Raw genomic sequence first — 57,671 nt, 5'->3', positions numbered from 1 at the left:
GGCACGTCGGCAACGGCAAGCCTCTCACGCATCGCACTAAAGAGTACCAGCACTAGGGAGAAACCAACCGCCGCACCAAAGCCGTATAGCGTTGACTCCAAGAAGGTGTGCGCCTTCTGAGTGTTTTGTAACGCCACACCTAGTACCGCACAGTTGGAGGTGATTAACGGAAGAAATACACCCAGTACACGGTAGAGCAATGGCGAGGTCTTTTCAACGAACAGCTTGGTAAACTGAACGACACCTGCGATAACCACGATGAAGGCAATGGTTTGCAGGTACTCAAGTTCTAGCGGAATAAGTAGCCAGGTGTTCACCGCATAGGAACAGATTGCGGCAAGCGTGAGTACGAAGGTTGTTGCGCCACCCATGCCTATCGCAGTTTCGAGCTTATTAGACACGCCCATAAACGGGCACAGTCCCAAAAACTGCACAAGTACGAAATTGTTAACTAAGATGGCACCAATTAAGATGACGAAAAAGTCTGCCATAAGTCCCTGTTAGATTCTGCGGTTAATGGCGCTAAGTTTAGCGCCTAGCCTTATGCCTAGCAATAATATAAAAGGTATTGCCTTATAACTATTTACTATCTAGCGATCACTTAATTCGCATGCCTGGGATGGCACCGCTATCGGGGCTCAATAGGTAGATTTCGTCGCCACCCGGGCCGGCGGCGGCAACCATGCCTTCCGAGACTCCGAAGCGCATCTTCCGCGGCGCCAAATTTGCTACCAATACGGTCAACCGGCCAACCAGGACTTCGGCGTTATAGGCCGATTTGATCCCGGCGAAGACATTACGCTGTTCACCACCGAGGTCGAGGGTAAGTTGTAATAGCTTATCGGCGCCTTTAACGGACTCAGCCGCCACAATTTTTGCAACGCGAAGATCGACTTTAGCAAAATCATCAAAGCTAATTTCTTCGGCAAGTGGATCAGCATCGAGTTGACCATTGCTGGCGAGTGTCTCAACTTCGGGTGCAGGTTGGAGTGCTTCGAGTGCGGCCTTAGCATCATCCATCATGGCATCAATGGCCGGCTGTTCTAAACGTTTTAACAGCGGGCTGAAGGTGGCAATTTCATGGTCAGCGAGCCAAACGGGCCCCGTTTTCCAACAGCTAGGGCGTTGCAAGAATTCGCCTATCTTCTCCGCCGTCACTGGGAGCACCGGTGCCAACCAAGTTGACAGTGCAGCGAACATGTTGAGTGACTGGACGCAAACCGCTAGGGCCTCAGCCTGAGTTGCTTCAGACTTTGCTAAAGACCAGGGTTGGTGTTGGGCGATATATTGGTTGGCGAGATCGGCTAATGCCATAATTTCCCGCATGGCCTTACCATATTCGCGAGCTTCGTAGTGCGCGGCAATGGAACTGTCAGCAGTGGTGAATTGTTCCCAGAGCGAGGTATCGTGGGGTGCACCGCTAAGTTTTCCAGCGCCCAGTTTGTGGACAAATTTGGCCGTACGACTGGCGATGTTGACCACCTTACCAACGAGGTCAGAATTGACTCGCTGCATAAAATCTTCAAGGTTAAGGTCAATATCATCTACGCCAGCAGATAACTTCGCGGCAAAGTAGTAGCGAAGGTATTCGGGGTTCATGTGATTTAAGTAACTGCGAGCGTTAATAAAGGTCCCACGAGACTTAGACATTTTTTTACCATTCACCGTCAAGAATCCATGGACATTAACGCCAGTGGGTAAACGGTAGTTAGCCGAGTGCAACATTGCTGGCCAAAACAGAGCGTGGAAGTTGACAATATCCTTGCCAATGAAGTGATAGAGTTCAGTTGTGGCGTCCGCTGACCAGTACTCATCGAAGGATAGATCACTGCGCTGATCACAGAGGTTTTTGAAACTTGCCATGTAGCCAATTGGCGCGTCCAACCAAACATAGAAGTACTTGCCTGGCGCTCCGGGGATTTCGAAGCCGAAATAGGGTGCGTCGCGAGAGATATCCCAGGCCTGAAGGCCACTGTCCAACCATTCAGACAGCTTGTTAGCCACTTCGGTTTGCAGGGTGCCAGAGCGAGTCCAGTGTTTTAGAAAATCGCTGAACTGAGGCAGGTCAAAAAAGAAATGTTCGGACTCTTTTTCAACGGGCGTTGCACCTGAGAGCGTTGACACGGCATTGATTAAATCCGTAGGCGAATAGGTAGCGCCGCAGCTCTCACAATTATCGCCGTATTGATCTTCGGCTTTACAGCTTGGGCAAGTACCTTTGATATAACGATCAGCGAGAAAAATATTTCGCTCTGGGTCAAACGCTTGGGTGATGGTTTTACGGGTAATATGCCCGTTCGCTTCAAGCGCTAGATAAATCTCCTCGGAAAGCGCTTTGTTTTCATTAGAATGGGTAGAATGAAAATTATCAAAGCCAATATGAAAGTCAGCGAAGTCCTGTTCGTGTTCCGCTTTCACCGCGGCAATCTGTTCCTCGGCGCTACGACCAAGTTGCTCTGCTTTAAGCATAATTGCGGTGCCGTGAGCATCGTCAGCGCAAACGTAGGTACAGCCGTTCCCGCGCATTTTCTGAAAACGTACCCAAATGTCCGTTTGAATGTACTCAACCAAGTGGCCTAGGTGAATCGAACCGTTGGCGTAGGGTAGGGCACTCGTGACGAGGATTTTACGAGGTAACGTTGACATGCGTTCGGGTAACTCCATTCGATAAAAGGGCAGGACAATTTAAGCGAGATTTTAGCCTAATTGCTCGCTCCTTGAAACTAAACTAGCGGTTTTAAAGGTTGAAATTTCGCTCCACAACGCCATTATGGCGGAAGTCACTACAATTTCTCCACGGAGCGCCCTATGATTAGCCGCGAAAAACTTACTGAGGCCCTTTCAAAACTCCAATTTGGAACCCATCAACAACCGCTAGTCAACTGGCTTTCTGAGACCGAACTTAGCGATACCGCTTGCCGATTAGTCTTTAGTTTCCCTTGGCCATGTAAATCACAGTGGGAAGGCTTAAGTCAGCGAATTGCCGTAGCGATTGATGAACTCGTTGAACATCGGGATTTGACGATTGAATTTGCAATTAGCGTACCGCAGCTGGCGATTAAAGCGGAGCGACCGTTAGTAGCGGGTGTGAAGAATATTATTCTGGTGGCTTCGGGAAAAGGCGGAGTGGGTAAATCAACGACCACTGTAAATCTGGCCCTGGCACTGCAGGCGGAAGGCGCGAAAGTTGGCGTATTAGATGCTGATATCTATGGGCCTAGTATCCCAACAATGTTGGGCGTTGCCGAGGGGACTCGGCCAAAGGTGCAAGCGTCCAAGCATTTCGAACCGGTCGTCGCAGCGGGTCTGCAAACCATGAGTCTTGGATATCTTACCACGGAGAAGACGCCAGCGGTGTGGCGCGGTCCTATGGCGAGCGGCGCGTTGATGCAGATATTGGAACAAACGCTCTGGGATGATCTGGACTACCTTATTGTTGATATGCCACCAGGAACTGGTGATATTCAACTAACTGTTGCTCAGAAGATGGCGGTCTCGGGGGCAGTAATTGTCACCACTCCTCAGGATATCGCGTTGTTGGATGCCAAGAAGGCAATTGAAATGTTCGCCAAAGTTAACATTCCAATCGTTGGTCTCGTTGAAAATATGAGTATTCACACCTGTTCCGCTTGCGGTCATCAGGAGGCTATCTTTGGTAGTGATGGCGGTGAACGTCTGGCTGCCACCTATGACGCGAAGTTGCTGGCTAAGCTGCCTCTTTCCTTAGCAATCAGGCAGTCGGCTGATGCAGGTGAGAATCTCATGGCTAGTAGCGGAGCAGAACAGCAAGCATACCAAGCCCTAGCGCTCCGTTGCGGTGAGGAAGTGGCGATGATGCCCTTGGCTTCAATGCCAGAATTTGTCTTGCTAGATGACTGAGCTAAGCGTGAAGCTGAGGTGAATTAACGGCAGAGTCTTCGTACTTGCCGTTACAGGAACTTCAGCGAGCTAATGTTGAGCGAATAGCTACTATCGTCCTCGGTATAGCGAATGCTCGTCATTACGCCGGCCAGGGCTGGCGCAAGCCAAACCTCAATGGTTTTGTCCTTGTCTTCGCGTCGCTGAATGAAGCGCACGGTGGAGATAGTTTCCCCGTTAATCTGTTGCTCGCTAGAACCCTCGCGAACAAATCGTAATAGGTCCGTTTTTCCACGACGAATGATGGGGATCTCGACGGTGTCGTCGCCGTTAATGGCGGCTAGACTCAGCGCATACTGATAGGAGAGGTTATCAAGGTAGGGTTGCTCAATTGGAATGGTTTTTGCACCATGTCGGTCTTCATAGATCACCGCGCCCGGCGTATTGAAATCAATAGAGCGACTGCGCCGCGAAAGAAAGAAGCGTTGGTCATAGCGGTAACTCTGGGCTTCAATATTCCGATCTTCAACTCGAAATAATGACTCCTCCGCGATGGTTCCAAGTGCGGCCTCTAGTACGGTAGAGAGTGAGCAGTTGTTAAGCTTAGTGTCGGTGTCTTGATGCTCGCAAGAAAAACTCCGCGTGGCGGTGATCTCAAGCCCCGAGTAGCGACCCTGATAGGTCGCTTCATAGGGCTGTCTTGATTCAGCAGCGCTAATAGGTACGTTCCAGAGCAGGGCCAAAAGAAGGGTTGGTCTAGCTAGCTTTGTGATACCTGTTCTGAGGTTTTCCATAGAATTCCCGAATTATCGATGACTTTATTATCGAGTAAAGCGCGGCCGTTCTCATAACGCAAGCGATTATCACAGAACCAGGACACGGCCACCGGGAAAATGTGATGCTCTACGTCAAATAGAATACGCTCCGCAAGGCTCTTGGCGGTCATATCAGGGTCGATGGGTGTTTTACCCTGAATGATTGGTGGGCCACCGTCGAGCTCAGCGGTAACGTAATGGACGGTAGCGCCAGCAAACTCATCACCGGCGTCGATCGCACGCTGATGGGTGTTTAATCCGGGATACTTGGGCAGCAGGCTCGGATGAATGTTTATCAGCTTGCCAAGATATTTGTCGACGAATACCGGCGTCAAAATACGCATAAAACCCGCGAGAATAATGAGGTCAGGCGCAAAGGCATCTACGGCTTCGGAAAGTTGCGCTTCAAACTCTTCGCGCGATCCAAACTGAGTGTGGTCAATCGCAACACTCTTAATTCCATGCTCCTCAGCTCGCGTTAAGCAGCGGGCAGTTGGGACGTTAGAAATAACGCCCACAACATTCCCAGCAAACGCATTGCGTTGGTCGGCGTCAATAATAGCCTGCAAGTTAGTTCCGCTACCTGACGCCAATACGATGATTCGTTTCATCAAACGTTCTCCAGCACCACTTCGCTTGCCGCATCGGTGGTGATTCGGCCGATAATGGTACCGGGTTCACCTGCAGCCGCGAGAAGTGCTAGCGCCTTGTCCGCCTCATCGGCACCCACCACAACGGTCATGCCGATACCACAATTGAAGGTGCGGTAGAGTTCGGTAGCTTCAATGTTGCCTTCACGTTGGAGCCATTCAAACACCGGAGGAAGCGTCCAGCTGCTACAGTCGATGACGGCTTGAGTGCCTTCAGGTAGAACTCGCGGGATATTCTCTAATAGACCACCACCGGTAATGTGAGCCAGAGCCTTAAATGGCTGCTCACGATGCGCTTGAAGGAGTGCTTTAACGTAGATACGGGTTGGCGCCAGCAAGGCGTCAGCAAGGGTGGCGCCATCGAACTCAGAATCAAGCGTCATAGCACTGCGTTCAAGCACTTTGCGGATAAGTGAATAGCCATTGGAGTGAGGGCCTGATGAGTTGAGGCCGATAATGACATCACCCGCGGCAACACGGCTACCATCGATGACTTCATCGCGCTCTACGATACCGGTAGTGAAACCGGCGAGGTCGAAATCATCGCCATCATACATACCCGGCATCTCGGCAGTTTCTCCACCAATCAGTGCGCAGCCTGCTTGGATGCAGCCCTCGGCGATACTTTTCACCACCTGTTCAGCCACATCAAGGTCTAGCTTTGCGGTAGCGTAGTAGTCGAGGAAGTAGAGTGGTTCTGCACCGGCAACTACCACATCATTAACACACATCGCCACTAAGTCGATGCCAATACCGTCGTAACGCTTGGCATCAATGGCAAGACGGAGCTTGGTGCCGACGCCATCGGTACCGGAGATTAATACTGGCTTGCGGTAGCCTTCGGGCAGGGCGAAGGCACCACCAAATCCACCAAGACCACCCAGTACTTCTGGGCGAGATGTGGCTGCGCAGGTAGCTTTGATACGATCGACGAGCTGATTGCCAGCGTCAATGTCTACACCGGCATCGCGATAACTTAAAGGGGTCTTGTTTGACATAGCTATTTCCGTGTGAAGTGCGCAACTTAGGCGCAGCAAAATATGATTAATGGCGCAAAGTTTAACGTGAGATAAGCAATATTGAAGTGATTGGGTAATACTACCGCGATACATGAATCACCGCATAAACTGTGAGAAAAGTCGGGCTTTAGGGAGTTTACGAGCTGTTGCCTTGATTTAAAGCTTGCTAAACTACCGGCATGATGAATAAGGAAGTTTTGCTGTGAAAGCATTCATAACTGCAATTATTGTGGCAGGGTTAACGCTGGGGTTAATGTCAACGAGCCAAGCGGCTGTGGTTGATACCAGTGTCATTGTTGAAGATCGGAGTCAGCGGGTCCGAGCCGAGGCGATCACTCAGGCCTTTGAACAGGTGCTGAGATCTCGGACCGGTAACACGGGCATGTTGGATGAGTCCTTAGCGGCGCTATTAACTCGTAGTAGTCAATTTGTTGACAACTACGCGTACTCAACGAATGAAGAAGGGTTTACTCAGCTTGATATTCGCTTTCAGGAGCGAAAACTGCGACAGGCGTTGGTCGAAGCGAATGTAGCCTATTGGCCTGATCAGCGGTCAAAGACGCTCGTCCTGTTAGCGCAAGTCACTACCGCTAACCGATCGCCGCAGTACTTAGGTGATGATGAGCCGTTGATGGCTTCGATGAATGACGCTTTCATACGCTATGACCTAGAGATGATCACCCCAATTTGGGATCTCGAGGATCGTATCATTGTTAGTCCTCAACAGATTTGGGCGCATGATCGGGAGCGGGCGGTAGACTTGGCGACTAAGTATGGCGCTAGTTGCGTTTTAACCGGGGCCGCGTACCTAGATTCGCAAGCGCGCTATCGTATTAGTTGGTCGTTAGACTGCGCTGGAGAATTTCGCCGTAGGCAGTTGGGCGCTTTGGATGTTGAGGGCGCAGCTAATCAAGGGCGCAATCTCGTTGTGAGTCAGTTGGTAGCGCAGCAAGCGGTGGATCTCAGTGGTGAGCCACAAGCACTCTCGGTTGCCGTGGCTGGGCTTCAGGATTATCCCTCAGTGACAGCGCTGCGTAGCTATCTGGATGAACTGCTTCAGGTACAAAGCTATCGGATTCAATCCATCTCTCCTGCCGGACTTCAAGTAGAACTCTCTCTCGTTGATGAGCTCAGTAAGTTTCGCCAACGACTGCAGCGCGACGGAAAGTTACAGCGAATTGACGATGAACATTACCAGTGGGTTGCGATGAATGTGGAATGAACGCCCTCAGCAACTTGCGCTGGACGTTAATCTTAATGATGAGCCCACGCTCGATAACTTTTTTATCGGTGCTAGCCAGACTCGTGGAATTGCCGTCCAGAGTGTTCGTCAACAACCTACCCCAATCGGTGACTTTCTCATTTATTTGTGGGGGCCGGCAGGGGTAGGGAAGAGTCATTTGGCGCAAGCGTCAGCCAATGCCTTCGCGAAAGAGGGCCGATCAGCGGCGTTTCTGCGCTCGTCAGAAGACATTGTCGCCTATGCTGCGTACATTGAGCAGCAGCCCCATGAACTGGTTATCATCGATGACCTTCAGCATTACTTAGGCTCCGAAACAATCGAATCGGCGTTGTTTGAAATCTACAATTGGCTTCGCGATACCGGTAGACGATTGTTGGTTACCGCAGACGCGTCGCCTCGCCACCTAAATACCGCGATTGCTGATTTGAAGTCGCGGTTAACCTGGGGAGGGATCTTTCACTTAGAGAAGTTAACGGACGAAGAGCTTGCTAGTGCGCTTCAGCAACGTTGTAGTAACCGAGGCATGAAGCTCAGTGATGAAATCGCCACCTATATTATCCACCGCGCCCCGCGCGATGCCAATGTGATTTTCGCTGTGTTAGAGCGGCTCGATTCACTTACGCTTGAGCAGAAGCGGCTGCTCACGATACCATTCGTGCGAGAGGTTATGGGTTGGTAATGCATGGTATTTATTTGTAGGCCAAAGTTTTAAGCTGTTGCTTTTACTCTGCATCGCATTAATCCACAACACAAGTATCGCCATTACCATTCAAGCATTGCGTTAACATTTGCTCAGAAGCCAAAGGATTTGCTTGGCTCTATAGAGGCTGTCTGAGATAATTGCGACGAGTTAATTTCTATTTTAAAGGTGTTTCGTGTCCAAGATTGGCTTGTTTTTCGGCAGTGACGAAGGTAATACCGAGGCGGTTGCCGCGCGTATTGCCGCACGTTTTGAAGATGATGTGGTTGATATATTCGATATTGCCGATGTGTCTCAGCTCGAGTTCTCGCACTATGAGACCATAATTTTAGGAATTCCAACATGGGATTTCGGACAAATTCAGTCGGACTGGGAAGAGTTTTGGGACGATGTTAGTGAAGTCGACTTCACTGGGAAGGAAGTGGCACTCTTCGGGCTGGGCGATCAATTTGGTTACGGTGACTATTTCCTCGATGCGATGGGTATGCTCCACGACGTCATTATCGCTAGAGGTGCCACCATGGTAGGCCATTGGTCGGTGGAGGGATACGATTTTGAAGCCTCAAAGGCGTTGACGGAAGACGGCCTGCGTTTTGTCGGACTGGCGCTTGATGAGGATCAGCAGGAGGAAATGAGTTGTCAGCGCATTAATCAGTGGTGCGAGCAGATTTCCCTCGAATTTAGCGAGCTCTTTCTTACTCAATCAGTCGAGGATTAAGCGCTTCGTTCACTGAGTAACTATCTACTCGGTCACAAAAATGATTTTTGGGTCCAAAAAACGTCAGCCACGGGTCGCTCAATTGAAATGAGTCTATTAAGGTAGTTGTATAAATTATCTTCTTAAACTAATGCCAATATTGGGTGGGTGGTTATGAATCGTGAGGTGATCCAAAAGCTGCGCGTACAAGACGGAGGCCTTTTCCGGGCACTCTTTGTACCAACAGGCCTAACGATTGATGCCAATGAACTCCCTAAAGGGGTTAAGTTGGCTACCGGGCAGGAGAAGGTTAGCAGTGTACTGTGTTTCTCAGAGTCACTGGTTGACCTCGAAGCGCATTTGCGTGCTGCGCGTGAAAACCTCGAAGATAATGCCAATTTAACCTTGGCACTTCCTCAAGACCTTTATCTTCAGATTAGCCCGCGTAGTGATGCTGTCCGTGAATTGATGGCAAGCGGTTTTCGAATGATCGCTCATTTTCAATTGCTGGCAGGTTATAAGGCCATTCGCTTTAGTCGCCGAATAACCCAGGGAAAGACGAGTCGTATCGGTCTTGATGAACTGGAACGCTCCAGTCGTCAAATTCGTGCACGCTACGCCCAACTTGCCTAGTCGTCTCAATTATCTCAATTATCTCAGTTATCTCAGTTATCTCAGTTATCTCAGTTATCTCAATTATCTCAGTTATCTCAGTTATCTCAATCGTACCTTCGGTATAAAGAGCTTCACCTTTGCTTGCTCTATTTTCGTCTCCAGGCCCAATCGTCTCGCTCGCATCTAAACCGCTTTGTATTCTTTAGCTCCAGGCTCCTTTATATTCTCTATCTCCAGGTACCTTTCTACCATTATTCCTAAGGGCGTCTTCATTATCCCGAAGGGCCTCTTCATTACTCTTCGTAGTCATTCACCAGTTACCACTTCAGTCCCTGTCAGCTGGCACGGGTAGTAATGTGAAACCACCCAATCCCCCTTCGTTCGTGCGTCATTTTTTTAAAGTTCGCCACTTCTCAACACTGGAGCTCAACAACTCAATGCCTTAAAGTAGTCACATCAAGGAGAGCGTATGAGCAATAACGAAATTACTTTATTCCATGAACTTATCGGTGATCGAACTAAGCCAGTCATGGTGCTAGTCCAAGGTCTTGGATTGCCATCTCTATCTTGGCACCGTGAGCTGGTGGACGCCATTATCGATGCCGGATTCTCGGTACTATTACTCGATAATCGAGACTGTGGGCTGTCAACTGTTTTGCATCACCACGGCTCACCCAATGTTGCCAAAATGATTATGCGAAAGCTCATTGGTCTCCAGGCGGGTTCTAGTGCCTATACCTTAGCGGAGATGGCTGCAGACGTGGTTGGCTGTTGTGATGAGCTAGGCATCAAGGAATTCCATATTGCGGGCGTCTCAATGGGCGGAATGATCGCTCAGACGGTTGCCATCAACTATCCATCACGGGTGCTGTCCCTGTGTTCCATTATGTCTACCACTGGCGAACGACGATATAGCGTGCCTAAGGCGGCGGTTAGACGCGCCGTCATCGCACCTCAGCCAACGGATAGAGAAGGGCGGATTGAGCAGGCATTGAAGTTTTGGCAAGTGATCGGTTCGCCAGCATTTCCAACGGATGAGGAGCTATTACGTCAGCGCTTAGCCGCTAACTACGATAGGGGCTTCTATCCAGACGGAACAATGCGTCAGTTGGCGGCAATTATCGCTAGCCCACCGCGCTTCAAATCCTTACAGCAGAGTAGCGTGCCGGGATTGGTTATCCATGGAGATTGCGATCTATTGGTACCGTTGAAGGGCGGTTTACGTACGGCAAAGGCCTTAGGCGTGGCGCCCATGGTGATTGAGGGAATGGGGCACGATCTACCCATGCAATTGCTGGATCGTTTCGCCGCAGCAATGACCAGCCATGCGTCACGAGCAGAAGATTGCAAGGCCGGCTAGCAACTAAACGAGGCGTCAGCGAACTGAACCGCTGACGCACTCGCGCAAAGCGCTAATGATTATAAGCTGAAGAATTCCAGAGTGTCTTCGAAACCTTCGTAGCTGGATTTTGGTCCAACAATAGCTACTGACGGTTTCGTGTCCTTTAGGTACTTCGTTGCAACGCGCTTAAGCTCCGCGGCGGTCACATTGAGCACATTCGTTCGAAACGCTTCGCGATGCTCCGGTGAACGACCATGTAAATACTGTGATAGCGCCTGTTTGGCTTCGCCCGCGGGCGACGCTGGTTTGTCGAGCGAGCTAATAACCCCCAGGATTGACTCTTCGACTTTATCGAAGCTAAGTTCCGTATCAATCAGCCATTCAATGGAGGCATAGAAGTCGTCCAGTGTTTCTTGGGTGCGTGGGTCCCGATAGCTGAAGAATTTAAATACCGCGTTCGCATTATCTTGGTTTGCTCCACCGCCATACGCGCCGCCTTGTTCACGCAGTGCGCGATGCAGGAAGCCATTTCGCAGCACGCCGCCAAGTACCGTTAAGGCCGCAGCGTCTTGGTGTGCAGAAGTGACGGTTGGGAAGGCCAGGGCACAGAAATTCACCTGCGCGTTGACGGCCCAGAAGCTGGAATTCACGGTTCTGACTTTCGGTAACGACCACTCGCTAGCGTGTTGTTGTTCGCTGGCAATCTGGAAGTTAGCGAGCGCCTCGCGGTACGCCGCTAAGTATTGCTGTTCGCCCACCACTGCAACCACTGGTGTGACCGCGGTGAGTTTTTGGTAGAGGTGTTGAAGCTCTTGGCAGAATAACGCCAATTCAGCGGCATCGGCTAAGCGCTCGTCGAGCAGCTTTGTCGCTTTGATTCCTGCTAGTCCCGAGGTGGCGAATTGCATGGCCGCTAGACCATTTGCTGTCGCCGACGCCGCGCCCATAGCATAGGCATGGCCATTGCCAGCAACGCTTGATTCCTTGCGCGAGCGCGTTTGTGACATCAGATCGCGAACTCGCTCGTGTTCGTCAAAACGAACCTCAGTGAGGGTACGCTGCATTAGTGTAGTGAGCTCGTTAACGTAGCGACGAAGCCCTTTTCCAGAGAGGACGAGGTAGGCGGATGAAGCCTGTTCGTCAAAGGCGTTATTGCGAATGCTAGTGAAGGCATGAAGGCCACCGCTGCAAGCGGTATGCAGGTTCTGTACATGCAGATAGTCATCGTTACCTAAGCCAAGTTCGGAAAGGATGTTACAGAGGAAGGGTAATATCTGACGTTCCGATTCGGTGAGCTCGGGCAGCGCAATAATAGCCTGAAGATAGACAAGGCCATTGGTGCCGGCTTCGTATTCATAGGCGGTGACGCTCTTACCTTGATATTCAAGGCGCGCAGGCTCATGGATGCTAGCGGGTACGTCGGCGATGCCAACCTTAGGAAGCGTGCCGGGATCATCTTCAGCGTTCTGGCGGTCTTGAAGGCGTTGTGACTGTTCCACAATTGCCGTAACCTCTTGCTCGCTTAACGCGGCGGCAATCTCATCGAGACGCGTTTGCTCGGCGGCATTTTGCGCTTCGGCCAACTTGGTATCTGGTTCAACGCAAAGCGTTAATCGATGCGTATTGTCAATGAAGAGTCGTTGCAAGGTCTCGCCAACAAAGTTGGGATCCTTAAGGTCTTCGCGAAGCTGATTGAGCGAGCGGTCCAAATCTAATACCGCAACGGGATCGCCACGATGGGTAGCGCTGCCAAGCGAGGTCAGGATAAGTTGGAGTCCGTAGGGGTAGCCGTCTCCGCCCACTTCACGTTGTTGGAGTTCGAGTTGATCGATACAGGCGTTAATACGCTCGGGGGCAAAACCTTCGCTGATGGCCTGCTGAATTGTGGCGAGAATTTCGCTTTCAATGGCATCCCGATCCGTTGCCTCACAGCCTTCCATGCCGGCGACAAAGATAATCTGTTTCTGGCTGTCCTCAATACCGTTGAGCGGTGAGGGCGACTTACCAAGCGCTGAGGTCTCTAAGAGTTGCTGCAACGGGCTAGCACTATTCTCATAAAGTAAACTTGCCATGAGCTGAGCACGCAGTGCTTCCACGGGATCAGTGGACTCGCCTAATAACCACGCAACCACCACATGACTCTTATCTTCATCATTTTCAGCGGTGTAGACATCGTTAACGGTTAATGGTGCTGTGAAGGGTTTTTCACTGTCGACCTTGATAGTCTCATCAAGACGATCGAAACGACATAGCGCCTGATCTTCGAAGCGCTGCTGAAGCTCACTGACAGGAAGTGAGCCAAAGGTCATAAAGATGGCATTACTTGGGTGATAGTGAGTGCGGTAGAACTGTTTGAGCTGCTGGTAACTTAAGTCGGGGATTTCTACCGGGTCACCGCCGCTGTTGAAATGATAGGTGTTGCTGGGATGGAGGTGCTTACAGAGAGACTGCCAAAGCTGTGAAGGGACTGAGCTCATAGCGCCTTTCATCTCATTATACACCACCCCTTTGAATTGTAGCGGTGAGCTTGGGTCATCCCATTTTTCGAATTCTAATCGGTGGCCTTCCTGGAGAAAATCAAGTTCGTCTAGACGCGAGAAGAAGACGGCGTCGAGATAGACATCAAGGAGGTTATTAAAGTCCTTGGTGTTGGTACTGGCGAAGGGGTAAGCGGTCCAGTCTGATGAGGTGAAGGCGTTCATGAAGGTGTTCAGTGAACGACGAATCATCATAAAAAACGGGTCACGGACCGGGTACTTTTCACTCCCGCATAATGCGGTATGTTCGAGGATATGGGCAACACCCGTGGAGTCTGTGGGGACCGTTCTCAGCGCGACCAAAAACACATTCTCATCACTATCTGCTTGGATGTGAATATGCTGAGCCCCAGTACTAAGATGGGTAAACTCTTGGACGGTGATGTTTAGCGAATCAAGGTGCTGTTCGCGAACAAGTTCAAACGCTGGATGATGGTTCATAGATGCCTATTGGAATGATTTAGATGTAACACATATTGTAGTTAAGCTTCAGCGCAAAAGATACGCTCAATCAGGGCGGAAACGGGATAATTCTTCCTGCCAATTATGAAAATTTCGCGTCAGTGTTGCGCCAGTTTCTGGTTCGCCTAGTAGTTGGCACGCAGCCGCTGCAGCCTCAATGGTGGCTAAGTGTTGTTCGCTAGGAGCTGATCTAACGGACCACTTTGTGGTGCTATTAACGGTGAGAATAGGAAGTTGTTGGAGTAACGAGCTATTCAAAAGCATCTTGAGCGCTTTGCGCCAGGTAGCGTCAATGACCCATATGCGCTGCAGCGAATTGAGTGCGTGCGTTGTATTGTCAACGATGGGGTTATTAACCAGTGGGTGCTGAACGAAGAGTAGGGCCTGGGGAGTCCCGTCGTGAACTAAACTCTGCAACGCAGAGTGATCGCTAAAGTCTTCGCCAATAACTGGCCGTACCCCAAGACTAGTGGCCAACAAGCGACCCGTGTTCTTGGCGTGCTTAGCCTCAGTGGGGTGCTGTAATATTTGCCATTGCAACGCTGAGTCAGCCTGAGTGGCGAGTTGGCAGATACAGCGAAAGCCCTGGCACCGTTGACACCATTGCTTCATTCCCAGCCCTCAAGCTTCAACTTGTATAGGGTTGACCAGTTCTTCCCAGTAACAAAGAAGTGGCCATCCTCCGGATCGAAGGCGATACCGTTGAGGGTGTGATGGCGTGTAATACGCTGTTGTTCGCCCTGGATATCTCTCAGGCCTGCTAAGTCATAGCTTTGCATTACTTCACCGCTGTTGGCATTTATGGCGAGTAATTTCTCGTTCATCCAGACAAAGGCAAAAATGGTGTTACCTACCCACTCCAATTCGTTCAGATAGTGCCAACTGTACACGCCTTGGCGAACCGAAATAGTCCGCTGTAATTCGCCCTGGTGATTCCATATTCGCAGCGAGTCCGAGCCATCGGAGACCACAATTTCTGATTGGTCTGGGCTGAGCGCCAACCCCCAGCCTTCATGGTCGTAGCGGAAGGCGTTGCGGCGATTGCCGGTATTGAGGTCTATCCAAAAAGCTTGCCCGCGCTGCCAGCTCAGCCACAGGAGTTGGTCGCCAATGACCACGGAACCCTCGCCAAAGTACTGTTTTGGTAGGGTGGCAACGGAGCCGCTGGGAAGTTCACCTGGCGCATAGCGGAGTACCCGAGACAAACCATGCTTACCGGTGGTTTCTACGAGTTCCCCGTTAACATAGTTTAATCCCTGGGTGAAGGCATGGCTGGGGTGAGGGTACTCAGCAATCACCTGCCAGTTCGGTGGCGTAGTATCCTGTGCTATCACTAGCTGGTAGTGGGTGAAAGCCACGAGTGCGATCATCAATGGTGCTAGCTTAACCCGTTTCATAAACTCACTCCGCGAAAAATATCACGCATCAGGAAGCGGGCGGGATGAATCGCCCGTTGCAAACGCTGACTCAGCGGCGAGGGTGCGTTACAGATCATTGAACTAATCATTTCCGCTACCATGGGCGTGCTGTTTAAGCCCTTTGAACCGTGGGCGATGTTAAGCCATAGGCCAGGTTGGTAGTGTCCATAGTTGCGTATATCCATGCGTCGATTCTTACGCAGTGGGGCAAAGGTTTCAACCATTTCACGGTATTGCGGCACAGGCCCTGCAATGGGCAGGTAATCCGCTGATGCACAGCGAAAAGCAACGCGGGCGTCGAGTTGAGTGAGGTTGGCGTGCTCAGCTTGCAGTTGGGGCGAGAGTTGAGCCACGAGGTGGCGGTTGTGAGCGGACTCCTCAAGGCGATGCGCTGGGTCAAGATCGTCTACCACGAAACTCGCGCCGATAGTGGCGGTACCGTCGCCATCGGCGGCTATATAGCCTTCGCCAGTGAGGGTAGTACGAAGCTGGCGGACAATATCCCCTTGAACTCGGTCTATTTGTCCGCGAATAGTTCGAGTTTTTAGTGGGAGTAGAGGGTCTAATAACGCGTGGGCGTCGTAGGCTGTACAAAGCACTACTTGATCGAAGTGCGGGCTGTCCAGCGTTGGCTGGCTCTGCAGTGCCCATTGTTGTCGATCAGAACAAAAGTCGAGTTGTGCCACTGTGGTATTGAAGTGGGTGGTTATCAAGCGCTGATTGGCGATAAGCTGCCGGCAAACTTCAGGTGGCGTCATCCAAGTGCCCTGGGGAAACCACAATGCGTTGGAGCGAATAGTCATTCCCGACAATTTAGAGGCTTCTGCTTGATCGACCAGTTGCACTAATTCCGGTTGCTGGATGAATCGCTGACCCACAAGGCGCTGCAGCGTTGCGTCCTTATCGTTCTTCGGGAGTTGCAGCACACCGCTCCAGGGCGCGCTGATGTCAAGCTGGTGGCGATAGTAATGCTGGGCGAACTGATAGCACTGCAGTGCCAAATCACTAAGCGGCTCTTTGCGATGCGAAAACTTGGTATAGAGCACGCCCTGGGGATTTCCCGAAGCGGCTTGCGCCGGCGCGGCATGACGATCAAAGAGACTCACGGCAATGCCGCGGGCCGCTAAGCGCGCTGCAGTTTGGCAGCCGGCAAGTCCCGCACCAATAACGGCGACACGTTGAGGAAGAGGTTGTGAGGGAAAGCTCCACCAGGGCGCTTCGTGCTGAGAACTCCGAGTGGTAGCGGGGCTAATAGGCTGCGCTAATTTTTCTCCCGCCTTAGCCGCAAGTACTTCACGTTTGCTATTAATACCACGGCGTTTGCTTAAGCTAAAGCCTGCGCTTTGTAGGTGGTCTCGCACCATACGAGCACAACTAAAGGTAGCAAGCGTGGTGTTGGAGTGACTAAGCACCGCAAGCTGTTGCATAACCTCTTTGGACCACATGTCCGGGTTCTTTGCGGGACTAAAGCCGTCCAACATAATGGCATCAAAGCAGGGTTGCACCCACGCTTGCGTTTGGGGCTGAGCACAGACGATAAGTTGTTCAAGTGCCTGCTCCACCGGCATGAAAATGACCGTCAAGGTGATGCGCGGGTGAATGATCATGGTCTGAGTATCGTCGCAGGCGCTTGGCCAGGCCTGCTGAAGCCATTTAGCTTCGCGCTGATAGTGTTCAAGTGACTGGTGGGCGGCCGCGAGTTCATCGCGAGTGAGCGGAAAGGCCTCAATACTAATGAAGTTTAGATGTGCACACTGGTTATTCGCTAGAAATTGATGAGCGCATCCTAGGAAGTTTAAGCCAGTACCAAAGCCTGTTTCTAAAACGTTGAAGCTACCTCGCTCCAGCGCGCTGAAGCGTCGAGGAAGGTCGTTTCCCTGAATAAAGACGTAATCGGACTCCTCAATACCACCTTCGGTGTTGAAGTAGACATCGTCAAACTGAGGATTAAATGGAGCTCCATTACGCCATTCCATTTGCACTAGACTCCCGTTGGCTGACTAAAAGCTTAGCTTGAAAACTCGTGCTCAAGCTGTTTCAGCCAATTACTTAAACGCGCTTCGCTCAGCTCAAACTGATTTTCGTCATCCAGCGCCAGACCTAAGAATTGAGAGCTGTCATCCGTTAATCCCTGAGATTCCTCGAAGGTATGGCCGCTGGTGGTGGTATAGCCAACCATCTTAGCGCCTGCGAGTGCGAGCTTATCATGAAGATAGCCTAGCGCATCTTGGTACCACTGCGGATAACCAATTTGATCGCCTTGGCCAAAGCAGGCGACTAGGCTGTTACTAAGATCTAAGTCACTAAGTTCATCCCAGACATTTTCCCAGTCTTCCTGCAGTTCTCCATAGTCCCAGGTGGGTATGCCGACAATCAGAAAGCGATAGCCTTCCATCTGCTGGACGTCGTCCTCGGCTACGTTATGGAGCACAACGCGATTCCCGAGGGCTTGCTGGATCTTTTCAGCGGTCATTTCGGTGTAACAGGTACTTGAACCGTAGAAGAGTCCAATTAGATCAGCTGACATACTGCGCAAGCTCCTGGTTAAACCAGCTCATTGCTTCCTCATTAGGTTCAAAGTGCTCGGTGGCATCCAAGGTCAACCTTGGACAAACAACTTGTGCGCCAATATCCTCAAGTGCGAGTTCAAGGGCATTACCGGCTTCAGCAAAGGTGCTGTAGCTGCTATCGCCGAGGGCGATCAGCGCAAATCGCTTGCCCGCGATACGTGGAAATTCCGTGGTGAGTAATTGATGAAAACGATTTAATGGAATAGGGATGTCGCCCGCGCCGGTGGTAGAAGTGACCAGCAGAAGAATACTGTCTTCATCTTCACACCAACGGCTGATAATTTCGGGTTCTTCTACTTCGCTAAGGTGTTCATTAGCGTTGATGAGGTCGTTGGCGATATCACGGGCGGTGCCAGTCACGCTAGCAACGGCGACGAGTACTTTAGCCATGATTACTCGGCTCCTTGGAAATTAAGTTGACGCCATGCTTCATAAACCATGATAGCGGTGGCGTTTGAAAGGTTTAAACTGCGACTATTTGGCATCATAGGAAGTCGCAAGCGCTGCGCAGCGGGGACGGAGTTTCTAACGGTTTCGGGGAGTCCTCGGGACTCGGGGCCGAACACCAGGGTGTCGCCTTCGATAAAGCCCGCTTGGTCGGGTCGTGATGAGCCTTTGGTTGTCAGCATGAAAAGGCGAGTTTCCCCTAGCGCTGCCAAACAGGCATCCCAGTTGGCGTGAATCTTAACATCGCTAAACTCGTGGTAATCCAATCCTGCTCGTCGGAGTCGCTTGTCATCGAGTTCGAAGCCTAGCGGCTCCACCAAATGCAGATAGCAGCCGGTGTTGGCGGCTAAGCGAATAATGTTGCCGGTATTCGGCGGTATTTCGGGTTCGAAAAGTACAATATTTAACATCGTTTCGTGGTTCCGTTGGAGTGGTGTTATTGTATCAGTAATTGATCAACGATCTCTACGTAAAGCACGAGGAATGCAATGTTAAAATTCGTCTTAGTTGTCGCAGCGTTTCTGGCTCCCATCACGTGGGCTTGTGACCAGCCGGTGACAATCAGCAGCAAAACAGTTTCGGGTGCACTGTTGTCTGGAGAGAGCTGTCCGGGTGATACGCTAATGTTCCTAGACCAGTCCTTCGTGGCAGATGAAAAGGGTCTGTTTGTCATTGGTGTGGGCCGCGATATCGTTGGCGAGTATACCCTTTGGCGGACAAGTTCGGCGCAGGAAGAGCCGGTCGCGGTTATCCAAGTCCATGAGCGAGAATATAGCGTATCGATAATTGAGGGTGTTCCTCAGCGAACGGTGACGCCGAGTGCAGAGGATTTGGCACGAATTCGGGCTGAGGGGGCGCTGGTGGCAGCGGCTAAGCTAACCCCAGTTAGTGGTGAATACTGGCGCGCTCCAGCCATCTCGCCCGCGCCCGGGCGTATATCGGGTGTATACGGTAGTCAACGAGTCTATAATGGTACGCCGGGTAGGCCACATTATGGCTTAGATATCGCCGCCCCAACGGGGACCCAGGTTAAGGCGCCTATAGCTGGCGTGGTAGTTTTAGCGGAATCCGATTTGTTCTATTCAGGCGGGACGATTATCATAGCCCATGGTGCTAATCTCACCTCCAGCTTCTTACATCTTTCAGCGGTGAGTGTTGAAGTGGGTGACGTGATTGAGCAGGGGCAGGTAATTGGCGCCATCGGTGCCACAGGGCGCGCGACAGGTCCACATTTAGACTGGCGCATGAACTGGATGAATCAACGCGTAGATACCCAATTATTACTGGAAACGAGCTGGCCGAATACCGGCAGTCGTTCAATAGAAGAGTGAAAGAATATTATGATTGATGAGAAATTATTGAGTATTTTAGTTTGCCCAGTAACCAAGACCTCGTTAGTTTACGATCGCGAGCGTGCGGAGCTCGTTTCGAAAGCTGCAGGGTTGGCCTATCCCATTCGCGATGGCATTCCAGTTATGTTAGAAGCGGAAGCTCGTCGTATTGACGCCAGTGAAATGAGTGCAGGCGCCGAATGAGTACCACTATTTTCGCCAAGATTATTAGCGGAGAAATTCCCGCACCAAAAATTTATGAGGACGAGCATTGCATTGTGATCAATGACATTGCGCCGCAGGCACCTGTACACGTACTTGTGATTCCAAAACAGCCAATTACCATGCTGACCGAAACCACCGCAAGCGATGAAGCCCTGTTAGGGCATTTGATGTTGGTAGCGGCTCAGCAAGCTAGAGAGCTCGGTATCGCCGAGGGTTGTCGTTTTATTGTTAATAACGGTGCAGCTGGTGGGCAAACCGTCTTCCATCTTCACATACACGTGCTCGGTGGCCAAACGCTTAGCGAGCAGGGGCTTTAATCAAGCTCAAAATTTATGATTGCTATGAGCAATAGCAATAGTTTGGCGGCGTGTGCGTCGCTATACTCCATTGATATAGAAAAGAGTGGTTTTTCTCAAAATGAAAAGTGCCGATATCCGTCAAGCTTTCTTAGATTACTTCGCAGCTAAATCGCACCAAGTGGTGCCAAGCAGCTCGCTTATTCCTGGCAACGATCCTACGTTGTTGTTTACCAATGCCGGGATGGTTCCCTTTAAAGATGTCTTTTTGGGCGATGAACAGCGTGGTTACCGTCGCGCCACGAGCTCGCAACGCTGTGTGCGTGCCGGTGGCAAACACAACGATCTCGAGAACGTAGGTTATACGGCTCGACACCACACCTTCTTTGAAATGCTGGGCAATTTCAGCTTCGGCGACTACTTCAAACAAGATGCTATCCGTTTCGCTTGGGATTTTCTGACTAAAGAACTCCGCCTACCCGAAGAAAAACTTTGGGTCACCGTCCACGTATCGGATGACGAAGCGGCAGATATCTGGTTTAACGAGATTGGCATTGATAAGTCGCGTTTCTCTCGCCTAGATGAAGATAACTTCTGGCAGATGGGTGATACCGGTCCCTGTGGTCCAAGCTCAGAGATCTTTTATGACCATGGTGAAGATGTACCAGGTGGTCCGCCAGGAAGCGAAAATGACGATTTAGATCGTTATATTGAAATTTGGAACTTGGTATTCATGCAGTACGAACGTCAGGCGTCTGGTGAGTTAGTGGAATTACCAAACCCTTCTATCGATACCGGTATGGGGCTTGAGCGTATCGCTGCGGTAATGCAGGGCGTTCACAATAATTACGATATTGATATTTTCCAAGGGTTGCTCAAGGCGGCAGCTAAGGCAACCGGTTGTGAGGATCTGACGAATAAGTCCTTGCGTGTTATCGCTGATCACATCCGGTCCTGTAGCTTCCTAATTTGTGATGGCGTTATGCCTTCGAATGAAGGTAGGGGCTATGTGCTACGTCGCATCATTCGTCGCGCAGTTCGCCACGGTTATCAATTAGGGCAGTCTAAGCCGTTCTTTTATACATTAATTGATGCGCTAGCTGAGCAAATGGGCGATGCCTATCCAGAGTTAAATGACCAGCACGACAAGATCGCTGCGGCGCTCAAAGCGGAAGAAGAGCAGTTTGCGCGCACGTTGGAGAAGGGCCTTTCGGTGCTCGACGCTGCGCTTGATAAGCTTGAGGGTACGGTCATTCCCGGCGATGTAATCTTCCAGCTATATGATACCTATGGATTCCCTACGGACCTTACCAACGATTTGGCTCGTGAGCGTGGACTCAGCCTCGATCTTGATGGTTACGAGCAGGCGATGAACGCCCAGCGTGAGCGCGCACGTGCCGCCGGTTCCTTTAAGGTTGATTACACTGACGCCATTAAATTGGATAGTGAAACCGAATTTTGTGGTTACGACGCATTGGCTTCAACGGCTAAGGTTGTTGCGGTGTTGAAGGATGGCGAACAAGTTGCATCACTTTCAAACGGTGACGACGGTATCGTCGTCCTCGACGTCACACCGTTTTACGGTGAATCAGGTGGGCAGGTGGGCGATACCGGTCGCCTGTTCTCAGATTCAGCTGAATTGATCGTAAACAACACAACGCTCGCCTCCGCGAACCAGCTTCACCATATTCACGTTAAGACTGGCGGCGTTAAGGTAGGCGACGAGTTAACGGCAGAGGTGGATTCAATTAAGCGGCGGGCAACGGCGCTGAATCACTCCGCTACTCACCTTTTACACGCCACCCTTCGTGCTGAGCTCGGCGAACACGTGATGCAGAAAGGTTCTATGGTCAACCCAGATCGACTGCGATTTGACTTTGCTAACAATGAAGCGCTTTCGCCAGTAACACTTCGTAAGGTAGAGGCCATTGTAAATCAGCATATTCGTGCCAATACCCCAGTTCGCTCTAAATCAATGTCCATGGATGAAGCCAAAGCTGAAGGTGCTATGGCGTTATTTGGCGAGAAGTACGGTGACGAGGTTCGCGTACTGTCAATGGGTATTGATAACTTCTCCGTTGAGTTGTGTGGTGGTACGCACGTTGATCGAACTGGGGATATTGCGCTGTTCAAAATTGTTAATGAGCAGGGTGTCGCTTCGGGTGTTCGCCGTATCGAAGCGGTAACTGGGAAGGCAGCCTATGACCTCGTAGCGGCGCAAGAATCCTTGTTGGCGCAGCTAGCAGACCAGCTCAAAGCACAGCCGGCGAACCTGTTGGATAAACTTGATCAAGTGTTACAGGGTGCCAAGCGAGTTGAGAAAGAGTTAGCTGGCGCCAAAGCTAAACTTGCGGCAGCCTCTAGTGGTGAGCTGGTTAACCGCGCCGTGGAAGTGGGCGGCATCAAGGTATTGGCAATTCATGTTGAAGGTACGCCAGCGGATGCTCTGCGTGAATTGAGTGATAAATTAAAAGAAAAATTAGGTAGCGGCGTGCTGCTACTTGCTGCGAACGACGGTGACAAAATTGCTTTAGTCGCAGGTGTAACGAAGGATCTCACTGCGAAGCTAAAAGCGGGTGACTTAATGAGATTCGTAGCCCCTCAGCTAGATGGCAAGGGTGGCGGTCGACCTGACATGGCTCAGGGTGGCGGTACCGGACTCGCGAAGCTCCCACAGGTTCTCGCGGGGATTCCAACTTGGGTTGAGGAACAGACTTCCTAAATAACTGATCGACTCATTTAGAGCGAAGAAGTGGAAATATAAGTTAATGAGTTTATTGGTACAAAAGTATGGTGGCACCTCGGTTGGCACGGTTGAACGTATTGAAGCGGTAGCTGACCGCGTTGCGGCAACCCAGCAGGCGGGTAATGATGTGGTGGTAGTGGTCTCAGCAATGAGCGGTGAAACGAACCGTCTTCTCGGTTTAGCAACTGAGCTATCGGACCGACCATCAACACGTGAAATGGATGTTCTGCTATCAACAGGCGAACAGGTCACGATTGCTTTGCTCTCTATTGCGCTTCATAAGCGTGGTGTGCCGGCTATTTCCTTTACCGGCTCTCAGGTGCGTATTCTAACCGATGAGTCGCATTCGAAAGCCCGCATTGAGCACATTGATTGCGAGCGCATAAATGGTGAGCTTTCTCAGGGAAGGGTGGTCGTGGTGGCTGGCTTCCAAGGTGCTGATGAAAAAGGCAATATCACAACGCTTGGCCGTGGTGGTTCGGACACTACCGCAGTTGCCTTGGCAGCGGCGTTACGCGCTGATGAATGTCAGATCTATACGGATGTAGATGGTGTTTACACCACCGATCCCCGTATTTGTGAGGGCGCGCGCCGACTAGAAAAGATTACCTTTGAAGAAATGCTGGAGTTAGCAAGTCAGGGTTCAAAGGTACTACAAATTCGATCAGTAGAGTTTGCTGGGAAGTACAATGTCCCACTGCGCGTCCTATCATCCTTTAAGGATGGTCCTGGAACGCTGATCACGCTAGATCAAGAGGAAGATATGGAAAGAGCTATAGTTTCAGGCATTGCGTTCACTCGTGATGAAGCGAAAGTGGTTGTTCGCGGTGTGCCAGATCAACCCGGTGTGGCTGCACGCGTGCTAGTGCCCGTGAGTGAAGCAAATATTGAAGTGGATGTGATTGTACAAAACTCAGGCGTTGATAATACAACGGATTTAACGTTTACGGTCTCTCGTGGCGATTTAGCGAGAACCCTAGAGGTATTAGGAGGGGTTGTAGAGCGTTTAGGGGCCAAGCAAGTGGAAACCGATGATAGAATTGCCAAGGTTTCAATTGTGGGTGTTGGTATGCGTTCGCACGCCGGCGTTGCAGCGAAAATGTTTAGTGCACTAGCGCATGACAATATTAATATTGAGCTTATCACCACCTCTGAGATCAAAACCAGTGTGGTCATTGAAGAAAGGTACATGGAGTTGGCGGTTCGTGCGCTGCATTCGGCCTTTGAGTTAAGTGGATCTAAAGAGTAGTTAGTAGGCTAAGCTACTGATTTTAATGATAAAAAGCGGCTTTAGCCGCTTTTTTTGTGTCGTTTAGTTTTGTCAAGCTACTTAATTCATTGTTTTTATTAAATATTTTCATTTTTTTAGCTTTCGGGGCTTTGATTTTAAAAACGTTATGGTATTATTCTTTCCGCGTTGGAGAGGTGGCCGAGTGGCTGAAGGCGTGCCCCTGCTAAGGGTATATCTGGGAAACTGGATCGAGGGTTCGAATCCCTCTCTCTCCGCCATCTTTTATTTTAAAAGATGAAACGCAATTGCGCGCTCGTAGCTCAGCTGGATAGAGTACCTGGCTACGAACCAGGCGGTCGGAGGTTCGAATCCTCCCGAGCGCGCCATCTTAAGAAAAAGGGCTTACCTTAACGGGTAAGCCCTTTTTTGTTTGGTGCTTGAAAATATTGCTGTGAGAGAGCTTTTATCTTCAGTACTAGCCTACTTGGAGTCATTCAGCTCCCATCATATTTGCATCATTAGCTATTCATTACTATTCTCAGCTTTTCGGTTCGAACAAAGGTTTCATTGAGTAAATTGATGGCATATTGAACAACTGTTGGTGGTTTCTTGAACACCAAGTAGGGGGTTACTCATAGGTTGTTGTTTTTTCATGATTTTTTTCATTCTTAGTGTTGACGGAACCCATTTGAAACCGTATAGTTCGCCCCACTTGAGAACAACGCGCTCGTAGCTCAGCTGGATAGAGTACCTGGCTACGAACCAGGCGGTCGGAGGTTCGAATCCTCCCGAGCGCGCCATATCAAACAAAAAAGGCTTACCATTTGGTAGGCCTTTTTTGTATCTGGAATATGCGTTCTGATGGCCCAACAGGCCTTTCACTTCAAGATGAATCAGACCTTGTTTTAGTTGCTTGTATTTCACCTTCTGCAGCTGCTGCTATTTTAGCTTCTATATCTTCTACTGAATTTAGCTTCTATATCTTCTACTGAATTTAGTTTCTAGAGCTGTTATATCTTTTATACCTGCTTTCCATTCTCCATTGAAACATTTCGCTGACCCAGCTGCACCAGTAGTACTACAACGGCCAACTAATAATTTTATACCGTTATCTCTAACGAATAACAGTTATTTTAAAAAAAGCCAATTAAGGATGAGCTGATAACCAGAGAGTCTCAATAGGGGTGTGTGGCCACCGCCAGGGATGACTGACTATGAGCGTGCTTATGTTAGGCGGGATAACGGCCAATCTCTTCTAAGAGGGCTGCTTCAAGCAGTTCAGGATCTTTAAGTCGTTTAATCTGCTCAAAGAAGGTAGCCGCTTCGGCATAGTGAGTTTTCAGGTAGGCCAGCCATTGTTTTAGGCGGTGGCCCTGGTGCTTGCGGAGGCCTATGGTCATTTCAGCATACTGAAATTCAAGTATGAAGGGGAGGAGCTCGCCCCAGCTGAATTCGCCACTATCGCTTCGAAGTTCTCTAATTAACCCTGGGTTAGCAAGCAGTCCGCGGCCAAGCATATATTCTGATGCGCCGTTTATGGCATGGCAGGCTTCAAAGGCAGCAACACTTGAGATGTCACCATTTGGCACTACGGGGATTCGGAGCCCATCAGCAATCTCTTTGATGGCTTCCCAATCCGCAGGTGGTTTATAGCCGTCTTTTTTCGTTCGACCATGCACGGTGAGTTTTTCGGCGCCACCTGATTGTATAGCGCTGGCGTTCTCGTGCATCTGAGATCTGTCATTGAATCCAAGTCTCATCTTTGCTGTGACGGGTATGTGCTCCGGTACAGCACCGCGAACCGCGCTAACGATGTTGTAAAGCCGATCTGTATATTGCAGCAGTGCGGCACCGCCGTCCGAGTTATTCACCGTCTTGGCTGGGCAGCCAAAGTTTAGATCAATGCCTATGGCGCCAAGCTCTACTGCCCGTGCTGCGTTGTCTGCCATGGGCGTTGGTTGCCCGCCAAGTAGCTGGAGGACTACGGGTACGCCGCTCTGGGTGTGACTTCCGCTCAGTAGCTCCGGGCAGTTCTTAAAGAATACCTTCGGAGGGTAGAGTTGCGTTGTCACTCTGAGGAATTCAGTAACGCAAAGATCTACGTTGGCGACGCGCGTCAATATATGCCGCATCGTGGCATCTACGACTCCCTCCATTGGTGCCAAGCTAAATTTGATTCCTGAATGGTTTTCGGTGGCTTTATCTAGATAAGTGGTCAATCGAACTCTCGTTATATCTTAAAAATGAACTATCCTCAATTTATATGGAGGTAGTGCCGTGAAATGGATATTTGTTGTCATAGTAGCATGCTTTTTTTGTGCCATGAGTGCAAAAGCGGACCTGCAAGACTCTAAAAGCATTCAGATCACGGTTAACCTCTTGGCTATCGGCGACGAAGCTAGCGCAATGCGGATTGAGCTTTGCAAGCGAGCCAAATACCGAGACTATCCGGCCTGCGAGGAGTTAAGGGTGAAGCAGTCCCTATCAACGTCTGCGAACTCAGCTGCGGCGACTGTAGAGGATGATTCTACAGAAGGTGTTCTTCCTCAGGCAGGGACTCAAGTTCTTGAGCAAGATGCTAATGGGCAAACGGAGCTCGCGCTGATGGCGGCGATGCTAACCTTTAGCGATGAGCTTCCGTCGGCAGGTGCTTCTCAGCAGGCTACTTTCTTGAGTAGGCTGTTTAGCTTGGAGGCTTCTGCTGCATCGACAATTGCCAAAGCTAATGACTTGCTAGTAGATGAATTGGATGCCAATACCTGGGTAACCATTAGCGGGATCTAGGTTGGTATTGGTTGTCCAATCTACTACTCATTAGCCCATTTCTGTGGCACACTTCACATATTGCCTATTTTTTTATACGTTGAGGGAAATTCTGTGCCTCGTTTAAATGTAAACTATTTTTTGTTACCACTTCTGTTTAGTGTTTCGAGCATTTATGCTGCGGAGCAGGGAGAGTGGGGCGAAACTTCAACGGCTTATACCACAATTCAGATCAGTATTTTGCCTAACATTCTAATTACGGACGTGACAGATATTGTTTTAGATATTAATGATCGTACTCAGGATGTGGTGTTTACTCAGGAGTTTTGCGTGGTTGGGAATACGAATGCTGATTATGTGTTAATCGCGTCCGGCGCAGCAGGTGAGGGATCGCCTTTTGAACTTGTAGGAGAAGATAATACTGTGCTTCCCTACGAATTCAGTTTTAACGGTGACCTCGCTCAACCAGTGGATGTTCCGCTAGAGTCTGGTATTGAATCTGCACCCTATGAGTTAGAGAATGTTGGTATAGATTGTAATGGTTCCCCAAATGCTCGATTCTCGGTAACGTTTAGGAGCGAAGATCTTATTCTTTCTCCAGCCGGTTTATTTTCAGGCGCTGTTTCACTGACTGTGGCTACTCAGTAAAATTATAAAGGAACATCTAAATGCTTAAGGTTATTTCATCGGGTTTGCTCGCATTACTCGTTTCCAGCGCAGCAAGCGCCAATATGTTTGTGGATCGCTCTATTGTTGAGTTCGTAGCCGGGCAGGCGCCTCAACAGGATATTCGGGTGAGCAATCGCGGTAATGATCAGATGTACGTTCAAGTAGAGGTACTAGACGTTCTCCAGCCGGGTACCAACGAAGAAACCCGTGAAGCGGTGACTAATCTGGCCGATATGACTCTGCTTGCAACGCCAAAGCAGTTTGTGCTTCCTCCGCAGGGTGAGCGCGCTGTACGTTTAGTGGCGTTGGCGGAACCGGGAGAGGTTGATCAAGTCTACCGTGTGAACGTTACGCCAATTCTACCTCCTCTCGCAGACACCGAGGCATCGGTAGTTCGCGTGGTGGTAGCCTATCAATTACTCGTGTTAGTCCTTCCAGAGAATCCTCGTGAGGACCTAGTAGTTACTCGCGATGGCAACGTTCTTAAATTCGAAAACCGTGGTAATAGCTACGTTTTATTAGCTGACGGTCAACAGTGCATTACCGAGAATTGCTCGAATTTACCTACTACTCGTCTTTATGCGGGTAATAGCTGGGAAGTTGAGTTAGAAAGTAGTGATGTTGTGGCTTCCTATCGCCTAACTACGTTCGCGGGTAGTCGTACCGTAACGTGGTAACGCGGTGGGATTAGGATAATAACTATAAGAATCGTATCGAAAGACGATTTTCAACCTGAGTACGGGAGTAGCTTGTGTATCGCGCCGTAATCTTTGCGTGCTGCAGTTTTCTGGCTGTTAGTCTTATGGCGCAGAATGCTAATGACTATGTTGCTACTGCGCCAGGTGGTGAGTACTTCAGTGATCAAAATGTCCGTGTACAGTTCTTTTGCTCGCTTCAAAAAGATGTTGTTGAAGCACAGCGTGATAGTATCGCTGCGCTATATGGTTGGTATCTTGATATCGGCGGCAAATCGCCCTTAAGTTGCCTTCGTTCAGCAGAGGTACCACTTCCCATTGCTTTCAACTGGCTTGAGCGCTCCCGTCGCTTTGGCTTTAATGACGCAGAAATTCTAAATCAACCGCTAGAAGATGCACCAGTAGCAGTTACTGCATGGGTTCCACCCGGTTTTGAATCATTATTAGAGCCACAAGTCACGCGCGCTGATGTCTTTTTCGGTGGCAGGCGTATTGGCTCTTACATGTTGATCTATACGCCTGACCGAGTTGAATTTCAAAACCCTGAGCTCATTGTGGAGCGCCTACCAGACCTTCTGGAGCCAGCCCGCGTTATGCAGTCCTTGAGTGGGGCATTAGATCCTAACTCAGTATTCGCCTGCGGGCTCCGCGGGACCATGGGTTGTGGTGAGCTTCAGCCAACACCAACCGTCGCGGCAGTGATCTTTGATGAATCACGCTTTCGTGTAGACGTATTTGTTAGCCCTGAGCAGCTAGCCGTTCGTTCAGCAGGTGTTCAAAAGTTCTTACCGCCTAGTTCTGCGCAGTGGTCGATGATGCAGAGTCTATACTTAGCGATGTCGGGAGATGTGAGTGATCCTGCCGCGGTATATTCCTTAGCCGGCACCAATACAATTGCCTGGCGTGAAAATCGTTTGGTCACAGATCTGAATTATTCGGACGATGACCTAGATATTGATGAGTTTGCGCTTCAGCGGGATTATGAAGGGCTTAGTTATCGTGCGGGTTATTTCAATACTGATAGTTCGCTGCTTAGCTTTGGCTATGGCGGCAGCATGAGGGGTATCAGTATGGGGACGAGTATTGATACACGTACCGATTTACGGCAATCCGCCGGTAACGAGATAACCGTGTTCTTATCATCTCGCTCACGTGTAGCTATATACAAAGACGGCCGTTTGGTATCAGCGCAGAATTATGACGCCGGTAATCAGATTATTGATACCACAGCGCTTCCAGGCGGTAGCTACGATATTGACATCGAGATTACTGACGCATCAGGTCGTTCTACCGTAGAAACTCGATTTTACGTTAAGTCTTCGCGCTTGCCGCCTAAAGATGAGTCTGAATGGTACTTCGAATTAGGGGAGGCAACGGAGGCGATTGCGGACGAAGTGCTGCGTCAACCTGACGGTGATTGGATTACTCGGGGAGGTTATTCAACCCGCTTGTCTGACACTATAGGTATTGGCGGCGGTTTGGCTGCCCACAAAGATGAAACAATGGCTGAGTTCGATCTGTTTAATATCGGTCGCTACCATGAGCTTCAAACGTCTATCGCCTATTCGGATAATGACGCCTACGGTGTAAATCTAAACTCCAACTTTAGTGTTGATCGTTGGTCCATGGCCGCTAACCTTCGGTATGTTGATAACGCTCACTATGACAATGATATCAACCCAGATCTCACCCGTTCCTTACTGGGGAATTCGTTAACACAGGGAAGTCTCTCTCTGCAGCGCTCCACTGACTTTGGCTATTTCTCGTTGCAGGCAAGATATAATGATCGTTTTGCTCAAGAGGAATTGAAGACCTATACCTTCCGTTACACTGCGCCCGCCTACGACTTTTTCGGCTCGGACTTATACGGGCGAGTAGAGTTGAGTAAAGAAAATGATGATTGGTTGGCGTTGTTTACGGTTACGCTTCGTATTGATGACGGCAATTTCAGTTACCGCGTTGAGCCAGGCTATCGCCAAGACTACATTGCCGATACCGATGATTATGAAGATGAGCCAAGCTTAGAGCTTAATGCCGATTGGCAGGATGGTGACCGATTTATCTCGGATTTGCGTTTGAATGCGAACGCTTTCGCACGGCCTGATATTTCCGGTGTTTCCCTCGGTTACGATCATTCCTTCCGCTATGGACGCATACGCTCGGAAGTGGAGCATATTGATCGAAATGGTCAGAAAACGGATAGTTTCAACCTAAACGCTTCAACCTCGTTCATTGTTACGGATGAGAATGTGGCGGTAGGTGGGCAACAGCAAAGTCAGTCTGCGGTGGTGATTAATTTGGATGGCCAATTAGAGGGCGTCTGGTTTGATGTATTGGTAGATAAGCGTCCCGTGGCCTATGCGATTGCCGGCACGGCTACCGTTGTTACCTTGCGCCCCTTCGAGACCTATGAGATTGAGCTCAGAGCGCGCGGTAATGGTTTTGCTGATGTTCAGGGCGATGTCCGTTCGGTCACGCTATACCCGGGTAACGTCGTGGATTTAAGTTGGGATGTAGCGATGGTTGACGTTGTCTTTGGTCAGGTAAGCTTGCCTAACGGCGAACCAGTAGCCAACGCAGTAGTTGGTGGTATCCCTGGCTTCTCGGTGACCGACGAATATGGCTTGTTCCAGGCGGAGATGAAGCAGGGGACGAGTGAGCTGACATTCCAAACTCGGGAGTATTCGTGCACAGTGGCTGTGCCAGAGTATAGAGGTAGAGCGGGTGTCGCCTCACTGGGTAGCTTACAGTGTGAGTAGTCTAAAATTACTTTTAGCAGCGATGATCCGTATTTTTTCGATCTGATTGCCTTTTTTGGCAGAGTTACTTCGATTAGCTAGGTTCAGTATTCAGATGAAGCGGATTGAGCTGTCTAGGTTTTGGCGTGATTGTGTTTTAGGTGAGGCAAAAAAAACACCTCGTCATAGAGGTGTTTTTACTCTTCTAGCTCAATTTACGCTGTGAATAATCAACAGATAAGAGAAGGTTAACCGTATCCGAATAGATGCCGCTCGGTGCGGCGGCTATTGCCGCATTGCTAACGCGAAAAACGAGTGCGTCACTCACTTGGTCGGGTGTTAAAGAGCATCTGGAAGTCTCTGAAATCTCATCCGCTTCATCGATAGCGACTACGCCACCATTCACATTGAAGTTTTGATTCTCATCTTCGTCATCAAACCATACGTCATAGGCAATTTGGCTGCCATCGTATTCTAACCGCTCGTCACCAGTGATCGTGAGGGTGTAGGGTAGACTTCCGCTGAAAATGCAGACGTCAACCGAATCAGTGGTGTTTCCTGTAGCCGTTCCGTTCCAAAGTAATTCAATGGCGGCAGAAGTGGAGGTGGGACTTCCCCCAAGCCGGAGTTCAGCGGTGGTAGGTAAGTCTAGCGTAACGGTGACATCACCGGTCGCAGTGTCTGCGAAGGAATTGATTGATGCAGTAATCGCTAGTGCAAAAATCGAGGCGGTAGTGGGAAACTTCATGTTTACGTTCCCCAATGTTTATACAAATAGTAAGATGTCTTCGTCTCGAGCTCGAATATTCTTTTCTTGAGCGAAGCTAACTCGAAAAAAAGCCGTCAGCATTGCTGGCGGCCCGCTAAGAAAATTGCTAGCTGCTTCTGCTAACTACTTGCTTAAATCGCTGATACCGAAACTGTTATGGTGTCGCTGTAGCTACCAGTAACTTTGGATGCGGTTTGCTCAGTAATTGTAGCAGTAAGCGCTTCGAAGTCTGGTGTTGTAGAGCCGTCGAGGCACTCTACACTGCTTTCGTAGCTACCAAAATTCGCTTTGTTGTAAGTGGTTGAGTCAGCTAAGACCCCTGCGTCTGATTGACTAAGTGAGTAAGTAATGCGGTAATTATCTTTGACAGCGGCTCCGGCGTATTGGGTGGTATGACGTAGTTCCCAGTTCGAATCGCTAGCGAAAGTTAATGCGTAATCAGTTGTGGAGGTCCATACGCAGAGGTTCGCTGTTTGAGTAGCGCCGTTCGTTGAACCGTCGGTGAACGCAATGTCATCAATGGTAACTTGGGCTCTTTCTAAGATTTCTAAAGTTACATCGGATGTGGCGCTGTCACCATATACTTGTGCGACTGCACCCGAAGCCAAAACCGAAGAAGCAATTGTTGCTGCTGCAAGTTTACGTAAAATCATTTCGTTCCCCTTAGAGCGACTGCTCTGATAATTTAAAATTCTCTGTCCTAAGGAGCTGGAAATTGTGACTCGCATCACAGAAATCCAACCAAGATACGGACCTTGGATTACTAAAACTTCTCTCAGATTACGGATTTGGAAAATAGAATGCAAGTGAATATTCCACTCAAAATCATTAAATAGGTGATAAATGGTATTTTTTTTGTGACTAAGTGGTCAGTAGTGCGTACAAAAATTAAGCAGTTTGTGAGGGTTGTTCAATAATTGGCTGAGAAGGTTAAAGTGCTTTTGTTTTCCTTAGGTATTTACCGAGATTTAGCTCGTTTTGCGGATTAGTTATAGCTCTTATGGGTGAGTTATAGGCTTTAACCCAATGATCAGCGTGGCGGGTTCGCGATTGCTGCTGTCCTGACCGTATTGCTTGGTTGAAACACCAGCAAGTAACCCTAGGGGAGCGATCAATATATTCTCTTTTTGTTTATTAGTTGTTTAGATAGGTCAGCGGCCGGATTGCAATGGTTAGACGCTTCTATATATGGGTAGCGCGAATCTTGCTCATTTTGGCGCTAGGTCAAAGCACCATAAGATCTCTGTATGGTTTTGATGAGGGGTTATTCGGGTTGCGCGGTCTAGGCTATGGTCATTGAAACCTTCGCGCTAAGTAACCGTAATGTCGTTTGCAAAGGTGTTGAGTAAAGTAATAAACAAGTTTTGCTGGCAGTCACTGTAAAGTGTCTTCTAAGGACATTTAGGAGCGCCGTATAGCTAGTGCAAAGGCACTGTTTTCTCGTAACTAACAAGGTTGGTTTCGCTGGAAACTAGATGTCACAAGGGTTACAGCTAGGCAGGGTGTGTCGTTTTTGTAATTGGTACTATTCCGCGAATGAATTATCTTTCTTGAATTCTGCTTCATATAATGCGGTTAGTGGCTAATTCACTACGTGCGTCTACGTATTAGTTTTAGGTATGCCAGAACTACTTTAAGCGGATATTCACCAAAGCTTAGGGCAGTTGTTATAGCAACAGGGGGTGCTATGTCATCAAATGACATTCTTCAACAGGGCGCTGATCTACTCATGCTTGGCATGGGGTCGGTGTTCGTTTTTTTAAGCGTTTTGGTGGTAGCAACGACAGCTATGTCGTGGTTTATCAATCGATGGTTACCGGAAGTAGAGGCTGAGCCAGTGGCTCGCAAGCCAGCGCCATCAACCGAGATTAATTCAAAGACCTTGTCGATTATTAAGCAAGCCATTGCCCAGCATCGTGTGGCCAAGGGCCGCGCGAGCGCAGAGTAGAGAGGTAACTATGACTACAGTTAAAAAAGCCGTTGGTATTACTGACGTTGTTCTAAGAGATGCCCATCAATCACTGTTCGCAACGCGTATGCGTATCGATGATATGCTCCCCATTGCCGCTGAACTAGATAAAGTGGGCTATTGGTCCCTTGAAAGTTGGGGTGGCGCGACCTTTGATTCCTGTATCCGTTTTCTAGGCGAAGATCCGTGGGATCGTATTCGCGAGCTTAAGAAAGCGATGCCTAATACGCCACAGCAGATGCTATTCCGTGGCCAGAACATTCTCGGTTACCGTCACTACGCAGATGACGTGGTAACCAAGTTCGTTGAGCGTGCAGCCATTAACGGTATTGATGTCTTCCGCGTATTCGATGCAATGAATGATGTTCGCAATCTTGAGACAGCACTCAAAGCTGTTAACCAGATGGGCAAGCATGCGCAGGGTACCTTAAGCTACACCACAAGCCCGGTGCATAACACCAAGACTTGGGTGGATTTAGCCCGTCGTCTTGAGGATATGGGAGCAAACTCCATTGTTATCAAGGACATGGCTGGCCTACTGCGTCCTTATGAAGGTTATGAATTAGTTAAGGCGCTTAAGTCTGCGGTTGATATTCCATTACAGCTTCATGCTCATGCTACAACGGGCTTATCCACCACTACCATTCTTAAGTGTATTGAAGCGGGTATCGATAACGTAGATACCTCTATCTCATCAATGTCTATGACCTACGGGCATAGTGCTACTGAGTCAGTAGTAGCGATGTTGCAGGGCACTGAATGGGATACGGGCCTTGATATCCAGCAGCTAGATTCTATTGCCGCTTACTTCCGTGAGGTACGAAAGAAGTACGCTAAGTTTGAAGGGTCGTTGAGGGGGGTTGATGCCCGCATTCTAGTGGCCCAGGTGCCTGGCGGTATGCTCACGAATATGGAAAGCCAACTAAAGGAGCAAGGCGCAGCGGATAAGTTTGACGAAGTGCTCACCGAGATCCCGAAGGTACGTGCTGACTTAGGTATGTTGCCGCTAGTAACCCCAACAAGTCAGATCGTTGGCACCCAAGCAGTACTTAACGTTATTGCGGGTGAGCGCTACAAAGTGCTCTCCAAAGAAGCACAGGGCGTACTCCGTGGTGAGTACGGTGCAACGCCAGCGGCTAAAGATGCAGAGCTGATGAAGCGTGCCCTGAACGGAGACGAAGAGGTTACTGTACGTCCTGCCGATCTATTGGCGCCAGAACTAGATCAACTGGTGAGTGATGTAAACACTCTTGCAAAAGATGAAGGCTTTAGTCTTCGTGACGGCGATCAGGGTGTCGACGACGCGCTTATCTATGCCTTATTCCCTCAAGTTGGTGCTAAGTTCCTTAAGCATCGCGGTGATGCGAGTGCGTTTGAACCTGCGCCGGGCTTAGAGCCTGCGGTCACCGACGAACAGGGCGACGAGGTTTACACGGTTACCCTGAACGGCGAAAGCTACACCGTGGCGGTTAATGATGGCGGTGATATCACTGGCATTTCAGATCTTAATGTTCGTCATTCAGATTCTTCGTCAGCACCGATGAAAGCTTCGTCGGGCGCGCCGCTACCCGCTCCGCTAGCTGGTAACATTGTTAAGGTACTGGTTAAACCGGGTGATCAAGTAGCAGCCGGTGACCTCGTCTTAGTGTTAGAAGCTATGAAGATGGAGACGGAAGTCCGCGCTACCAGCGCAGGGCAGGTGGTAGCTATTCAAGTCAAAGAAGGCGATTCAGTAGCGGTTGGCGATAGCCTACTCGAACTGGCTTAAGCGGGAGTTAGCATGGAAAATTTATGGTTAGCCTCGGGATTAGCTCAGATTCAAATGAATCAAGCCATCATGATCCTTGTTGGCTTGGCGCTATTGTTCTTAGCAATACGAAAGAAGTTCGAACCGCTGTTACTTGTCCCAATTGGTTTCGGGGGCATTATGGCCAACATTCCTGGCGCTGGGTTAGCTAGCTCGGCGTTGGAATTGGCCCTCTACGCACAGGACCCAATGGTTATAGGCGCTGCTAGAGAGTTGTTCGAAATGCCCGTAGCGCATATTGATGCGGTACTTCATGCCATCGACAACAGTGCCTACTCAATTCACGCTCAGCTTTCGGCCGTTGCTCAAGATGCAGGGTACAACAATGGTGCACTCTACAACTTTTACTCGGTAGCCATCGCTTCTGGTGTAGCGCCGTTGGTAATCTTTCTTGGTGTAGGTGCCATGACGGACTTTGGGCCGCTACTCGCGAATCCAAAGACCTTGTTGTTGGGTGCCGCTGCGCAGTTTGGTATTTTTGCTACCGTCCTCGGTGCGGTGGGGATGACCTACTTCGGGATTATGGACTTCAGCATTGCCGAAGCGGCCGCAATCGGAATCATCGGTGGTGCCGACGGACCAACCGCTATTTATGTTGCCAGCATGCTAGCGCCAGATCTATTGGGTGCTATCGCAGTGGCGGCCTATAGCTACATGGCGCTGGTACCTCTAATCCAGCCTCCTATTATGCGGGCACTGACAACCGAAGCAGAACGTCAAATTGTGATGACGCAGCTTCGTACTGTGTCGAAGCGAGAGAAAATTGCCTTCCCAGTAATTGTGCTAATACTTGTTGGCTTCTTTATTCCCGACGCGGCACCACTCTTAGGTATGTTCTGCTTGGGTAATTTAATGAAAGAAAGCGGTGTGGTTGATCGCTTATCCGATACAGCCCAGAACGCGCTGATCAACATCACGACTATCTTTCTTGGGCTTTCGGTAGGTTCTAAACTCGCTGCCGATAAGTTTTTGGATCCGAAGACGCTGGGTATTTTGGCGCTAGGGATTGTGGCCTTTGCTATTGGTACCGCCGCTGGTGTCCTAATGGCTAAGCTAATGAACGTGTTTGCGAAACAGAAGGTTAATCCTCTGATTGGTGCGGCAGGGGTCTCCGCCGTTCCAATGGCTGCGCGGGTGGCGAATAAGGTGGGTTTGGAGTCAAATCCTCACAACTTCCTGCTTATGCATGCCATGGGGCCGAACGTTGCTGGTGTCATCGGGTCTGCCGTGGCGGCAGGCGTTATGATCGCCGTGGTCAAAGCCTTCGGCTAATTAAGAATACGCTGAAACACTTGGGTAGCATTGCTACCCTTTTTTTTGGACTAAATATTAACTCGCTAAGCCCACGGTGGGACGACTCAGCACCCGATTCTGTCGTACAATGGAACGATATTAGTAGAAGGACTTTTTTTATGGGCCCAATGCAGCAAAACATTATCACTAAGCTTCAAACAGCGTTTAATTGTCACCACCTTGAAGTGGAAAATGAGGGAGACAAACATAGTGCGGGTGCTGCAGCCGAGATGCATTTCAAAGTCACCTTGGTTAGCACGGAGTTTGAGGGGAAAATGAAGGTTGCTCGTCATCGAGCTATCTACTCAGTATTGAGTGAAGAGCTCGCGGGACAGGTTCACGCTCTTGCTCTTTACACCTACACGCCCGCTGAATGGGAACAGCAGGGGGTTAGTCCTGAGACGCCAGACTGCGCGAACAAGCACTAGGCTCAGCGCACAAATAGCAGGTTCACTGTAAACGCGAAGCTCAGTGAACGGATATTCGGGAGCGAGAGTAAAAACTAGGTTAAAAGAGTAGGTATTAGCGTCTGCGAACTACTACTTAATGGCGTAACATCGTTAAGCTAACGAGCGGCGGAACTTGTAGGTTTGAGCTTTTGTGTGCCCTTACACTTAGGATAGTTTTCACAGCCAAGAAATTCGCCGCGTTTACTCTTTCTTAGCATCATGAACCCGTCACACGCTGTGCACTTGATTTGGGTCTTCTTTGCGGGGCTTTTCGCTGCAGTGCGTCGTGGTCCGCCGGGCATGCCATTGCGATCAGTGGCGGTATAGTCACAGTCTTTTCCGGTACAACTCCAGAACCAGCCACGTTTACTCTTAGCCCGCCGCAGCGTGTGGTGACATTTTGGGCATTTGGGCGCTTGATATTTTTTAGGTAAATCCAACAGCTGGCGATGATCGCTATCGATAAGTAATTCATCAACGCCGCGAAGTAGGGTGTTCATAAACGCCTGATAGCCGCCTTTCTCGTTGACGATGTCATCGAGTTGGCGCTCCCACTGCGCAGTTAAGTCGGCAGAAACGGCTTGCGCAGGTAGGCTCTTAACTAAGCAATGACCAAGCTCGGTGGGAAGTAATAGTCGCTGGCTTCGAATGATATACCCGCGCTTCTCTAGGGTCTCAATCATGCTTGCTCGCGTTGCTTCAGTGCCAATTCCGTCGGTATCACGAAGCACCTTTGCTAAGGCTTTGTCCTCCACAAAGCGGGCAATATTAGACATCGCTTGGATGAGGGTTGCATCGGTGTAGTGATTGGGAGGCCTCGTTCGTTTAGCTTCGCTCATGATTCGGTTAACCCAGAGCGGTGTTTGGGGCTGCCAATCAGCCAGTACACGCGTTACATCATCTTTAGCGGGGAGCGCCTCACGCCAACCCAACTTATGAACGGCCCGAGCTTTAGCTTGGAAGTGTTCGTCTAGGCAGCTGAACAGCTGCACGTTGTCCGTGTATTCATAAGCCCCCAGGAATTGAGCGGCGTAGTGCTCGGCAACAACCGTGTAGATATTTCGCTCTGTTGAGGTGAGCAGGTCAAAGTTAGCCGGTTTCTCAGTGGGAATAATGGCATGGTGAGCGCTAATTTTTTTGTCATTAAAGGCTTTGCTCTTGATGGCGGTATCTAACTTGGCGAACCATTCTCGTGAGCCAAGGGATCTTTTAATAGCGTCTAGGGTATCGGGTGCCTGCTGGTGCTGATCAACAGGGAGATACTGACAGTCGGAGCGCGGGTAGGTAAGCAAGCGATGCTTTTCATACAAGGACTGACAGGCGTCTAGTACCGCCTTCGCGCTGAGTTTGAAGCGGGATCCCGCGTAGACTTGAAGCCGAGATAAATTAAAAGGTAGTGGCGCGCTTTTTGCCTGCTGTTGTGAGGTGTTCTTAAGCAGTTGTACCGGTTGAGCCGCAGCCTGATTAACGAAGTTATCAACCTGGAGTTTATCTATTGCATGGCCATGACTATCTACACTTAGTTTGCTGTGTTGATGATGAATCCACTGCGCCTCTACCTGATCATTCACTCGGTCGGTGATTCGCGCGGTGAGCTCAAAGTACTCATGAGATTCAAATTCCTTGATCTCGTTATCGCGCTTCACAATTAAGCCAAGAATGGGTGTTTGAACTCGGCCTATAGATAGCACTGACTGTAAGCCCTGTTTGCGACCAATGAGTGTCCAGGCTCTGGTTAGGTTCATACCATAAAGCCAGTCGGCTCTAGCGCGAGCGAGCGCGGAGGTGCTTAGCGAGGCGAAGTCCTTGTTATCCTCCAGCTTGGCCAGCGATCTGCGAACTGCCTTAAGATTCATATCGGCCACGAGCAGCCGCTGTGTTGGGCCGCGCCACTTCAGATGGTGGAGCACTTCATCCACAAGTAGCTGTCCCTCGCGATCCGGGTCGCCGGCGTGAATCACCAAAGATGCCTTTTTTAGAAGCTTTCTTAAGATGCTGAGTTGACCCCGTGCACTTGCCTTGGGTACGTAAGCCCATGGGTTTGGAATAATCGGAAGCGTTTCACGGCTCCAGCGCTTAAGGCTGTCGTCGTAGTAGTCTGGCGGCGCCTGCTCCAACAGGTGTCCAATACACCAGCTAACGGTGGTGTCGCCAACCTCAATATATCCTTTCTGCTTGCTGCTCTTACCTGGCAGGGCATCGGCAATAGCTCGGGCTAGGCTGGGCTTTTCGGCGATGATTAGCTTCATAGTTGTTGGGCAGCTTGGTTCTCGATTGATAGGGGAATATAGCCACTTCGTGGTTGGCGGGTCAAGCAGCTAAATGAAAAGCTGACGATTAGAAGGGGAAACAAAACGGGCCGCTAATCAGATGATTGCGGCCCGTTACTAAACGTTTTGAATTACTTCAATGTAGGCATTGAGAATTCAGCAACGCTTGGCATATCAGAAGGCCAACGCTGAGTGATGGTCTTCATCTTGGTGTAGAAGCGAACGCCGTCCTTACCGTGCATGTGCAGTGGGCCGAACAATGAACGCTTCCAACCACCGAAGCTATGGAATGCCATAGGTACTGGGATGGGAACGTTTACACCAACCATGCCAACTTGGATGTAGTGTGTGAACTTACGCGCTGCATCACCGTTGCGAGTAAAGATGGTGGTGCCATTACCGTATTCGTGGTCGTTGATTAAACGGCACGCAGTCTCGAAGTCAGGAACACGAACGATACAAAGAACTGGACCAAAGATCTCTTCTTTGTAAATACGCATTTCGTCAGTGACGTTATCGAACAAACATGCGCCTAGGAAGAAACCGTCTTCGTAGCCTTCGATGCTAAGATCGCGACCGTCAACAACAAGATCCGCGCCTTCTTCAACACCTAGGTCAACGTAAGAGCGTACTTTGGCGTAGTGGTCTGCTGAAACAAGCGGGCCCATGTCTGGATCGTTCACACCGTTACCAACGGTCATCGCTTCGATCTTCGGCAACAATTTAGCCTTAAGCTCTTCAGCCGCTTCATCGCCCACACATACTGCAACAGAGATTGCCATGCAGCGTTCGCCGGCCGAACCGTAGGCTGCGCCCATTAGTGCGTTAGCCGCTGAGTCAACGTCTGCGTCAGGCATGATAACCATGTGGTTCTTAGCGCCACCTAGTGCCTGTACACGTTTGCCGTGTGCACTCGCGGTTGCGTAGATGTACTCGGCGATTGGCGTTGAGCCAACGAAGCTAACGGCTTCAATTTTCTGATGCGTCAATAGCGTATCAACGGCAACCTTATCACCGTTAACCACGTTGAATACGCCATCAGGGAGGCCAGCTTCTTTAAGCAGCTCCGCTAGCTTCAATGCTACCGAAGGGTTCTTTTCCGATGGCTTAAGTACGAAGGTGTTACCTGACGCAATTGCGATAGGGAACATCCACATAGGTACCATGGCAGGGAAGTTGAACGGAGTAATACCGGCAACAACACCTAAAGGCTGCATTTCGCTCCAGCTGTCGATACCACGACCAACTTGGCTAGAGTGCTCACCTTTTTGGAGGTGTGGGATGCCGGTAGCGAACTCAACGATCTCAAGACCACGTGTTAGTTCACCCGCTGCATCAGACTTAACCTTGCCGTGTTCCTCAGTAATCAAGGCAACGATCTTGTCGGCATCACGCTCGATAAGCGTCTTGAACTTGAACATCACCCGCGCGCGGTTAAGCGGAGTGGTGTCACGCCATGCTGGGAAGGCGTCGTAAGCATTGTTGATGGCGGTCTCAACCGTTTCAACGGTTGCCATTGCAACGTCGTGAATAACCTGGCCAGTAGCGGGGTTGGTTACCGGCTTTGGCTGATTGTTGTCGGCAACATGTTCGCCGTTAATAAAGTGACCAATAGTAGACATAAATACCTCAAGTCAGCGGCCGTAGCCGCTTATGTATGTGTTAGTCGACGGCGTTAATTGCGTCGCCAAGTAGGTTGATAATGCGGTCAATCTGCTCTTTCTCAATGATAAGCGGAGGCGAGATTGCAATGATGTCACCAGTTTGACGAACTAGTGCACCGGTTTCATAAACCTTTTTGAAAACTTCGTATGCACGCGCACCCGGTTTGCCTTCACGCGGCTGCAGCTCAACTGCGCCAACAAGGCCGTAATTACGGATGTCGATAACATTCTTATGGCCCTTCAAGCTATGAACGGCGTCTTCAAAGTAGTGGTGTAGTGACTTCGCACGAGCAAATAGATCATCTTCTTTGTAGACGTCTAGTGTGGCGATAGCCGCGGCACAGGCTACTGGGTGCGCAGAGTAAGTGTAACCGTGGAATAACTCAATAGCACCGTTACCGGCGGCTAAGAATGCTTCGTTAATATCTTTACGTACGAACACCGCGCCCATTGGGATGACGCCGTTGGTAAGTCCTTTCGCGGTAGTAATCAAATCTGGCGTTACATCGAACTCGTCGGCGGCAAAGGCTGCACCAACACGACCGTAACCGGTAATGACCTCATCAAAAATCAACAGGATGTCGTGCTTGTCACACAATTCACGTAAGCGCTTTAGGTAGCCTTTAGGTGGAAGAATAACCCCAGCCGAACCAGAGATAGGTTCAACAATTACCGCTGCAATATTCTCTGCATCGTGTAGACCTACTAGATCTTCTAGGTTGTCAGCAAGCTCGGTACCGTAGTCTGGCAGGCCCTTGGAGAAACGGTTCTTCTCAAGAAGCGTGTGAGGTAGGTGGTCAACATCAAGTGTTTGGCCGAAGTGCTTACGGTTCATCACCAAGCCGCCAACGGAGATGCCGCCAAAGTTCACACCATGATACCCTTTGATACGGCCAACTAGCTTGGCTTTGCCAGGCTTACCTTTAATGCGCCAGTAGGCGCGAGCGATTTTCAACGCCGTCTCAACAGATTCGGAGCCGGAGTTAGTAAAGAAGACGCTATCTAAACCTTTAGGGCTGATTTCGGTCAAGCGATTAGCGAGTTCAAACCCTATGGGGTGGCCCATCTGAAAAGTTGGTGCGAAATCAAGCGTGCTGAGCTGCTTAGTAACCGCTTCGGTGATCTTGCTGCGATTGTGTCCCGCGTTACAACACCAAAGGCCAGCTGTGCCGTCAAGAATTTGACGATCATCATGCGTTGTATAGTGCATTCCGTCGGCATGGGTGAGTAAGCGAGGATCTGCTTTAAAGGTAGTGTTAGCGGTGAACGGCATCCAGAAGGATTCCATTTCCTCGCGGCTTAGATTTACGGCCATATCTCTCTCCAAAATACAAATGAGCACGAACCACTTTAGTAGTGGGGGGTGTTCATAATGTTGATTCAAGTGTTTGATTTATTTGACAGCTACCATAATCATTTTTGGTTTAGTGTTCAATATCTTTTACACCTGATTTGCGCTTTTTTTTAACACGCCGTGAACAGCTCCTGACTTAAGCTAATATTACGGCTGCTAACGTGCATATTTACTGGCCTTCGTCATGGAATGTTAATGCTAGGGGCGTATGATAGTTAGCTAAGAATTGCTGATTTGAATGGTGGATACTCCTGTGAATGCAGTTATGTTGGATGTAATTTGTGCGGTGCTAGTGCTGTTTCTTTGGGTTGGCTACGCACGATTTGCAAAGCGCAGAGCGCGAACGAGTTTTAGTGTGTCGCGCGCCCTTCATACCCAGCGGCTGTATTGGATTAAGCGGTTGCTAAAGCGCGATAACCGCGTAGCTGATGTGGGTGTGCTGCGGGGGATTGAACACAGCGTTATCTTTTTCGCGTCCTCTACGGTGCTTGTTATTGGTGCCATGTTAACCGTCCTCTTTGGCGAGGGAATGGTTCAGGTGTCAATGCTCAGCATTCAAGCGTTCGATGCTTACTTGGGCGTTCCTCGCGAATTCAAGATGGTTTGTGTCTTGCTCATCTTTATTCATGCATTCTTCCAATTTACCTGGGCGGTTAGACAATATAGCTTCTTCTCGGTGTTAGTAGGGAGCGCGCCCATGCCCGAGGAGCTGCCGGCGTATTCCGAGGAGGAGGTTGAAGCCATGGCAGATGACCTAGCTCGTCTTGCTGATCGGGCGGGCCACGCCTTTAATTTTGGCTTGCGCGCTTGGTACTTTGCACTAGCATTTTGCGGGTGGTTCATTTCGCCCTACGCTATGCTGGGTGGAGCGATTATTGTAGTTTTAGTATTATATAGGCGTGAGTTTAGATCTAAGTCATTACACTCCATGGTGAGGTCGCTAAAGCGAGATAAGCTATATCGCGAAGGTTTGAGTGATAAACTTGACTAGTCTTTCAATTATTTGACTAGAAATCGCTAAATATTCAACGGAAAGTGTTGAAAAAAATTTACGGCAGTAGTAACTTCAAATCGCAGTAATAATAATTAGCAATTTCAGTTGGCCTTCACTCTGTGTTGGACCAGCGTAAGGACTTTATGCGTGATGCTTTACCACTAATCGGTGTTACCTCAGATAGAAGTAATGAGGCTCCTCACCACCTTCACCAAGTTGGTGAAAAATATGTCAAATCTATTGTCGATGGCGTAAACGGTTTACCGGTGATTATTCCGGCGTTACCTAACGAAATCGATGTCGAAAAACTCCTCGATCGCCTAGATGGCGTCATGATTACCGGTTCGTACTCCATGTTAGAACCTCATCATTATGATGGCCCAGCACTTCAGCCCGGGACGCTCATTGATCCCGCTCGTGATGCTATGAGTATGTCGCTTATCAAGGGTGCGATTGCTAGAAAGATGCCAGTACTTTGTATCTGTCGAGGGTTTCAAGAGTTAAATGTTGTTTACGGCGGTACACTTCACCAGGCCGTTCACAATGAAGCGGGTATGCTCGATCATCGTGACGACAAGTCACTGACGTTTGCAGAGCAATACGCCCCAACTCATGATCTTGAATTAACTGAAGGCGGTTTGTTGGCAAGCTTTGGGCTTGGTCAAACTGTGCAGGTTAACTCAATTCATGAGCAGGGAATCAAAGACTTAGGGCAGGGTCTACTCATCGAGGGACGAGCGCCCGACGGACTAATTGAAGCTATTCGTTTAGATAGTGACGATCAGTTTTGTTTGGCGCTGCAATTCCATCCCGAATACCGAGTTAAAGAAAATGCGTTTTATACAGCAATATTTAGTGCTTTTAGCCAAGCTGTCAGCGCATACCAGACAAGCAATAAGTGAGAGTTTCCAATGACATCTATAACTAAGTGGATTGAAGAAAATCGTATTACCGAAGTAGAGTGTTTAATGCCTGACATTACGGGTAACGCTCGCGGCAAGGTAATGCCAGCGTCAAAGTTTGAACGTGAAGAGATGAAACTACCGGAAGGTATTCTTATTCAAGCCGTTCACGGAGAGTGGAGCGACGACTACTGGGAACTGGTTGACCCAACTGATCGCGATATGATCATGCGTCCAGATCCTGATACGCTTTGCCTTGTTCCATGGTGGGACCAAGAGCCAACTGCACAGGTCATCCATGATGCCTACACGCCAGAAGGTGAGCTTCACCCATTGGCCGTCCGCTCGGTGCTCCGTCGCGTACTCAAGCGTTATGAAGAGCTCGGACTTCGCCCGGTTGTGGCGCCTGAGGTTGAGTTCTATCTGGTGGCGAAGGAAAGTAACCCTGATTTTGAACTGAAGCCGCCGGTGGGTCGTTCTGGTCGCCCAGAAACCGCACGTCAAAGTTACAGCATTGACGCAGTGAATGAGTTCGATCCAGTATTTGAGGTCATGTACGATTACTGTGAAGCTCAGGGGATTGATGTAGACGCTCTAATTCACGAGAGTGGCGCCGCACAGATGGAAATCAACTTCCTTCACGGTGATGCGCTTCGCGCCGCGGATCAGGTGTTCATGTTTAAGCGTATTATGCGTGAAGCGGCAATGCGCCACGACATCTACGCAACCTTCATGGCTAAGCCAATGAAGAATGAACCTGGTTCGGCATTGCATTTCCACCAGAGTTTATTAGATGTTGAAACTGGGCAGAACGTTTTCTCTGACGAGAATGGCGAAGAAACCGAGCTGTTTCATCACTATATTGCTGGTCTACAAAAATATAGCCCTGCATTGATGCCGTTCTTCGCACCGAATGTGAACAGCTATCGCCGAATTGCTCCGGAAATCTCAGCGCCAACGAGTTTGCACTGGGGTTACGATAACCGAACAGTAGGTCTTCGCGTACCACTATCTGGCCCCGAGGCACGTCGTATTGAAAACCGCTTCCCAGGCGCCGATGCAAATCCATATCTAGCAATCGCGGCTACCTTAACGGCAGGCCTGTTAGGAATGGAAGAGAAGCTTAAGACTACCGACGCATACGTAGGTAATGCCTACGATGAACCTATCGGCTTACCGCGTAGTTTGGAAGAGGCGCTGCGTTTGCTTGACGAATGTGAAGAAGTTAAAGGTGTGTTCGGAAAGTCATTCTGTAAAGCGTATCATTCGGTCAAGATGACTGAATTCGAAGCATTTCAGCAAGTTATTAGTTCATGGGAGCGTGAATACCTGCTGTTGAGCGTTTAATTTTGAAGCCCAAGCGATGTTACAGCTTGGGCTTTATATTTTTAATAATAAAGTAACAACTGTTTGAGAGGCGCAATCTAATTGCGAAATACTATGAGTGAACCAATGATGACAACGAAGTCTACAATGAGCCCTGGAAGGTTGCTCTACCAGTGTTTTAAATACTTAATCTATGCGGCATTAACCTATAACGTTTACGCTTTCTTCCTAGAAGAATGGGCGGCGTTCCACCACACATTTGGTGGAGAGCTAAGCAGTGCATCGCAGTTAATTGAGGCCTTCACGGCGACGATTGATACCGCAGCGTGGGTACTTTTGCTTTATCTCTTTGAGGCAGAGACCTTTTTAATGAGTGACGAGCGAGTCAAACGCTACAAAGTCATTTTGATCGCAGTCAAAGCGCTCTGTTACGGCTTCATTGTTTACTCATGTTGGGGTTATATTGCTAAAGCCCTTTACCTCTTAAACACTTCACCATTCGAAATTGCTAATGCATGCTCACTGATTGGTCAAAACTTCTCGATTATGACTGACTTAGATGAGTACACCACGCTAACGGCTGAGACCTGTGGGGCGATTGCCAATAGTAATCTGCTGCAAATCAATGGTACGTCTATTATTGCGCCGGAGCTTACCTTTGCCGATGCAATCAAGCTAGCAGGTATTGATGTAATCAATGCAGCTACTTGGGTTGCTATTGTTGTTGTCTTGGAGGTGGATGTTCGCCTTCAGTTGGCAAACAAGCTTACCGATCACGGCATGCGCGTTGGTTACATCATTAAGGGCGTTCTCTACGCCACCTTGTTTGCTTGTGCTGCCTACTGGGGCTTCTACGGAGATTTCTTAGACTTCTGGGATGCCTTCCTATGGTTGCTAGGTTTCTTCATGATTGAATTGAACATCTTCAACTGGCACGAGGAAGTTAAGGAAGAAGAGGAAGCGTTAGCGTCTAGCTAATCTTTCGCCTTAACTCGTTTGTGTTGATAAATGCCTCGCTACTTAGTGGGGCATTTTTTTGCCTCAAAGAATATAGATTCGACTGAACGTTTCGGTCTCAGTGTCATCTTCTATGCTACCCAGCTTTGAGGCTAAGCGAGAGTCGTTAAGAGCGATGTGTGCAACCTGAGGGTGAAGTGTGAGGGTGAAGTGTGAGGGTGAAGGTGAAGGTGGGCGGTAGTCCGTTGATATTGGCTAACTGGTACCCACATAAAAAAGGCGACCCGAGGGCCGCCTTCTTGATTTAACGCTACTTCAGCTTAGAAGCTGTAGTTGTAAGAAACGGCCGCGATGTTCGCGTCGCCCTTAGCGATTTCACCGTTGAATACGGTTGAAGTAGAGCTAGTGTAGTTGATCGTAGCGTCATCACCGGAAACACGTGCGAAACCTACATCCATTGATGAGTTGTTCGAAATGTTCCAAGTCATACCTGCTGTGATCCAAGTACGCTCAGCGTCAGGGATAGAAAGGTTGCGGTAAGTGTCACTTACTGGGCTTTCGTCAAGCGCGTAACCAACACGGAAAGTCAACGCGCTATTCAGGTCGTAGCCAAAACCAACGGCGTAGCGGTTAGTGTCATCCCAGTAGTTCTTAGCAAGAACTAGGTTTGGATCACCATTGTCCAGCTCAACTTCTAGTGTTTCAAAGCTGCTCCAACCAATACGCTGCCAGCTAGCCTGCATGCTGATGGTATCAGTTAAGTAAGTGTGCAACGACAACTCAAGCATGCTAGGTAAGTCAGTTTGCGCTGAGCCTGGCGAAGAGTATGAACCGTCAAAATCGCCAACACTTGGATCAAGCTTAGTTGGTGACCAGCCATCCAGATCACCGTCGAATTCCATGTCGATCTCTGAACGATAGGTCAAACCAATACGAGTGCTCTCGCTGAGTTCAAACATAGCGCCAAGGTTATAACCCCAAGTCCAACCGTCACCTTCAACGTGAGCAAGCTTAGTACCAACAGCTGGTGTTGCGGCACCTGCCACAGCAGCTGCTTGCGCGGCGGCCTGTGCAGGCGTTAGGCCCTGTGCAATACCTGCTGCGTAAGTGCTTTGGTAGATGCCACCACTGATGTTCGCCTGTGATGCTTGTGAGTTCGATACACCAAACTCTGCGTGACCGTAGATTACGCTAACGCCAGCACCCAAGGTGATCATGTCATTAATGCGGTAAGAAACCTGTGGGTTGATGTTGTAGGTTGCGATGTCTGCAACGCCAGCAGATTCCGAAGCTGCGAAATCAGTTGGGTAGTCAGTCTTCAGACCGAAGTGTGAGTTGAGTGCAAGACCAAAAGCCCACTTATCATTTAATGGCACAATGATGTAGCCATTAGGGATGATAGCGGTTGGTGCAACATCTTCTGCGTTGGCAGCAATAGTCTGTGGACCAGTGGCCGTCATGTAGGTGTTTGTGCCTTCAATGTTGATGTTAGGATCAACATAAGAAATACCACCACTTAGCGATACTGTTTTGAATAATGACATTGCTGCAGGGTTACGAGCGATAACGGCGGCGTTGTCGGCCACTGCGCCTTCACCAGCGAATGCTCTACCAAGGCCTGCAGCAGAGTGTTCTGCTAATTGGAAACCAGCGGCAAGCGTGCCTGAGCTCATTGTTGTCAGCGCAATTGCGGCTGAGATTTTCTTCATATTCATAGTGATCTTCTCCCTTTGTACCACTAGGGTGGTGCTATTATTTGCTTGCGCAGTCTAAGGTTTTGTCGCCTACGGTCAACTTTATTTGTGACCTGCCGTCCATAATTGGTCATTCGTCAGTTTTGCGAAAAATACCTAAACATGGTCGTTTATGACGCCATTGGCATTTAAATTAGCTCTAAATGACGATAAGCTAAAATTCGTATTTATCCAGTTTTAGGTGGTGTTAAGTGTTTAGCGGAATTGTATCGGGCTATGACCGAATTGTTGATATAGAAGTGATTGATCGGGTTTACCGATTTACTGTCGAGCTCAGCAATCGTAAGGGCTTGGAGCAAGGTGCTTCGGTAGCCGTCAATGGCGTTTGTTTGAGTGTGGTGTCTTGGGATGACAAAGGCGTGGTCTTTGATGCCATTGAGGAGACGCTGCGGCTAACTAATCTTGGATCACTTAAAATTGATGATCGCGTCAATACTGAGCGAAGCTTTAAAATGGGCCAGGAACTAGGTGGTCATGTGGTGTCTGGCCACGTAGACGCATCGGTAGAAGTCCTTAGGGTTGACCAACAACAGAATGCGGTGAAGGTCTGGTACGCCATGTCAGAGCCACTAAAGAAGTATCTGTTCGTAAAGGGCTTTGTTGCGTTGGACGGCTGTAGCTTAACCCTAGTTGATGTGGAGGATGATCGTTTTAGCGTGGCGTACATACCGGACACACTTACCAAGACCACCCATGGCGCACTTGAAGTCGGCCGGCTCACCAATATCGAGATCGATCGACAAACCCAAGCTATTGTTAACACGGTAGAGCGTGTTCTGGCAGCTCGAGAGTTGGTTGGATAATGGCAAAGCGAGTAATTCTCTTTTCGGTGTTGTTGTTACTGGGTTTTGCGGTGTTAGCTGTGGCCTATTTATATGCGGCATTGTTTCCCGCTAAATATGATGCCACTAGTTGGATTGAGGCCATGAGACCGCACATTCATACACAGGTAGAAACTGATGAAGGTGTTCCCGTCGTCTTTCTTATGCATGGCTGTGGTGGTGAAAAGGAGTGGTTGCGTGAAGAACGCCTCGCGCGGCTCAGTAACGCAGGCTACTTTGCGGTGGCGATAGATAGCTTCGGCGCCCGAGATGTTGAAGTAGATAAAGTCTGTAGTGGGCGTCAACTTTGGGCGGGTGAAAGATTGCATGACTTGGCGGCAGCCATGGATATTGTTGCCGAGGATCCCCGTGCTGATCTAAGCCGCTTTGCGGTGATAGGTTTCTCTCATGGCGCCTGGGCTGCGTTGGAGACATTCACTGGGCATTGGCCGCAAAGCCGATCACCCGCCGCAGTGGTAGCTTATTACCCATTTTGTGAATTTCCCAACCGAGCGCGCTCAGATTGGCAGAAACAAAGCGATTTGCTCGTGTTCCTTGCTGAGTCTGATACAATCACCGCCATCGAACCTTGCTATGATTTGTTTGGGGCTCAGAGTTCCGCCCAGTTTATTGACATAGTCCCATATGCAGGTGCCGCCCATGGCTTCGACGTTAAAGATACTCAGGGCTGGAGTAACCACTATAATAGTGAATACGCAGCTGATTCTTGGAATCGTACCCTCAGCTTTTTAGCGTCGCGTCTCAACTAAATTCGTTTTGTAGGTAACTATGCCCTTACTTCGCCTAGACCAAGCCTCGCTTGCTTACGGTACTCACGTTCTTCTCGATCATGTTGATCTTCAGCTATTTCGTGGCCAAAAAATTGGCTTGCTGGGGCGCAACGGTGCTGGAAAATCTAGTTTGCTTAAGATTATCAACGGCACCAACACCATTGATTCTGGTGAGTATTGGGTTCGTCCAGGCACAAAGATTGCCACCTTGTCGCAGGAGTTGCCGAACGCGGATGACAAAACTGTCTACGAAGTTGTTGCCGAAGGGCTTCATCCAGTCGGTGATCTTCTGGCTCAATTTCATCGCCTTACCTCGCAGGACGATATCAACTTTGACGAATTAGCCAAGGTGCAGTCGCAGATTGATAGCCTAGATGGTTGGTCCGTTGAGACGCGAGTGAGTACTGTGCTCTCGCAATTGGAATTAAACGCCGACAGCTTAATGAAAGAATTGTCCGGTGGTTGGCGCCGCCGGGTAGCGCTGGGTCAGGCCCTGGTGGTGGAACCCGATATCCTAATTCTTGACGAACCCACTAACCACTTAGATATCGAAGCCATTAAATGGCTAGAAGAGCAATTGCAAAATTTCCGTGGCGCGATGCTTTTCGTTACCCACGATCGTCAATTCCTACAGCAAATCGCCAACAATATTATTGAATTGGATAGGGGTAGTCTGATTGCTTGGGAAGGCAGTTATCAGGGGTTTTTGAATCATAAAGAGGCGGAGCTTGCTGCCGAGGAACGCGCCAATGAATTGTTCGACAAAAAGTTGGCTCAAGAAGAGGTGTGGATTCGTCAGGGCATCAAGGCTCGACGGACCCGTAACGAAGGGCGCGTTAGGGCGCTGAAAGCAATGCGTGACGAGCGTATGCAACGCCGTGAACGACAGGGCTCAGCCACTTTCTCCGTTGAGGGTGCAGATCGCTCCGGTAAGATCGTTAGTGAGCTAGAACAGGTAAGTCTTCGTTATGATGAACGAACGATTATTGACAATTTTAGTACCGTCATTATGCGTGGCGATAAGATTGGCATCATTGGTGCCAATGGTGCGGGTAAATCAACGCTAATAAAGCTGTTGCTCGGGAAGATTCAGCCAACGTCGGGTTCTGTTAAGTTAGGGACTAAGATAGAGGTAGCGTACTTCGACCAACTTCGAGAGAGTTTAGACCCTACCAAGAACTTGGTTGAAAACGTTTGTGAGGGTCGCGATTTCATTGAGATTAATGGGCACAAGCGTCATGGCATTAGTTACCTCTCTGACTTCCTGTTCTCACCGGAGCGTCTTCGCATTCCGGTAGGAGCGCTAAGTGGCGGTGAGCAGAATAGGGCTATCTTGGCCAAGCTTTTCTCCAAGCCCGCAAACCTTTTAGTGCTTGATGAACCTACCAATGATTTAGACTTAGAAACCTTGGAGTTACTTGAGGAAATTCTGCTAAATTTCGAAGGTACACTGCTACTCGTTTCTCACGATCGTGCCTTTATGAACAATGTCATTACTTCAACCATTTCCCTTGACGGAAGCGGCAGGGTACGTGAGTACGTTGGTGGCTATGATGATTGGATTCGCCAGGGCGGAACTTTGAGTGTGGCGAAGCAACGACCAGCAAAATCAGCTGCTGCTAAGCCTGCTGAAGAGGCTAAATCTAAGGCGAAGCCTAGCAAGAAGTTAAGCTACAAGGTCCAACGCGAACTGGAGCAGCTACCCGGTATCATTGAAGCGCTTGAAGCCGAGATTGCAGCGCTGGAATCGGTAGTGGCGGATCCGGCATTCTATGAGCGGGATGTGGCTGAGCAAACTTCACAGTTCGAGCTTATCAGTACCGTTCAGGCCAAACTTGATGAGGCGTTAGAACGCTGGATGGAGTTAGATGCCGACTGACTCGGCGCTGTTAATTCAAACTCCTTTGTTAAAGATACCGCTCGTTGAAGCGGTATTTTTTTGGCTGCTTGGTCTGCAAACGTGGAATGAAATGACTGAGAATCTTTACCTATGAACATTTAGGAATTACACTGGATTGCAATAGTAAAGCTAATATATGCGCAAATAAAAACAACAAGGTATTTTTTATGTCAAAAGCTTATATTGTCGATGCAATTCGTACCCCAGGCGGGAAGCGCAACGGCTCACTCTCATCTGTTCATCCTGTTGATCTCGGCGCGTTTGTGCTTGACGCCCTAGTAGATCGCAATGGGTTTAGCGCTGAGGACATTGATGATGTTATCTTTGGTTGCGTGACCCAAGTTGGTGCGCAGGCCAATAACTTAGCGCGCAACGCTGTTTTAGCTAGTAAGCGTATCCCTGAAAGTGTTCCAGCGGTAACCGTTGATCGTCAATGTGGCTCGTCGCAACAGGCGTTGCACTTCGCCGCTCAAGCGGTCATGTCTGGTACCCAGGATATCGTCATCGCAGGTGGCGTTGAATCAATGTCCCTTGTGTCCATTGGTGCAAATGTTGCCGATGGCAAAGCGGCTGGACACGGGCAACCGTACAGCGCGACGGGTATCAATACCAACTATGGCGTTGATTGGTTTCATCAAACCATTGGCGCGGAGTTGATTGTTGAGCATTGGGGCTTAACACGCGAAGAGATTGATGCATTTGCCGTACTCTCTCATCAACGCGCGATGAAAGCTCGTGATGCGGGCTATTTCAATCGGGAAATTGTCCCTTATGTTGATGATGCCGAAAGCATTGATCTCCAGCAGGATGAAGGGATTCGTGATAGCTGCAGCGCCGAGGGGCTAGCGAATCTCAAACCTATTAGTAATGGCGCAATCACAGCGGGTAATGCGTCGCAAATTACCGATGGAGCTTCCGCCGTGCTGGTCATGTCAGAAGCGGCAGTTAAGCGCTTTGGGCTTAAGCCTCGTGCTGTGGTGCATACTATGGCCATTGCTGGAGATGACCCAATTAAAATGCTAACCGGCCCTATTCCGGCTACCAAGAAGCTGTTGGCTAAGGCTGGAATGTCCATTCAAGATATTGACCTTTATGAGGTCAATGAAGCTTTTGCACCGGTTCCATTGGTGTGGTTACGTGAACTTAATGCCTCACTGGACAAACTTAATGTTAATGGCGGCGGGGTAGCACTTGGTCACCCGCTTGGAGCAACGGGTACTAAGCTCATTTCAACCCTGTTGTGCGAACTTGAACGTCGTAAAGCTCGCTATGGTCTAGTAGCCATCTGCGAGAGCGGCGGCACGGCGAATGCTACCTTAATCAAGAGGGTGGGCGAATGATTATTCAGAGCAAACATTTTGTGGTCACGGGCGCGGCCAGTGGGCTAGGTTTAGCAACGGTGGAGCGCTTAGTTGCTGATGGCGCTAAAGTTAGTGGTTTCGACATTAATGAGCAGGCACTAGCAGAGTTGTCAGAGCGGTTTCCAGGCAGCGTGAAGGGCTTTAGTTGTGATGTATGTGATGAGGGCTCGGTCAACAATGCCCTAGACATGGCAGAAGCCTTTGCTGGTGAGGTACGTGGAGTCGTAAATTGTGCTGGGATTATTGGCGCGGCAAAACTTGTAGGGCGAAAAGGTCCATACGAGTTGCAGGCGTTTCAGCGAGTTATCGACATCAATTTGTTAGGGACGGTTAATGTCATGCGTTTGGCCGCTGCTCGAATGACCAACTATGAGCCGTTGATGGATGGCGAGCGCGGTGTGGTGATTAATACAGCAAGCGTAGCGGCTTTTGATGGACAAAAAGGTCAAACGGCCTATTCAGCGAGTAAGGGAGCCATTGTCTCGCTAGCGTTGCCTGCAGCGAGAGACCTAGCAAGCGTTGGAATTCGTGTGAACACGGTAGCGCCAGGCGTTATGGCTACACCAATGCTAATGGAGGCCGACGAAAAAGTACTCGCGCCGTTATTGGCGGTTACCCAGTTTCCTAAGCGTTTAGGTGCTCCGGCTGAATTCGCCGACGCGGTGGCGTTTTTAATTGGCAATCGCCTCATGAATGGCGCAACACTTAGAATAGATGGCGCTATGCGCTTACCTTAGCTATCCCTGTAGCGATGAAGTGCATTTTGTAACAACGCGTTACCGAGGCGTTCGCAGGTGGCGATATTCGTAGCAACGATGTCGTCACTTTCCGTTTTATCCTTCAAAACGCGAGCTAAGCTTGCTTCGCGAAGAAGATGTAATGTTGGATAGGGTGCGCGGTTAGTGTAGTGACTAGCCGAGTCGGGCTCCTCTCCATCAAAGAGGTACATAGGGTGGAAGTGAGCAAGCTGATAGGTACCTCGGTACTCAAGTGCATCAATGAGCTGATCGCCTAACTCCATTAGATCAATAAAGTCATCGAAGTGTTTGAAGTCCGCTGCGAAGACTAACAAGGTGGTTTCTACGTCGCTATTATCCAAGTCACGCAGTTCATCCACTAAACGCTCTAGCGCTTCTTCTAGACCTACCTTTGTTTCGACAACGGTAAACTTAATTCTGTTGGCGACAAATTCTCGGCGTGCGAACGGGCAGAAATTATGTCCGATAACGGCGTCTTCTAACCAGCATTTAGTGGCCTCAAGTGGTGTTTTCACAGTCGTGTACCTCGCTATTTGGTTACTACATTGTAACGGGAATTCGCGCCGCCGTACTGATCGTGACAACTTCGTTACCGCTTTGTTACAGCTTCATGACAGTTTGCTATTACGGGTTGTATATTATCTGCACAATTTGGAGTGTTTTTTCTTGTTTCGCACATAATTTCGTTTCGAATTGTTGTTTAAGCACCATTTTTTAGATAGTCTTTTTATTAATGTAAGTAGTAATTACCTACAGAGATTTGGGTAGGTGCCCATGGATTTAAGAACACCCGTTTTAGGGCAAAAAAAATAAGGATATCAAGAGTATGGCGGAGCAGCTAACAGGCACTGTTAAGTGGTTTAATGATGAAAAGGGATTTGGTTTTATCGAGCGTGAGGGCGAGAAAGATGTTTTCGTACACTACAGCTCGATCGAAGGGACAGGTCGTCGTACACTTACCGAGGGACAGCCAGTAACTATGACGGTTACTAACGGCGCCAAAGGCCCTCAAGCAGAAAGTGTAGTACCTGCTTAATTATAGATTCGTACGATACGCGACCTATCGGTCGTGGTTGGTTCAAGAAACGGTCGCTAAGGCGGCCGTTTTTTATGCTGTTACTCAGTCTTTTTTTTAGTGCGTTTATTTCAGCGAGTATTTTCCCGTTTGCTTCAGAAGTGGTCTTCATTGCGGCGCTTGACGAGGGGCTTAATCCTGTCATTGTTCTAGCTGTTGGCACTCTGGGGAATACGCTTGGGGCACTGCTCACCTGGTGGCTAGCGCGCCTTGCTCGTGAAGGTAAACTTGGCTTTAAAGCTAAACCTAGTTCGGCTAAGGCCTCAGCGTTTTATAATCGCTTTGGTAAGTGGACATTATTATTCTCGTGGGTCCCTCTAATTGGAGACGCCTTCCCTGGCTTGGCCGGGTGGTTTAAGCTCCCATTTTGGCAAACCATATTGTTAGTCGCCGTAGCCAAGTGCGGGCGATATTTAGTATTAATGGCAGCATATTTTGCTTGGTAGAAAGTTTATTAGGTGTTGATTTATGAAGAGTTATAGTCAGTTTTACATCAATGGTGGTTGGGTTGATTCACATTCCAGTACGCTCACTTCTGTTATCAACCCAGCAACGGAAGCGCAGATCGCCACGGTACCAGAGGGAAATGCTCAAGATGTAGATGATGCAGTCATGGCGGCACGTGCCGCTTTCGAAAGCTGGTCGAATACGCCATCAGCTGAACGAGCAGACATCATTCGCCGAGTCTCCGACCTGCTGGAACAACGGGTTGATGAGATTGCAGCGGTCATTTCTGCAGAGCTTGGATCCCCCATTGCGCACGCTAAAGCAGTACAGAGCGAAGAGCCAATCGAGGGAATGCGCATGTACGCTGACTTCTGCTCAATGATGGATGAAGATCAGGAAGAGGGTAATAGTCTAATCGTTAAAGAGGCGATTGGTGTCTGTTCCTTTATCAATCCGTGGAATTACCCGCTACTCCAGATTGTAGGAAAGGTAGCTCCAGCGCTGGCCGCAGGATGTACCATGGTAGTGAAGCCGTCGGAAGTAACGCCGCTTAATGCCTTCATTCTTGCAGAAATCATGGACGAGGCCGGCGTACCTGCAGGTGTCTTTAACCTTGTTTCAGGTTTGGGACCAGTGGTGGGTGAGGCAATGTGCGTCCATCCTGAAGTAGATATGGTGTCTTTCACGGGTTCCACCCGAGCAGGGGTTCGCATTGCGGAGCTGGCTGCCCCATCAGTAAAACGAGTTTGCCAAGAGCTTGGTGGTAAGTCACCCATGATTATTACCGAGGACCTTAGCGCGGAGGAGTTTGCGACGGCGGTTGAGTACGCCATGGGTGACGTAATGTTCAACAGTGGTCAGACTTGCACAGCGTTAACGCGCCTGTTGGTTCCTGCTTATCGTCTCGCCGAAGCGAATGCAGTGGCGAAAGCGTATGTTGAAGGTCTGAAAGTTGGCGAACCGGGTGACGAAGAGGCATTCCTCGGCCCAATGAGTTCTGCGCAACAGCGTAATACGGTGTTGAATTACATTCAGATAGGCATCGACGAAGGCGCCGAACTGGTAAGCGGTGGTGTTGAGCGGCCAGCAGGTTTCTCGCAGGGTTATTACGTTTCGCCAACGGTTTTCTCTCAGGTTAACAACCAGATGCGTATTGCTCGCGAAGAGATATTCGGTCCTGTAACCTGTATCCTGCCTTACCAAAATTTGGCGGAAGCAATCACCGTTGCGAACGATACTCCGTATGGCCTGAGTTCCGCAGTTTGGGCGGGGTCTAAAGACGCCGGCTTAGCTATTGCTCGGAAGCTTCGTGCTGGTCAGGTTTATGTGAATGGCGGGGAGTATAACTTTCTGGCGCCGTTTGGTGGCTACAAGCAATCTGGCAATGGTAGGGAGTGGGGGCGTGAAGCGATGCATGAATTTATAGAGGTGAAGGCAATCCAGCTTTAAGTACTCGCTCATAGCGTGCCGTCATTATTGAGATGACGGCTACGCTTGCAGAGTGTAGCGATGAAGCTTTTGCCCCAGATTAACCTTCTTCGCCAAATAGTAATTCCGCTGTGGTTAGTGCTGCTCATATTACGCTTGAAACTCAGTGAAAATCTCTAGATTGGTGCTCTGAGTTCAATAAGTGACTAATGTCCTCAATATGTCCTGCCTTGATATGAATAAGCGTTGAAGTCTCACCGTGGGCTTGGAGCTTGGGCGGATCAACTCGCTCAATCACCCCTTTAATATGTAGTAATTGACCAGCAAGCAGTGCCTTTCGGCAGCGCTCTTGTACCGCTTTTTCGACAATAACATTATGATTACCTGTGTGATCTTCGAGTGTTAAAAACACTAGGCCGGAGGCTGTGCTAGGTCTTTGCCGACAGCTAACGATGCCAGCAATCTGCACCCATCTACCTTGATGAAGTGAAAAACAATCCTGTGCGTTGGTACAC

At 49.4% G+C, this 57,671-nt stretch carries 52 protein-coding genes and 3 tRNA genes (2 of these 55 cut by a window edge); 34 read left to right on the top strand and 21 right to left on the bottom strand.

The window, feature by feature from the left end:
- On the bottom strand, positions 1-491 hold the 5' portion of the coding sequence (gene rsxA / locus DFR27_RS05970; RefSeq protein WP_121876532.1) for an electron transport complex subunit RsxA. 85 nt of this gene lie to the left of the window's left edge; the window shows 491 of its 576 coding nt (coding positions 1-491); the start codon lies at positions 489-491; its stop codon lies beyond the left edge, outside the window.
- Positions 492-597: 106 nt separating this feature from the next.
- Entirely contained in the window at positions 598-2,646 is a 2,049-nt protein-coding gene (gene metG, locus DFR27_RS05965; RefSeq protein ID WP_121876531.1) for a methionine--tRNA ligase, read from the bottom strand.
- A gap of 162 nt (positions 2,647-2,808) precedes the next feature.
- Here metG and apbC point away from each other — a divergent pair, with 162 nt between their 5' ends.
- Positions 2,809-3,879 carry an iron-sulfur cluster carrier protein ApbC gene (gene apbC / locus DFR27_RS05960; RefSeq protein WP_121876530.1) on the top strand — a complete coding sequence of 357 codons (1,071 nt, stop codon included), beginning with the start codon at positions 2,809-2,811 and terminating at the stop codon, positions 3,877-3,879.
- A 50-nt stretch (positions 3,880-3,929) separates the two neighbouring features.
- Here the strand turns inward: apbC and DFR27_RS05955 are convergent, their stop codons facing one another.
- From DFR27_RS05955 to purM, 3 genes are read right to left on the bottom strand one after another with little or no spacing between them, the layout of a single operon-like run.
- On the bottom strand, positions 3,930-4,652 hold the full coding sequence (locus tag DFR27_RS05955) for a DUF3108 domain-containing protein (protein WP_121876529.1): 723 nt from the start codon (positions 4,650-4,652) through the stop codon (positions 3,930-3,932).
- A complete protein-coding gene (purN, locus tag DFR27_RS05950) occupies positions 4,619-5,284 on the bottom strand; it encodes a phosphoribosylglycinamide formyltransferase (RefSeq protein ID WP_121876528.1) in 666 nt (221 codons plus the stop codon). Before purN ends, DFR27_RS05955 begins: the two co-directional genes overlap by 34 nt.
- Positions 5,284-6,321 carry a phosphoribosylformylglycinamidine cyclo-ligase gene (purM, locus tag DFR27_RS05945; RefSeq protein ID WP_121876527.1) on the bottom strand — a complete coding sequence of 346 codons (1,038 nt, stop codon included), beginning with the start codon at positions 6,319-6,321 and terminating at the stop codon, positions 5,284-5,286. The genes purN and purM overlap by 1 nt, the downstream gene beginning before the upstream one ends.
- Before the next feature lie 223 nt (positions 6,322-6,544).
- Between purM and DFR27_RS05940 the strand changes: the two genes are divergently transcribed.
- From DFR27_RS05940 to DFR27_RS05920, 5 genes are all read left to right on the top strand, one after another.
- On the top strand, positions 6,545-7,564 hold the full coding sequence (locus tag DFR27_RS05940) for a DUF2066 domain-containing protein (protein WP_121876526.1): 1,020 nt from the start codon (positions 6,545-6,547) through the stop codon (positions 7,562-7,564).
- On the top strand, positions 7,554-8,264 hold the full coding sequence (gene hda, locus DFR27_RS05935; protein WP_121876525.1) for a DnaA regulatory inactivator Hda: 711 nt from the start codon (positions 7,554-7,556) through the stop codon (positions 8,262-8,264). Before DFR27_RS05940 ends, hda begins: the two co-directional genes overlap by 11 nt.
- Before the next feature lie 196 nt (positions 8,265-8,460).
- The gene (fldB, locus tag DFR27_RS05930) at positions 8,461-9,003 is read left to right on the top strand and encodes a flavodoxin FldB (RefSeq protein ID WP_121876524.1); all 543 of its coding nucleotides are present in this window, start codon (positions 8,461-8,463) and stop codon (positions 9,001-9,003) included.
- Positions 9,004-9,156: 153 nt separating this feature from the next.
- Positions 9,157-9,615, top strand: a complete 459-nt coding sequence (locus DFR27_RS05925) for a hypothetical protein (RefSeq protein WP_121876523.1) — start codon at positions 9,157-9,159, stop codon at positions 9,613-9,615.
- A 451-nt stretch (positions 9,616-10,066) separates the two neighbouring features.
- Positions 10,067-10,957, top strand: coding sequence for an alpha/beta hydrolase (locus DFR27_RS05920; protein WP_121876522.1), 891 nt, complete (start codon positions 10,067-10,069; stop codon positions 10,955-10,957).
- Positions 10,958-11,016: 59 nt separating this feature from the next.
- Here the strand turns inward: DFR27_RS05920 and DFR27_RS05915 are convergent, their stop codons facing one another.
- From DFR27_RS05915 to trmL, 7 genes are all read right to left on the bottom strand, one after another.
- The gene (locus tag DFR27_RS05915; RefSeq protein ID WP_121876521.1) at positions 11,017-13,917 is read right to left on the bottom strand and encodes an insulinase family protein; all 2,901 of its coding nucleotides are present in this window, start codon (positions 13,915-13,917) and stop codon (positions 11,017-11,019) included.
- Between the two features lie 66 nt (positions 13,918-13,983).
- Entirely contained in the window at positions 13,984-14,550 is a 567-nt protein-coding gene (locus tag DFR27_RS05910) for a DTW domain-containing protein (RefSeq protein ID WP_121876520.1), read from the bottom strand.
- Complete coding sequence (locus DFR27_RS05905) at positions 14,547-15,335, bottom strand: glutaminyl-peptide cyclotransferase (protein WP_121876519.1); 789 nt, start codon at positions 15,333-15,335, stop codon at positions 14,547-14,549. The genes DFR27_RS05910 and DFR27_RS05905 overlap by 4 nt, the downstream gene beginning before the upstream one ends.
- Complete coding sequence (mnmC, locus tag DFR27_RS05900) at positions 15,332-17,332, bottom strand: bifunctional tRNA (5-methylaminomethyl-2-thiouridine)(34)-methyltransferase MnmC2/FAD-dependent 5-carboxymethylaminomethyl-2-thiouridine(34) oxidoreductase MnmC1 (RefSeq protein ID WP_121876518.1); 2,001 nt, start codon at positions 17,330-17,332, stop codon at positions 15,332-15,334. Before mnmC ends, DFR27_RS05905 begins: the two co-directional genes overlap by 4 nt.
- Before the next feature lie 32 nt (positions 17,333-17,364).
- Positions 17,365-17,883 (bottom strand): flavodoxin FldB, encoded by a 519-nt coding sequence (gene fldB, locus DFR27_RS05895; protein ID WP_121876517.1) that lies wholly within the window; start codon positions 17,881-17,883, stop codon positions 17,365-17,367.
- Positions 17,873-18,316: a flavodoxin domain-containing protein gene (locus DFR27_RS05890; RefSeq protein ID WP_121876516.1), complete on the bottom strand. Its 444-nt coding sequence runs from the start codon at positions 18,314-18,316 to the stop codon at positions 17,873-17,875. The genes fldB (DFR27_RS05895) and DFR27_RS05890 overlap by 11 nt, the downstream gene beginning before the upstream one ends.
- Positions 18,317-18,318: 2 nt before the next feature.
- Positions 18,319-18,783, bottom strand: a complete 465-nt coding sequence (gene trmL, locus DFR27_RS05885) for a tRNA (uridine(34)/cytosine(34)/5-carboxymethylaminomethyluridine(34)-2'-O)-methyltransferase TrmL (protein WP_121876515.1) — start codon at positions 18,781-18,783, stop codon at positions 18,319-18,321.
- Between the two features lie 78 nt (positions 18,784-18,861).
- Between trmL and DFR27_RS05880 the strand changes: the two genes are divergently transcribed.
- From DFR27_RS05880 to DFR27_RS05845, 8 genes are all read left to right on the top strand, one after another.
- Positions 18,862-19,704: a M23 family metallopeptidase gene (locus DFR27_RS05880; RefSeq protein ID WP_121876514.1), complete on the top strand. Its 843-nt coding sequence runs from the start codon at positions 18,862-18,864 to the stop codon at positions 19,702-19,704.
- A gap of 9 nt (positions 19,705-19,713) precedes the next feature.
- Positions 19,714-19,908 (top strand): Trm112 family protein, encoded by a 195-nt coding sequence (locus DFR27_RS05875; protein WP_121876513.1) that lies wholly within the window; start codon positions 19,714-19,716, stop codon positions 19,906-19,908.
- A complete protein-coding gene (locus tag DFR27_RS05870; RefSeq protein ID WP_121876512.1) occupies positions 19,905-20,246 on the top strand; it encodes a histidine triad nucleotide-binding protein in 342 nt (113 codons plus the stop codon). Before DFR27_RS05875 ends, DFR27_RS05870 begins: the two co-directional genes overlap by 4 nt.
- A gap of 100 nt (positions 20,247-20,346) precedes the next feature.
- On the top strand, positions 20,347-22,947 hold the full coding sequence (alaS, locus tag DFR27_RS05865) for an alanine--tRNA ligase (RefSeq protein ID WP_121876511.1): 2,601 nt from the start codon (positions 20,347-20,349) through the stop codon (positions 22,945-22,947).
- Between the two features lie 46 nt (positions 22,948-22,993).
- Positions 22,994-24,220: an aspartate kinase gene (locus tag DFR27_RS05860; RefSeq protein ID WP_121876510.1), complete on the top strand. Its 1,227-nt coding sequence runs from the start codon at positions 22,994-22,996 to the stop codon at positions 24,218-24,220.
- Between the two features lie 170 nt (positions 24,221-24,390).
- Positions 24,391-24,480 (top strand) — tRNA-Ser (locus DFR27_RS05855).
- A gap of 31 nt (positions 24,481-24,511) precedes the next feature.
- Positions 24,512-24,588, top strand: a tRNA-Arg gene (locus DFR27_RS05850).
- A gap of 337 nt (positions 24,589-24,925) precedes the next feature.
- Positions 24,926-25,002 (top strand) — tRNA-Arg (locus DFR27_RS05845).
- 429 nt (positions 25,003-25,431) lie between these two features.
- Here the strand turns inward: DFR27_RS05845 and DFR27_RS05840 are convergent.
- Positions 25,432-26,421, bottom strand: coding sequence for a tRNA-dihydrouridine synthase (locus tag DFR27_RS05840; protein ID WP_245962611.1), 990 nt, complete (start codon positions 26,419-26,421; stop codon positions 25,432-25,434).
- Between the two features lie 58 nt (positions 26,422-26,479).
- On the opposite strand from DFR27_RS05840, the gene DFR27_RS05835 reads away from it, so the two are divergent.
- The 4 genes from DFR27_RS05835 to DFR27_RS05820 all read left to right on the top strand — a co-directional run bounded on the left by DFR27_RS05835 (position 26,480) and on the right by DFR27_RS05820 (position 31,088).
- Positions 26,480-26,986 (top strand): hypothetical protein, encoded by a 507-nt coding sequence (locus DFR27_RS05835; protein ID WP_147434523.1) that lies wholly within the window; start codon positions 26,480-26,482, stop codon positions 26,984-26,986.
- A 93-nt stretch (positions 26,987-27,079) separates the two neighbouring features.
- Entirely contained in the window at positions 27,080-27,613 is a 534-nt protein-coding gene (locus DFR27_RS05830) for a hypothetical protein (RefSeq protein ID WP_121876508.1), read from the top strand.
- A gap of 20 nt (positions 27,614-27,633) precedes the next feature.
- Positions 27,634-28,311 carry a fimbrial biogenesis chaperone gene (locus tag DFR27_RS05825; protein ID WP_121876507.1) on the top strand — a complete coding sequence of 226 codons (678 nt, stop codon included), beginning with the start codon at positions 27,634-27,636 and terminating at the stop codon, positions 28,309-28,311.
- A 74-nt stretch (positions 28,312-28,385) separates the two neighbouring features.
- Positions 28,386-31,088, top strand: coding sequence for a TcfC E-set like domain-containing protein (locus DFR27_RS05820; RefSeq protein WP_121876506.1), 2,703 nt, complete (start codon positions 28,386-28,388; stop codon positions 31,086-31,088).
- Between the two features lie 184 nt (positions 31,089-31,272).
- Here DFR27_RS05820 and DFR27_RS05815 read toward each other — a convergent pair whose 3' ends face one another.
- Positions 31,273-31,815 (bottom strand): hypothetical protein, encoded by a 543-nt coding sequence (locus DFR27_RS05815; RefSeq protein WP_121876505.1) that lies wholly within the window; start codon positions 31,813-31,815, stop codon positions 31,273-31,275.
- A 152-nt stretch (positions 31,816-31,967) separates the two neighbouring features.
- Positions 31,968-32,489 (bottom strand): hypothetical protein, encoded by a 522-nt coding sequence (locus DFR27_RS05810; RefSeq protein WP_121876504.1) that lies wholly within the window; start codon positions 32,487-32,489, stop codon positions 31,968-31,970.
- A 1,034-nt stretch (positions 32,490-33,523) separates the two neighbouring features.
- Here DFR27_RS05810 and DFR27_RS05805 point away from each other — a divergent pair.
- The 4 genes from DFR27_RS05805 (at position 33,524) to DFR27_RS05790 (ending at position 37,333) form a co-directional block, all read left to right on the top strand.
- Positions 33,524-33,784 (top strand): OadG family protein, encoded by a 261-nt coding sequence (locus DFR27_RS05805; RefSeq protein ID WP_121876503.1) that lies wholly within the window; start codon positions 33,524-33,526, stop codon positions 33,782-33,784.
- 10 nt (positions 33,785-33,794) lie between these two features.
- Positions 33,795-35,573 carry a sodium-extruding oxaloacetate decarboxylase subunit alpha gene (gene oadA / locus DFR27_RS05800; RefSeq protein ID WP_121876502.1) on the top strand — a complete coding sequence of 593 codons (1,779 nt, stop codon included), beginning with the start codon at positions 33,795-33,797 and terminating at the stop codon, positions 35,571-35,573.
- A 54-nt stretch (positions 35,574-35,627) separates the two neighbouring features.
- Positions 35,628-36,884 (top strand): sodium ion-translocating decarboxylase subunit beta, encoded by a 1,257-nt coding sequence (locus tag DFR27_RS05795; protein ID WP_425452017.1) that lies wholly within the window; start codon positions 35,628-35,630, stop codon positions 36,882-36,884.
- A gap of 140 nt (positions 36,885-37,024) precedes the next feature.
- Positions 37,025-37,333 carry a BolA family protein gene (locus DFR27_RS05790; RefSeq protein ID WP_211327570.1) on the top strand — a complete coding sequence of 103 codons (309 nt, stop codon included), beginning with the start codon at positions 37,025-37,027 and terminating at the stop codon, positions 37,331-37,333.
- Positions 37,334-37,470: 137 nt separating this feature from the next.
- Here the strand turns inward: DFR27_RS05790 and DFR27_RS05785 are convergent, their stop codons facing one another.
- The 3 genes from DFR27_RS05785 to aptA all read right to left on the bottom strand — a co-directional run bounded on the left by DFR27_RS05785 (position 37,471) and on the right by aptA (position 42,603).
- Complete coding sequence (locus DFR27_RS05785) at positions 37,471-39,603, bottom strand: DNA topoisomerase 3 (RefSeq protein WP_121876500.1); 2,133 nt, start codon at positions 39,601-39,603, stop codon at positions 37,471-37,473.
- A 152-nt stretch (positions 39,604-39,755) separates the two neighbouring features.
- A complete protein-coding gene (locus DFR27_RS05780) occupies positions 39,756-41,246 on the bottom strand; it encodes a CoA-acylating methylmalonate-semialdehyde dehydrogenase (RefSeq protein ID WP_121876499.1) in 1,491 nt (496 codons plus the stop codon).
- Between the two features lie 40 nt (positions 41,247-41,286).
- Entirely contained in the window at positions 41,287-42,603 is a 1,317-nt protein-coding gene (gene aptA / locus DFR27_RS05775; protein WP_121876498.1) for an omega-aminotransferase AptA, read from the bottom strand.
- Between the two features lie 292 nt (positions 42,604-42,895).
- On the opposite strand from aptA, the gene DFR27_RS05770 reads away from it, so the two are divergent.
- From DFR27_RS05770 to DFR27_RS05755, 4 genes are all read left to right on the top strand, one after another.
- Positions 42,896-43,633 carry a DUF599 domain-containing protein gene (locus DFR27_RS05770; RefSeq protein ID WP_170150794.1) on the top strand — a complete coding sequence of 246 codons (738 nt, stop codon included), beginning with the start codon at positions 42,896-42,898 and terminating at the stop codon, positions 43,631-43,633.
- A gap of 146 nt (positions 43,634-43,779) precedes the next feature.
- Positions 43,780-44,538 carry a gamma-glutamyl-gamma-aminobutyrate hydrolase family protein gene (locus DFR27_RS05765; protein WP_121876496.1) on the top strand — a complete coding sequence of 253 codons (759 nt, stop codon included), beginning with the start codon at positions 43,780-43,782 and terminating at the stop codon, positions 44,536-44,538.
- 9 nt (positions 44,539-44,547) lie between these two features.
- Positions 44,548-45,885, top strand: coding sequence for a glutamine synthetase family protein (locus DFR27_RS05760; protein WP_121876495.1), 1,338 nt, complete (start codon positions 44,548-44,550; stop codon positions 45,883-45,885).
- Between the two features lie 93 nt (positions 45,886-45,978).
- Positions 45,979-46,842 carry a hypothetical protein gene (locus DFR27_RS05755; RefSeq protein WP_147434522.1) on the top strand — a complete coding sequence of 288 codons (864 nt, stop codon included), beginning with the start codon at positions 45,979-45,981 and terminating at the stop codon, positions 46,840-46,842.
- A gap of 299 nt (positions 46,843-47,141) precedes the next feature.
- On the opposite strand, the gene DFR27_RS05750 is transcribed toward DFR27_RS05755, so the two are convergent.
- Positions 47,142-48,536, bottom strand: coding sequence for an OmpP1/FadL family transporter (locus DFR27_RS05750; RefSeq protein ID WP_121876493.1), 1,395 nt, complete (start codon positions 48,534-48,536; stop codon positions 47,142-47,144).
- A 230-nt stretch (positions 48,537-48,766) separates the two neighbouring features.
- Between DFR27_RS05750 and DFR27_RS05745 the strand changes: the two genes are divergently transcribed.
- From DFR27_RS05745 to DFR27_RS05725, 5 genes are all read left to right on the top strand, one after another.
- On the top strand, positions 48,767-49,378 hold the full coding sequence (locus DFR27_RS05745; RefSeq protein WP_121876492.1) for a riboflavin synthase subunit alpha: 612 nt from the start codon (positions 48,767-48,769) through the stop codon (positions 49,376-49,378).
- Positions 49,378-50,166, top strand: coding sequence for a dienelactone hydrolase family protein (locus DFR27_RS05740; protein ID WP_121876491.1), 789 nt, complete (start codon positions 49,378-49,380; stop codon positions 50,164-50,166). Before DFR27_RS05745 ends, DFR27_RS05740 begins: the two co-directional genes overlap by 1 nt.
- A gap of 19 nt (positions 50,167-50,185) precedes the next feature.
- On the top strand, positions 50,186-52,066 hold the full coding sequence (locus tag DFR27_RS05735) for an ATP-binding cassette domain-containing protein (protein WP_121876490.1): 1,881 nt from the start codon (positions 50,186-50,188) through the stop codon (positions 52,064-52,066).
- A gap of 188 nt (positions 52,067-52,254) precedes the next feature.
- The gene (locus DFR27_RS05730; RefSeq protein ID WP_121876489.1) at positions 52,255-53,427 is read left to right on the top strand and encodes an acetyl-CoA C-acyltransferase; all 1,173 of its coding nucleotides are present in this window, start codon (positions 52,255-52,257) and stop codon (positions 53,425-53,427) included.
- Positions 53,424-54,185 carry an SDR family NAD(P)-dependent oxidoreductase gene (locus DFR27_RS05725; protein WP_121876488.1) on the top strand — a complete coding sequence of 254 codons (762 nt, stop codon included), beginning with the start codon at positions 53,424-53,426 and terminating at the stop codon, positions 54,183-54,185. The genes DFR27_RS05730 and DFR27_RS05725 overlap by 4 nt, the downstream gene beginning before the upstream one ends.
- On the opposite strand, the gene DFR27_RS05720 is transcribed toward DFR27_RS05725, so the two are convergent.
- Positions 54,182-54,721 (bottom strand): DUF1415 domain-containing protein, encoded by a 540-nt coding sequence (locus tag DFR27_RS05720; protein WP_170150793.1) that lies wholly within the window; start codon positions 54,719-54,721, stop codon positions 54,182-54,184. The genes DFR27_RS05725 and DFR27_RS05720 overlap by 4 nt on opposite strands.
- Before the next feature lie 311 nt (positions 54,722-55,032).
- Here DFR27_RS05720 and DFR27_RS05715 point away from each other — a divergent pair, with 311 nt between their 5' ends.
- From DFR27_RS05715 to DFR27_RS05705, 3 genes are all read left to right on the top strand, one after another.
- Entirely contained in the window at positions 55,033-55,242 is a 210-nt protein-coding gene (locus DFR27_RS05715) for a cold-shock protein (RefSeq protein WP_121876486.1), read from the top strand.
- A gap of 74 nt (positions 55,243-55,316) precedes the next feature.
- Entirely contained in the window at positions 55,317-55,727 is a 411-nt protein-coding gene (locus DFR27_RS05710; RefSeq protein WP_121876485.1) for a YqaA family protein, read from the top strand.
- 22 nt (positions 55,728-55,749) lie between these two features.
- The gene (locus tag DFR27_RS05705) at positions 55,750-57,177 is read left to right on the top strand and encodes an aldehyde dehydrogenase family protein (RefSeq protein ID WP_121876484.1); all 1,428 of its coding nucleotides are present in this window, start codon (positions 55,750-55,752) and stop codon (positions 57,175-57,177) included.
- A gap of 142 nt (positions 57,178-57,319) precedes the next feature.
- Here DFR27_RS05705 and DFR27_RS05700 read toward each other — a convergent pair whose 3' ends face one another.
- Positions 57,320-57,671: the 3' end of an error-prone DNA polymerase gene (locus tag DFR27_RS05700; protein ID WP_121876483.1), read on the bottom strand. It continues 2,828 nt past the right edge of the window; only the last 352 of its 3,180 coding nucleotides appear in the window; its start codon lies beyond the right edge, outside the window; it ends in the stop codon at positions 57,320-57,322.

Origin of the sequence: Umboniibacter marinipuniceus, from assembly GCF_003688415.1 — a bacterium.
Lineage (GTDB): Bacteria > Pseudomonadota > Gammaproteobacteria > Pseudomonadales > DSM-25080 > Umboniibacter > Umboniibacter marinipuniceus.
This window is presented reverse-complemented; position numbering and strand designations above follow the sequence as displayed.

What these genes read in the sequence shown, in the direction of transcription:
- metG (WP_121876531.1), bottom strand. Translation starts at nt 2,646, where the DNA reads ATGTCAACGTTACCTCGTAAAATCCTCGTCACGAGTGCCCTACCCTAC.
- apbC (WP_121876530.1), top strand. Translation starts at nt 2,809, where the DNA reads ATGATTAGCCGCGAAAAACTTACTGAGGCCCTTTCAAAACTCCAATTT.
- DFR27_RS05955 (WP_121876529.1), bottom strand. Translation starts at nt 4,652, where the DNA reads ATGGAAAACCTCAGAACAGGTATCACAAAGCTAGCTAGACCAACCCTT.
- purN (WP_121876528.1), bottom strand. Translation starts at nt 5,284, where the DNA reads ATGAAACGAATCATCGTATTGGCGTCAGGTAGCGGAACTAACTTGCAG.
- purM (WP_121876527.1), bottom strand. Translation starts at nt 6,321, where the DNA reads ATGTCAAACAAGACCCCTTTAAGTTATCGCGATGCCGGTGTAGACATT.
- hda (WP_121876525.1), top strand. Translation starts at nt 7,554, where the DNA reads ATGTGGAATGAACGCCCTCAGCAACTTGCGCTGGACGTTAATCTTAAT.
- DFR27_RS05925 (WP_121876523.1), top strand. Translation starts at nt 9,157, where the DNA reads ATGAATCGTGAGGTGATCCAAAAGCTGCGCGTACAAGACGGAGGCCTT.
- DFR27_RS05920 (WP_121876522.1), top strand. Translation starts at nt 10,067, where the DNA reads ATGAGCAATAACGAAATTACTTTATTCCATGAACTTATCGGTGATCGA.
- DFR27_RS05915 (WP_121876521.1), bottom strand. Translation starts at nt 13,917, where the DNA reads ATGAACCATCATCCAGCGTTTGAACTTGTTCGCGAACAGCACCTTGAT.
- DFR27_RS05910 (WP_121876520.1), bottom strand. Translation starts at nt 14,550, where the DNA reads ATGAAGCAATGGTGTCAACGGTGCCAGGGCTTTCGCTGTATCTGCCAA.
- DFR27_RS05905 (WP_121876519.1), bottom strand. Translation starts at nt 15,335, where the DNA reads ATGAAACGGGTTAAGCTAGCACCATTGATGATCGCACTCGTGGCTTTC.
- mnmC (WP_121876518.1), bottom strand. Translation starts at nt 17,332, where the DNA reads ATGGAATGGCGTAATGGAGCTCCATTTAATCCTCAGTTTGACGATGTC.
- fldB (WP_121876517.1), bottom strand. Translation starts at nt 17,883, where the DNA reads ATGTCAGCTGATCTAATTGGACTCTTCTACGGTTCAAGTACCTGTTAC.
- DFR27_RS05890 (WP_121876516.1), bottom strand. Translation starts at nt 18,316, where the DNA reads ATGGCTAAAGTACTCGTCGCCGTTGCTAGCGTGACTGGCACCGCCCGT.
- trmL (WP_121876515.1), bottom strand. Translation starts at nt 18,783, where the DNA reads ATGTTAAATATTGTACTTTTCGAACCCGAAATACCGCCGAATACCGGC.
- DFR27_RS05880 (WP_121876514.1), top strand. Translation starts at nt 18,862, where the DNA reads ATGTTAAAATTCGTCTTAGTTGTCGCAGCGTTTCTGGCTCCCATCACG.
- DFR27_RS05875 (WP_121876513.1), top strand. Translation starts at nt 19,714, where the DNA reads ATGATTGATGAGAAATTATTGAGTATTTTAGTTTGCCCAGTAACCAAG.
- DFR27_RS05870 (WP_121876512.1), top strand. Translation starts at nt 19,905, where the DNA reads ATGAGTACCACTATTTTCGCCAAGATTATTAGCGGAGAAATTCCCGCA.
- alaS (WP_121876511.1), top strand. Translation starts at nt 20,347, where the DNA reads ATGAAAAGTGCCGATATCCGTCAAGCTTTCTTAGATTACTTCGCAGCT.
- DFR27_RS05860 (WP_121876510.1), top strand. Translation starts at nt 22,994, where the DNA reads ATGAGTTTATTGGTACAAAAGTATGGTGGCACCTCGGTTGGCACGGTT.
- DFR27_RS05825 (WP_121876507.1), top strand. Translation starts at nt 27,634, where the DNA reads ATGCTTAAGGTTATTTCATCGGGTTTGCTCGCATTACTCGTTTCCAGC.
- DFR27_RS05815 (WP_121876505.1), bottom strand. Translation starts at nt 31,815, where the DNA reads ATGAAGTTTCCCACTACCGCCTCGATTTTTGCACTAGCGATTACTGCA.
- DFR27_RS05810 (WP_121876504.1), bottom strand. Translation starts at nt 32,489, where the DNA reads ATGATTTTACGTAAACTTGCAGCAGCAACAATTGCTTCTTCGGTTTTG.
- DFR27_RS05805 (WP_121876503.1), top strand. Translation starts at nt 33,524, where the DNA reads ATGTCATCAAATGACATTCTTCAACAGGGCGCTGATCTACTCATGCTT.
- oadA (WP_121876502.1), top strand. Translation starts at nt 33,795, where the DNA reads ATGACTACAGTTAAAAAAGCCGTTGGTATTACTGACGTTGTTCTAAGA.
- DFR27_RS05795 (WP_425452017.1), top strand. Translation starts at nt 35,628, where the DNA reads ATGAATCAAGCCATCATGATCCTTGTTGGCTTGGCGCTATTGTTCTTA.
- DFR27_RS05790 (WP_211327570.1), top strand. Translation starts at nt 37,025, where the DNA reads ATGGGCCCAATGCAGCAAAACATTATCACTAAGCTTCAAACAGCGTTT.
- DFR27_RS05785 (WP_121876500.1), bottom strand. Translation starts at nt 39,603, where the DNA reads ATGAAGCTAATCATCGCCGAAAAGCCCAGCCTAGCCCGAGCTATTGCC.
- DFR27_RS05780 (WP_121876499.1), bottom strand. Translation starts at nt 41,246, where the DNA reads ATGTCTACTATTGGTCACTTTATTAACGGCGAACATGTTGCCGACAAC.
- aptA (WP_121876498.1), bottom strand. Translation starts at nt 42,603, where the DNA reads ATGGCCGTAAATCTAAGCCGCGAGGAAATGGAATCCTTCTGGATGCCG.
- DFR27_RS05765 (WP_121876496.1), top strand. Translation starts at nt 43,780, where the DNA reads ATGCGTGATGCTTTACCACTAATCGGTGTTACCTCAGATAGAAGTAAT.
- DFR27_RS05760 (WP_121876495.1), top strand. Translation starts at nt 44,548, where the DNA reads ATGACATCTATAACTAAGTGGATTGAAGAAAATCGTATTACCGAAGTA.
- DFR27_RS05755 (WP_147434522.1), top strand. Translation starts at nt 45,979, where the DNA reads ATGAGTGAACCAATGATGACAACGAAGTCTACAATGAGCCCTGGAAGG.
- DFR27_RS05750 (WP_121876493.1), bottom strand. Translation starts at nt 48,536, where the DNA reads ATGAATATGAAGAAAATCTCAGCCGCAATTGCGCTGACAACAATGAGC.
- DFR27_RS05740 (WP_121876491.1), top strand. Translation starts at nt 49,378, where the DNA reads ATGGCAAAGCGAGTAATTCTCTTTTCGGTGTTGTTGTTACTGGGTTTT.
- DFR27_RS05735 (WP_121876490.1), top strand. Translation starts at nt 50,186, where the DNA reads ATGCCCTTACTTCGCCTAGACCAAGCCTCGCTTGCTTACGGTACTCAC.
- DFR27_RS05730 (WP_121876489.1), top strand. Translation starts at nt 52,255, where the DNA reads ATGTCAAAAGCTTATATTGTCGATGCAATTCGTACCCCAGGCGGGAAG.
- DFR27_RS05725 (WP_121876488.1), top strand. Translation starts at nt 53,424, where the DNA reads ATGATTATTCAGAGCAAACATTTTGTGGTCACGGGCGCGGCCAGTGGG.
- DFR27_RS05715 (WP_121876486.1), top strand. Translation starts at nt 55,033, where the DNA reads ATGGCGGAGCAGCTAACAGGCACTGTTAAGTGGTTTAATGATGAAAAG.
- DFR27_RS05710 (WP_121876485.1), top strand. Translation starts at nt 55,317, where the DNA reads ATGCTGTTACTCAGTCTTTTTTTTAGTGCGTTTATTTCAGCGAGTATT.
- DFR27_RS05705 (WP_121876484.1), top strand. Translation starts at nt 55,750, where the DNA reads ATGAAGAGTTATAGTCAGTTTTACATCAATGGTGGTTGGGTTGATTCA.